55 protein-coding genes, 1 tRNA gene and 1 riboswitch (1 of these 57 cut by a window edge) are annotated in these 55,516 nt (G+C 72.1%); of the genes, 28 read left to right on the top strand and 28 right to left on the bottom strand.

Going from position 1 to position 55,516, the window contains the following annotated elements:
* Nucleotides 1-1,284, top strand: partial view of a DNA repair helicase XPB gene (locus C3489_RS22905; protein ID WP_103783931.1) — the 3' portion only. Its footprint begins 363 nt before the window's first position; the window shows 1,284 of its 1,647 coding nt (coding positions 364-1,647); its start codon lies beyond the left edge, outside the window; the stop codon is at nt 1,282-1,284.
* A gap of 30 nt (nt 1,285-1,314) precedes the next feature.
* Here the strand turns inward: C3489_RS22905 and C3489_RS22900 are convergent, their stop codons facing one another.
* Together C3489_RS22900 and C3489_RS22895 are read right to left on the bottom strand one after the other, a co-directional pair.
* Nucleotides 1,315-1,686 carry a hypothetical protein gene (locus C3489_RS22900; protein WP_103783913.1) on the bottom strand — a complete coding sequence of 124 codons (372 nt, stop codon included), beginning with the start codon at nt 1,684-1,686 and terminating at the stop codon, nt 1,315-1,317.
* 48 nt (nt 1,687-1,734) lie between these two features.
* Entirely contained in the window at nt 1,735-1,950 is a 216-nt protein-coding gene (locus C3489_RS22895) for a hypothetical protein (protein WP_181139797.1), read from the bottom strand.
* Between the two features lie 249 nt (nt 1,951-2,199).
* On the opposite strand from C3489_RS22895, the gene C3489_RS22890 reads away from it, so the two are divergent.
* On the top strand, nt 2,200-4,251 hold the full coding sequence (locus C3489_RS22890) for a HelD family protein (protein WP_374936766.1): 2,052 nt from the start codon (nt 2,200-2,202) through the stop codon (nt 4,249-4,251).
* Nucleotides 4,252-4,338: 87 nt separating this feature from the next.
* On the opposite strand, the gene C3489_RS22885 is transcribed toward C3489_RS22890, so the two are convergent.
* Both C3489_RS22885 and C3489_RS22880 read right to left on the bottom strand, forming a co-directional pair.
* Nucleotides 4,339-5,016, bottom strand: a complete 678-nt coding sequence (locus C3489_RS22885; protein ID WP_103783911.1) for a copper homeostasis protein CutC — start codon at nt 5,014-5,016, stop codon at nt 4,339-4,341.
* 86 nt (nt 5,017-5,102) lie between these two features.
* A complete protein-coding gene (locus tag C3489_RS22880; protein WP_181139796.1) occupies nt 5,103-5,765 on the bottom strand; it encodes a maleylpyruvate isomerase family mycothiol-dependent enzyme in 663 nt (220 codons plus the stop codon).
* Between the two features lie 47 nt (nt 5,766-5,812).
* Here C3489_RS22880 and C3489_RS22875 point away from each other — a divergent pair, with 47 nt between their 5' ends.
* Both C3489_RS22875 and C3489_RS22870 read left to right on the top strand, forming a co-directional pair.
* Entirely contained in the window at nt 5,813-6,475 is a 663-nt protein-coding gene (locus C3489_RS22875; RefSeq protein WP_103783909.1) for a hypothetical protein, read from the top strand.
* 10 nt (nt 6,476-6,485) lie between these two features.
* A complete protein-coding gene (locus tag C3489_RS22870; RefSeq protein ID WP_103783929.1) occupies nt 6,486-7,562 on the top strand; it encodes a GNAT family N-acetyltransferase in 1,077 nt (358 codons plus the stop codon).
* Between the two features lie 123 nt (nt 7,563-7,685).
* Here the strand turns inward: C3489_RS22870 and C3489_RS22865 are convergent, their stop codons facing one another.
* Nucleotides 7,686-7,955, bottom strand: coding sequence for a DUF4031 domain-containing protein (locus tag C3489_RS22865; RefSeq protein ID WP_103783908.1), 270 nt, complete (start codon nt 7,953-7,955; stop codon nt 7,686-7,688).
* Nucleotides 7,952-8,335 carry a hypothetical protein gene (locus tag C3489_RS22860; RefSeq protein ID WP_103783907.1) on the bottom strand — a complete coding sequence of 128 codons (384 nt, stop codon included), beginning with the start codon at nt 8,333-8,335 and terminating at the stop codon, nt 7,952-7,954. Before C3489_RS22860 ends, C3489_RS22865 begins: the two co-directional genes overlap by 4 nt.
* Before the next feature lie 55 nt (nt 8,336-8,390).
* On the opposite strand from C3489_RS22860, the gene C3489_RS22855 reads away from it, so the two are divergent.
* Nucleotides 8,391-9,278 (top strand): MurR/RpiR family transcriptional regulator, encoded by an 888-nt coding sequence (locus C3489_RS22855; protein WP_103783906.1) that lies wholly within the window; start codon nt 8,391-8,393, stop codon nt 9,276-9,278.
* A gap of 153 nt (nt 9,279-9,431) precedes the next feature.
* A complete protein-coding gene (gene murQ, locus C3489_RS22850; RefSeq protein ID WP_103783905.1) occupies nt 9,432-10,367 on the top strand; it encodes an N-acetylmuramic acid 6-phosphate etherase in 936 nt (311 codons plus the stop codon).
* 11 nt (nt 10,368-10,378) lie between these two features.
* On the opposite strand, the gene C3489_RS22845 is transcribed toward murQ, so the two are convergent.
* Nucleotides 10,379-10,870: a MarR family winged helix-turn-helix transcriptional regulator gene (locus tag C3489_RS22845; protein WP_103783904.1), complete on the bottom strand. Its 492-nt coding sequence runs from the start codon at nt 10,868-10,870 to the stop codon at nt 10,379-10,381.
* Nucleotides 10,871-10,894: 24 nt separating this feature from the next.
* Nucleotides 10,895-11,953 (bottom strand): alkene reductase, encoded by a 1,059-nt coding sequence (locus tag C3489_RS22840; protein WP_103783903.1) that lies wholly within the window; start codon nt 11,951-11,953, stop codon nt 10,895-10,897.
* 209 nt (nt 11,954-12,162) lie between these two features.
* On the opposite strand from C3489_RS22840, the gene C3489_RS22835 reads away from it, so the two are divergent.
* Complete coding sequence (locus C3489_RS22835) at nt 12,163-12,504, top strand: hypothetical protein (RefSeq protein WP_103783902.1); 342 nt, start codon at nt 12,163-12,165, stop codon at nt 12,502-12,504.
* Between the two features lie 74 nt (nt 12,505-12,578).
* Here the strand turns inward: C3489_RS22835 and C3489_RS22830 are convergent, their stop codons facing one another.
* Nucleotides 12,579-13,109 carry a DUF6624 domain-containing protein gene (locus C3489_RS22830; RefSeq protein WP_308460819.1) on the bottom strand — a complete coding sequence of 177 codons (531 nt, stop codon included), beginning with the start codon at nt 13,107-13,109 and terminating at the stop codon, nt 12,579-12,581.
* 237 nt (nt 13,110-13,346) lie between these two features.
* On the opposite strand from C3489_RS22830, the gene C3489_RS22825 reads away from it, so the two are divergent.
* Nucleotides 13,347-13,925, top strand: a complete 579-nt coding sequence (locus tag C3489_RS22825; protein WP_103783901.1) for a hypothetical protein — start codon at nt 13,347-13,349, stop codon at nt 13,923-13,925.
* Between the two features lie 186 nt (nt 13,926-14,111).
* On the opposite strand, the gene C3489_RS22820 is transcribed toward C3489_RS22825, so the two are convergent.
* The 5 genes from C3489_RS22820 to thrC all read right to left on the bottom strand — a co-directional run bounded on the left by C3489_RS22820 (nt 14,112) and on the right by thrC (nt 19,591).
* A complete protein-coding gene (locus C3489_RS22820; protein WP_181139795.1) occupies nt 14,112-15,284 on the bottom strand; it encodes an NADH:flavin oxidoreductase in 1,173 nt (390 codons plus the stop codon).
* 212 nt (nt 15,285-15,496) lie between these two features.
* A complete protein-coding gene (gene groL / locus C3489_RS22815; protein ID WP_103783899.1) occupies nt 15,497-17,119 on the bottom strand; it encodes a chaperonin GroEL in 1,623 nt (540 codons plus the stop codon).
* A 305-nt stretch (nt 17,120-17,424) separates the two neighbouring features.
* Nucleotides 17,425-17,628, bottom strand: a complete 204-nt coding sequence (locus C3489_RS22810; protein ID WP_004986573.1) for a cold-shock protein — start codon at nt 17,626-17,628, stop codon at nt 17,425-17,427.
* A 407-nt stretch (nt 17,629-18,035) separates the two neighbouring features.
* Entirely contained in the window at nt 18,036-18,314 is a 279-nt protein-coding gene (locus C3489_RS22805; RefSeq protein ID WP_103783898.1) for a MoaD/ThiS family protein, read from the bottom strand.
* The gene (thrC, locus tag C3489_RS22800; protein ID WP_103783897.1) at nt 18,311-19,591 is read right to left on the bottom strand and encodes a threonine synthase; all 1,281 of its coding nucleotides are present in this window, start codon (nt 19,589-19,591) and stop codon (nt 18,311-18,313) included. Before thrC ends, C3489_RS22805 begins: the two co-directional genes overlap by 4 nt.
* 18 nt (nt 19,592-19,609) lie before the next feature.
* Nucleotides 19,610-19,751: riboswitch (SAM riboswitch) on the bottom strand.
* A 157-nt stretch (nt 19,752-19,908) separates the two neighbouring features.
* On the opposite strand from thrC, the gene C3489_RS22795 reads away from it, so the two are divergent.
* Nucleotides 19,909-20,853 carry a glucosyl-3-phosphoglycerate synthase gene (locus C3489_RS22795; RefSeq protein ID WP_103783927.1) on the top strand — a complete coding sequence of 315 codons (945 nt, stop codon included), beginning with the start codon at nt 19,909-19,911 and terminating at the stop codon, nt 20,851-20,853.
* Nucleotides 20,854-20,866: 13 nt separating this feature from the next.
* Here the strand turns inward: C3489_RS22795 and C3489_RS22790 are convergent, their stop codons facing one another.
* Entirely contained in the window at nt 20,867-21,613 is a 747-nt protein-coding gene (locus tag C3489_RS22790) for a hypothetical protein (protein WP_103783896.1), read from the bottom strand.
* A gap of 204 nt (nt 21,614-21,817) precedes the next feature.
* Between C3489_RS22790 and C3489_RS22785 the strand changes: the two genes are divergently transcribed.
* Nucleotides 21,818-23,215 carry a trehalose-6-phosphate synthase gene (locus tag C3489_RS22785; protein ID WP_103783895.1) on the top strand — a complete coding sequence of 466 codons (1,398 nt, stop codon included), beginning with the start codon at nt 21,818-21,820 and terminating at the stop codon, nt 23,213-23,215.
* Nucleotides 23,216-23,267: 52 nt separating this feature from the next.
* Here the strand turns inward: C3489_RS22785 and otsB are convergent, their stop codons facing one another.
* The 3 genes from otsB to C3489_RS22770 are packed head-to-tail and all read right to left on the bottom strand — an operon-like array spanning nt 23,268 to nt 25,675.
* Nucleotides 23,268-24,128 (bottom strand): trehalose-phosphatase, encoded by an 861-nt coding sequence (gene otsB, locus C3489_RS22780; protein ID WP_103783894.1) that lies wholly within the window; start codon nt 24,126-24,128, stop codon nt 23,268-23,270.
* 52 nt (nt 24,129-24,180) lie between these two features.
* The gene (locus tag C3489_RS22775; protein WP_103783893.1) at nt 24,181-24,414 is read right to left on the bottom strand and encodes a DUF3263 domain-containing protein; all 234 of its coding nucleotides are present in this window, start codon (nt 24,412-24,414) and stop codon (nt 24,181-24,183) included.
* A 40-nt stretch (nt 24,415-24,454) separates the two neighbouring features.
* Nucleotides 24,455-25,675, bottom strand: coding sequence for an ABC transporter substrate-binding protein (locus tag C3489_RS22770; RefSeq protein ID WP_181139800.1), 1,221 nt, complete (start codon nt 25,673-25,675; stop codon nt 24,455-24,457).
* A gap of 147 nt (nt 25,676-25,822) precedes the next feature.
* Here C3489_RS22770 and C3489_RS22765 point away from each other — a divergent pair, with 147 nt between their 5' ends.
* From C3489_RS22765 to C3489_RS22755, 3 genes are all read left to right on the top strand, one after another.
* The gene (locus C3489_RS22765; protein WP_103783891.1) at nt 25,823-26,791 is read left to right on the top strand and encodes an ROK family protein; all 969 of its coding nucleotides are present in this window, start codon (nt 25,823-25,825) and stop codon (nt 26,789-26,791) included.
* Complete coding sequence (gene nagA, locus C3489_RS22760) at nt 26,791-28,029, top strand: N-acetylglucosamine-6-phosphate deacetylase (protein WP_103783890.1); 1,239 nt, start codon at nt 26,791-26,793, stop codon at nt 28,027-28,029. Before C3489_RS22765 ends, nagA begins: the two co-directional genes overlap by 1 nt.
* A 119-nt stretch (nt 28,030-28,148) precedes the next feature.
* Entirely contained in the window at nt 28,149-29,078 is a 930-nt protein-coding gene (locus tag C3489_RS22755) for a 1-phosphofructokinase family hexose kinase (protein ID WP_103783889.1), read from the top strand.
* 61 nt (nt 29,079-29,139) lie between these two features.
* On the opposite strand, the gene C3489_RS22750 is transcribed toward C3489_RS22755, so the two are convergent.
* Both C3489_RS22750 and cdgB read right to left on the bottom strand, forming a co-directional pair.
* Nucleotides 29,140-30,081: a carbohydrate-binding protein gene (locus C3489_RS22750; RefSeq protein WP_103783888.1), complete on the bottom strand. Its 942-nt coding sequence runs from the start codon at nt 30,079-30,081 to the stop codon at nt 29,140-29,142.
* A 141-nt stretch (nt 30,082-30,222) separates the two neighbouring features.
* Entirely contained in the window at nt 30,223-31,899 is a 1,677-nt protein-coding gene (gene cdgB / locus C3489_RS22745; protein WP_103783887.1) for a diguanylate cyclase CdgB, read from the bottom strand.
* Between the two features lie 370 nt (nt 31,900-32,269).
* Here cdgB and C3489_RS22740 point away from each other — a divergent pair, with 370 nt between their 5' ends.
* The 3 genes from C3489_RS22740 to C3489_RS22730 all read left to right on the top strand — a co-directional run bounded on the left by C3489_RS22740 (nt 32,270) and on the right by C3489_RS22730 (nt 34,008).
* Nucleotides 32,270-32,854 (top strand): flavin reductase family protein, encoded by a 585-nt coding sequence (locus tag C3489_RS22740; protein WP_103783886.1) that lies wholly within the window; start codon nt 32,270-32,272, stop codon nt 32,852-32,854.
* Nucleotides 32,855-33,191: 337 nt separating this feature from the next.
* Complete coding sequence (locus C3489_RS22735; protein WP_103783885.1) at nt 33,192-33,656, top strand: GNAT family N-acetyltransferase; 465 nt, start codon at nt 33,192-33,194, stop codon at nt 33,654-33,656.
* 37 nt (nt 33,657-33,693) lie between these two features.
* A complete protein-coding gene (locus C3489_RS22730) occupies nt 33,694-34,008 on the top strand; it encodes an antibiotic biosynthesis monooxygenase family protein (protein ID WP_103783884.1) in 315 nt (104 codons plus the stop codon).
* Between the two features lie 77 nt (nt 34,009-34,085).
* Here C3489_RS22730 and arfB read toward each other — a convergent pair whose 3' ends face one another.
* Nucleotides 34,086-34,520 carry an alternative ribosome rescue aminoacyl-tRNA hydrolase ArfB gene (gene arfB, locus C3489_RS22725; RefSeq protein WP_103783883.1) on the bottom strand — a complete coding sequence of 145 codons (435 nt, stop codon included), beginning with the start codon at nt 34,518-34,520 and terminating at the stop codon, nt 34,086-34,088.
* 166 nt (nt 34,521-34,686) lie between these two features.
* On the opposite strand from arfB, the gene C3489_RS22720 reads away from it, so the two are divergent.
* From C3489_RS22720 to C3489_RS22710, 3 genes are all read left to right on the top strand, one after another.
* Complete coding sequence (locus C3489_RS22720; RefSeq protein ID WP_103783882.1) at nt 34,687-35,262, top strand: TerD family protein; 576 nt, start codon at nt 34,687-34,689, stop codon at nt 35,260-35,262.
* A gap of 152 nt (nt 35,263-35,414) precedes the next feature.
* A complete protein-coding gene (locus tag C3489_RS22715; RefSeq protein ID WP_103783881.1) occupies nt 35,415-35,933 on the top strand; it encodes a GNAT family N-acetyltransferase in 519 nt (172 codons plus the stop codon).
* 299 nt (nt 35,934-36,232) lie between these two features.
* Nucleotides 36,233-37,786, top strand: coding sequence for a M4 family metallopeptidase (locus C3489_RS22710; protein WP_103783926.1), 1,554 nt, complete (start codon nt 36,233-36,235; stop codon nt 37,784-37,786).
* Between the two features lie 96 nt (nt 37,787-37,882).
* Here C3489_RS22710 and C3489_RS22705 read toward each other — a convergent pair whose 3' ends face one another.
* Nucleotides 37,883-39,280, bottom strand: a complete 1,398-nt coding sequence (locus C3489_RS22705; RefSeq protein ID WP_103783880.1) for a M1 family metallopeptidase — start codon at nt 39,278-39,280, stop codon at nt 37,883-37,885.
* Between the two features lie 102 nt (nt 39,281-39,382).
* Between C3489_RS22705 and C3489_RS22700 the strand changes: the two genes are divergently transcribed.
* The gene (locus tag C3489_RS22700) at nt 39,383-39,883 is read left to right on the top strand and encodes a hypothetical protein (protein WP_103783925.1); all 501 of its coding nucleotides are present in this window, start codon (nt 39,383-39,385) and stop codon (nt 39,881-39,883) included.
* Nucleotides 39,884-40,773: 890 nt separating this feature from the next.
* On the opposite strand, the gene C3489_RS22690 is transcribed toward C3489_RS22700, so the two are convergent.
* Nucleotides 40,774-41,445 (bottom strand): pentapeptide repeat-containing protein, encoded by a 672-nt coding sequence (locus C3489_RS22690; RefSeq protein WP_103783924.1) that lies wholly within the window; start codon nt 41,443-41,445, stop codon nt 40,774-40,776.
* Nucleotides 41,446-41,563: 118 nt separating this feature from the next.
* Here C3489_RS22690 and C3489_RS22685 point away from each other — a divergent pair, with 118 nt between their 5' ends.
* From C3489_RS22685 to C3489_RS22675, 3 genes are read left to right on the top strand one after another with little or no spacing between them, the layout of a single operon-like run.
* Complete coding sequence (locus tag C3489_RS22685) at nt 41,564-42,727, top strand: FAD-dependent oxidoreductase (protein ID WP_103783878.1); 1,164 nt, start codon at nt 41,564-41,566, stop codon at nt 42,725-42,727.
* Nucleotides 42,728-42,777: 50 nt separating this feature from the next.
* The gene (locus C3489_RS22680) at nt 42,778-43,758 is read left to right on the top strand and encodes a zinc-binding dehydrogenase (protein WP_103783877.1); all 981 of its coding nucleotides are present in this window, start codon (nt 42,778-42,780) and stop codon (nt 43,756-43,758) included.
* A gap of 56 nt (nt 43,759-43,814) precedes the next feature.
* The gene (locus C3489_RS22675; protein WP_374936765.1) at nt 43,815-45,311 is read left to right on the top strand and encodes an MFS transporter; all 1,497 of its coding nucleotides are present in this window, start codon (nt 43,815-43,817) and stop codon (nt 45,309-45,311) included.
* 113 nt (nt 45,312-45,424) lie between these two features.
* Here C3489_RS22675 and C3489_RS22670 read toward each other — a convergent pair whose 3' ends face one another.
* Together C3489_RS22670 and C3489_RS22665 are read right to left on the bottom strand one after the other, a co-directional pair.
* On the bottom strand, nt 45,425-46,822 hold the full coding sequence (locus C3489_RS22670) for an FAD-binding oxidoreductase (RefSeq protein ID WP_103783875.1): 1,398 nt from the start codon (nt 46,820-46,822) through the stop codon (nt 45,425-45,427).
* A 17-nt stretch (nt 46,823-46,839) separates the two neighbouring features.
* Nucleotides 46,840-47,487, bottom strand: a complete 648-nt coding sequence (locus C3489_RS22665) for a rhomboid-like protein (protein WP_181139794.1) — start codon at nt 47,485-47,487, stop codon at nt 46,840-46,842.
* On the opposite strand from C3489_RS22665, the gene C3489_RS22660 reads away from it, so the two are divergent.
* Both C3489_RS22660 and C3489_RS22655 read left to right on the top strand, forming a co-directional pair.
* Nucleotides 47,486-48,460, top strand: a complete 975-nt coding sequence (locus C3489_RS22660; RefSeq protein ID WP_103783874.1) for an aminoglycoside phosphotransferase family protein — start codon at nt 47,486-47,488, stop codon at nt 48,458-48,460. The genes C3489_RS22665 and C3489_RS22660 overlap by 2 nt on opposite strands.
* Before the next feature lie 26 nt (nt 48,461-48,486).
* Nucleotides 48,487-48,963, top strand: a complete 477-nt coding sequence (locus C3489_RS22655; RefSeq protein ID WP_103783873.1) for a GNAT family N-acetyltransferase — start codon at nt 48,487-48,489, stop codon at nt 48,961-48,963.
* A gap of 47 nt (nt 48,964-49,010) precedes the next feature.
* Here the strand turns inward: C3489_RS22655 and C3489_RS22650 are convergent, their stop codons facing one another.
* Nucleotides 49,011-50,885 carry a caspase family protein gene (locus tag C3489_RS22650; RefSeq protein ID WP_181139793.1) on the bottom strand — a complete coding sequence of 625 codons (1,875 nt, stop codon included), beginning with the start codon at nt 50,883-50,885 and terminating at the stop codon, nt 49,011-49,013.
* On the bottom strand, nt 50,882-51,268 hold the full coding sequence (locus tag C3489_RS39885; protein WP_181139792.1) for a hypothetical protein: 387 nt from the start codon (nt 51,266-51,268) through the stop codon (nt 50,882-50,884). Before C3489_RS39885 ends, C3489_RS22650 begins: the two co-directional genes overlap by 4 nt.
* Nucleotides 51,269-51,440: 172 nt before the next feature.
* Here C3489_RS39885 and C3489_RS22645 point away from each other — a divergent pair, with 172 nt between their 5' ends.
* A complete protein-coding gene (locus tag C3489_RS22645) occupies nt 51,441-52,961 on the top strand; it encodes an alpha/beta hydrolase (RefSeq protein WP_258054906.1) in 1,521 nt (506 codons plus the stop codon).
* Nucleotides 52,962-53,070: 109 nt separating this feature from the next.
* Here C3489_RS22645 and C3489_RS22640 read toward each other — a convergent pair.
* Nucleotides 53,071-53,144: transfer RNA gene (locus C3489_RS22640), tRNA-Thr, on the bottom strand.
* Nucleotides 53,145-53,361: 217 nt separating this feature from the next.
* On the opposite strand from C3489_RS22640, the gene C3489_RS22635 reads away from it, so the two are divergent.
* Together C3489_RS22635 and C3489_RS22630 are read left to right on the top strand one after the other, a co-directional pair.
* Nucleotides 53,362-54,450, top strand: a complete 1,089-nt coding sequence (locus C3489_RS22635) for an ABC transporter ATP-binding protein (protein ID WP_103783870.1) — start codon at nt 53,362-53,364, stop codon at nt 54,448-54,450.
* 211 nt (nt 54,451-54,661) lie between these two features.
* The gene (locus C3489_RS22630; RefSeq protein ID WP_103783869.1) at nt 54,662-55,117 is read left to right on the top strand and encodes a hypothetical protein; all 456 of its coding nucleotides are present in this window, start codon (nt 54,662-54,664) and stop codon (nt 55,115-55,117) included.
* Nucleotides 55,118-55,516 lie beyond the last annotated feature (399 nt).

Genomic DNA, 55,516 nt, shown 5'->3' with positions numbered 1-55,516 from the left:
AAGCGGATCGCGCCGCTGGTGGGCGCCCGGATCGATCCGGACACCGTGGCCGTGCACCCCTCCGAGCGCGGGCAGATCAAGCAGACGCTGCTGAAGCTGGGCTGGCCGGCCGAGGACCTCGCCGGGTACGTCGACGGCGAGGCGCACCCGATCGAGCTGCACGAGGACGGCTGGGCGCTGCGGCCCTACCAGAAGCAGGCCGTGGAGAACTTCTGGCACGGCGGCAGCGGTGTCGTCGTGCTGCCCTGCGGTGCCGGAAAGACGCTGGTGGGGGCCGGGGCGATGTCCCAGGCCAAGTCCACCACCCTCATCCTCGTGACCAACACCGTCTCCGCCCGGCAGTGGAAGCACGAGCTGGTCAAGCGCACCTCGCTGACCGAGGACGAGGTCGGCGAGTACAGCGGGACGAAGAAGGAGATCCGGCCCGTCACCATCGCCACCTACCAGGTGCTGACGACCAAGCGGAAGGGCGTCTACCCGCACCTGGAGCTGTTCGACTCCCGGGACTGGGGCCTGATCGTCTACGACGAGGTGCACCTGCTGCCGGCGCCGGTGTTCAAGTTCACCGCCGATCTGCAGGCCCGGCGGCGCCTCGGGCTGACGGCGACGCTGGTGCGCGAGGACGGCCGGGAGTCCGACGTCTTCTCGCTCATCGGGCCCAAGCGGTTCGACGCGCCGTGGAAGGAGATCGAGGCGCAGGGGTACATCGCGCCCGCCGACTGCGTCGAGGTCCGGGTGAACCTCACGGACTCCGAGCGGCTGGCGTACGCCACGGCCGAGACGGAGGAGAAGTACCGGTTCTGCGCGACGACGGACACCAAGCGGAAGGTGACCGAGGCGATCGTGCGGCGCTTCGCCGGTCAGCAGATCCTCGTCATCGGGCAGTACATCGACCAGCTCGACGAGCTGGGCGAGCACCTGAACGCGCCGGTGATCAAGGGCGAGACGTCCAACGCGCAGCGCGAGAAGCTCTTCGACGCCTTCCGGGCCGGCGAGATCAACGTGCTGGTGGTGTCGAAGGTCGCCAACTTCTCCATCGACCTGCCGGAGGCCACGGTCGCCGTCCAGGTCTCCGGCACCTTCGGGTCCCGACAGGAGGAGGCGCAGCGGCTGGGCCGCGTGCTGCGGCCGAAGGCGGACGGGCACCAGGCGCACTTCTACTCGGTCGTGGCGAGGGACACCATCGACCAGGACTTCGCCGCCCACCGCCAGCGCTTCCTGGCGGAACAGGGCTACGCCTACCGGATCGTGGACGCGGACGAACTGCTGGCGGAGGACGCCTGACGGGCCGGCGCGGGGCCGGCCGGTGGCCGGTCAGGGCGCCGGCAGGGTGAACACCAGCACCAGGACGAACAGCGGCGGCAGCAGGGACGCCGCCGCAAGCCAGGCGCGCAGGGCCGACCAGCGGCGCTGCCGGGGCAGCAGCCAGGCGGTGAGCCAGGTCCCGAAGGTGACGAAGCCGCCGAAGGAGAGCGTGCCGTAGATCAGCGACAGCGAGGTCTGAAGCGCCTGTGAGCAGTCGTCGGGGCCGCAGGCGTCGGTGGCCATGGCGGACAGCCCGCCGAAGATCAGCGCGGCCGGACCGAGGAGCGCCAGCAGGACGGTGGCGAGGGTGGGCGCGATCCAGGCCCGCGGGTCCCGGTCGGGCGAGGGTGCCGGGCGGGCCGCGAGGTGCTGTGTGGTCATGGACGCAGTCAAGCCGCCGAGCCGGTGCCGGGACACCGGCTCGGGTACTCAGCCGGGCGGTGTCCGCATACTCATCCGCGGCCCGTACCGGCGGTGGACGCCGGCCTCCTCGCCGTACTCGCCGAGGATGACGACGTCGAAGGCGGCGCGGACGTAGACGCGTACCGCGCGCAGGGCGTCGCCGAGGGGGTGGCGGTGGCCGGTGGCCAGCGGGGTGGCGCCGGAGGGGCGGCCGGGGACTGGGCTGAAGGTCGCGGTCGTCATGTCTCCATGGTGCGAGTGCGGACATAAGGGTGTCATCGGTCTCCGGGCCGCCGTTTCCCCCAGGCCGACCGGAGAGCGCCCCCTAGGGGACACGGGGCACCGGAAATTCGTTGGCCCGCTCCCCGTCCGGTCACCTACAATCTCCGCTCTTGCCCGCCTCCCTTCACCCGGGAGTGCCCCCAGCCGGTCGGAAACCGGCCGGAGAAGTCCAGGAGTCACCCCCGCGCAGGTCCTTCCGGAGGCACCCCCTTGTCCACGCCCGACTCCCTGTCCGCCGACGACCCCCTGGCCCGGGAGCAGGCGCACCTCGCCGCCTCCCGTGCCGCGCTGCGCGCGATGCGCGCGGACGTCGAGGCCCTCGACATCACCGACGTCGCCGCGAACTGGGTCAACGCCCAGGTCCTCGCCCGCCAGATCGACGAGCGGATCAAGGCCCTGGCCGACCTCAGCGACACCCCGCTGTTCTTCGGCCGCCTCGACTACCTCCACGCCCCCGGCGCCGAGCAGGCCGAGGGCGCCGAGGGCGAGCAGTTCTACATCGGGCGGCGGCATGTGCACGACGCCGCCGGCGACCCCATGGTCATCGACTGGCGCGCACCCGTGTCGCAGCCGTTCTACCGGGCCTCCAAGAAGGACCCGATGGACATCGCGCTGCGCCGCCGCTTCGGCTACACCGGCGGCGAGCTGACCGCGTACGAGGACGAGCACCTGTCGGACCCGGCGGAGGCGGCGAAGGCCAGCCGGCTGCTCCAGCAGGAGATCGAGCGGCCGCGCGTCGGCCCGATGCGGGACATCGTCGCCACCATCCAGCCCGAGCAGGACGAGATCGTCCGCAGCGGGCTGTCCGGCACGGTGTGCGTGCAGGGCGGCCCCGGCACCGGGAAGACCGCCGTCGGCCTGCACCGCGTCGCCTACCTGCTGTACGCCCACCGGGAGCGGCTCGCCCGCGCCGGCACCCTCGTCATCGGGCCGAACAAGAGCTTCCTGCACTACATCGAGCAGGTGCTGCCCGCGCTGGGCGAGCTGACCGTGCAGCAGGCCACCGTCGACGACCTCGTGGCCCACGTGGAGATCAAGGGCACCGACGACGCGGCCGCCGCCGTGGTCAAGGGCGACGCCCGGATGGCCGAGGTGCTGCGCCGCGCCCTGTACGCGCACGTGACCATGCCGACCGAGCCGGTCGTCGTGGTGCGCGGGTCACGGCGCTGGCGCGTTGCGGCGTACGAGATCGAGGAACTGGTGCGGGAGTTGCTGGAGCGCGGCATCCGCTACGGCGCCGCCCGCGAGGCGCTGCCGCAGCGGATCGCGCACGCGGTGCTGGTGCAGATGGAGCGCGCCGGGGAGGCCCCGGACGACCGGGTGCAGGACACGGTGGCCCGCAACAGCGCGGTCAAGGCGGCTGTGAAGACGATCTGGCCGGCCGTGGACCCGGCCAAGCTGGTGCTGCGGCTGCTGTCCGACCCGGACTTCCTCGCCGAGCACGCGGCGGGGGTGCTGAGCGACGAGGAGCAGAAGGCGATCCTCTGGGCGAAGCCGGCCCGCAGCGTGAAGTCGGCGAAGTGGTCGGCCGCGGACGCCGTGCTGATCGACGAGGCCACCGACCTGGTCCAGCGCACCCACTCCCTCGGGCACGTGGTCCTGGACGAGGCGCAGGACCTGTCCCCCATGCAGTACCGGGCGGTGGGCCGGCGCTGCACCACCGGCTCCGCGACCGTCCTCGGCGACCTGGCGCAGGGCACCACGCCCTGGGCGACCAGGAGTTGGGCGGAGGCGCTGTCCCACCTCGGCAAGCCGGACGCCGTCGTGGAGGAGCTGACGGCGGGTTTCCGCGTGCCGACGGACGTCATCGCCTACGCCTCCCGGCTGCTCCCGCACATCGCGCCCGGCGTGACCCCGGTGGCGTCGGTCCGGGAGAACCCCGGCTTCTTCGAACTGCGCCCGGTCACCGGCGACGACGCGGTGGTCGCCGCCTGCCGCGAACTCCTGGACCACGAGGGCTCCATCGGCCTCATCGCCGCCGACGCGCGCGTCCCGGCGCTGGCCGAGGCACTGACGGCGGCGGGCCTGACGTACCTCGCCCCGGGCGAGGAGACGACCCCCGACACCCGCCTGACCCTGGTCCCGGCATCCCTCGCGAAGGGTCTCGAATACGACTACGTGGTCCTGGACGAGCCCCAGGCGGTGGTCGACGGCGAACCCGACGAACGGACGGGCCTGCGCAGGCTGTACGTGGCCCTGACCCGAGCGGTCTCGGGCCTGATCGTGACGCACGCGGCCCCGCTACCGGAACAACTGGGGTGAGCGAAGGCGCCCCGAAAGGGGCGCGGGGAACTGCGCGACCAGCCACGACGCACCCGCACCCGGCCCCCGGCCGAACCCCCCACGGCGCTACCCCGCATCCAGCACCCGGCGCCACTCCGCAACCGCCTCCACGGAAACCGGCCCGTCCCACCCCGCGGAGCGCGCCGCCCCGCCGATATGGAACGCGTCCACCCCCGCCCCCCGCAGCGCGGGAACGTGGTCGAGCCGCAACCCCCCGCCCACCAGAATCCGCTGCTCGTACCGCCCCGCCTCCGCGAGCAACGTCGGCATGCCCTCGTCGACGCCGGAGGCGGCCCCGGCCGTGAGGAACGCGTCCAGCCCCGGCAGCCCGTCCAGCGCCTTGCGCAACGCGTCCCGGTCGGCGCAGTGGTCGATGGCCCGGTGAAAGGTCCAGGCGCAGCCGTCCAGCACGGACACCACCCGCTCGACGGCCGCCAGGTCCACCCCGCCGTGGGCGTCGAGGAACCCGAGCACGAACTGGTCGGCCCCGGCCGCGCGCAGCGCACCGGCGACCTCCTCAAGCCGCCGGAGGTCCCCCGCCGCGAAGCCGTCCGCGAGCCGCAGCATCACCCGCAGGTCGATGCCGACCGCGGCGCGGATCGCGGTGAAGGTCTCGACGGACGGGGTCAGCCCGTCGGCGGCCATGTCGGTGACCAGTTCGAGGCGGTCCGCGCCTCCGGCCTCGGCGGCGACGGCGTCCGCGGTGTCGAGGGCGATCACCTCCAGGACTGCGCGCTTGCTCATGGGACCCCATTCGTCGGCTCGGGCGGCTACTACAGGTCTAGTCCAATTTAGGATACGCCGAGCGGGGTCACGGGAAACGCGGGCGCTCAGCCGAAGACGTTCAGCTCCTCCTCCCGCGCCCCCACCAGCTCGTACCCGCCGGCCTTCACCGGCCGGCCCGCGTACAGCCGGACCAGCGTCGCGGAGTCCCCGATGTACCGCGCCGGCGGACGCTGCTGCACGAGCGCGCCCAGCCGCAGCGGCTCGTCGACGTCGTCCAGGTCGGCCTGGAGCGGCAGGTGGTCCCGCTCCCGGGTCCGCCAGGCCAGCAGCGCGAGCGCGTACGGCAGCGCGGCCCCGCTGTACGCGCCGGGCTCCCCGAAGGTGTCCCGTACGTCACCGGCGTGCACCCACTCCCCCAGCGCGATCCCGTCCAGCGCCCCGCCGGCCCGGGCGATGACCGGCCCGGCCTCGGACATCCCGCGCTCCAGCTCGTCCACCACCTGCTGGTTCGTCCACTGCGCGCGCTCGGCGATGTCCCGGTCGTTGGCCTGCGGCGAGAACACGCCGTCCTCGAAGCGGCCCTCCAGCACCCGCGTCAGCGCGGCCGCACAGTGCGCCAGCACGTCCCGCACCGACCAGCCGGGACACGCGGCCGTCGGCAGCGCGAAGTCGTCGTCGGGTCGGGAGCGCAGCAGCGGGATGAACGCGTCACGCTCGGTGGTCAGCAGCCGTCCGGGCAGTTCCGGGTCACGTACGTCAGTCGTCATGGCGTCCACGCTAGGGCGCGTACCCCGCTGGACGGGAGAATGTCGCCATGGCCGATCCCGATGCCCTGCGCGCCCGCTTCGCCCGCACCCTGACCGCGGCCCGGGGCGGCGGTGCCGACCCGGACCCGGCGCCGTACGCCGACAACCTGCTGGCCCGCTGGCAGGAGCCGCAGCGGCACTACCACACGCTGACCCACCTCACCGCGGTCCTCGACCACGTCGACACGCTCCAGGCGTACGCCGAGAACCCCGACCTCGTCCGCCTGGCCGCCTGGTTCCACGACGCCGTCTACCAGCCCGACCGCTCCGAGAACGAGGAACGCTCCGCCCGCCTCGCCGAACGCGCCCTGCCCGAGGCCGGGCTCTCACAGGAGAAGACCGCCGAGGTGGCCCGGCTGGTGCGGCTCACCGTCGGGCACGACCCGGCCGACGACGACCGCGACGGGCAGGTGCTGTGCGACGCCGACCTGGCGATCCTCGCCGCGCCGCCGTCGGCGTACGCCGCCTACACCGCGGCCGTGCGCGAGGAGTACCACTTCGTGCCGAACGACGCCTTCCGCGCCGGGCGTTCGGACGTGCTGCGGCACCTCCTCGCCCTCCCCCGGCTGTTCAGCACGCCGTACGGACAGGAGCACTGGGAGGCGACCGCCCGCTACAACATGTCCGCCGAGCTGGAAATGCTGTCGACCGCGCCGGAACCCGACGCCTAGGGTGCCGTCCATGCGGACATGGGGCGGGGATCAGGTGGACGAGGCGGTGGCGGGCTGCCTGGCGGCGCTGCGGCCGGTGGTGGACCGGGACTGGGCGGCGGTGAAGGCGGGCCGGCTGGAGTGGAGCTGCCACACCACGGCGTTCCACATCGCCGAGGACCTCTTCGCCTACGCCGGGCAGCTGGCGGGCCGGGCCCAGGAGGACTACGTGCCCGTCGAGCTGATCCTCGACGGCGACCCGGACAACTCCGGCCTGCTGCAGGTCATCGAGACGATGGGGGTGCTGCTGGCCACCACCGTCCGCGCGACGCCGCCCGGGGTGCGCGCCTTCCACCCGTACCCGTTCCGCAGCGCCGACCGCGAGGGCTTCGCCGCGATGGGCATCGCCGAGGTGCTGCTGCACACCCATGACATCGCCGAGGGCCTGGGCCTCGCCTACGAACCGCCCGCCGAGCTGTGCGAGGGCGTGCTCACCCGTCTGTTCCCGCACGTCAAGCCCGGCCCCGCGCCCTGGCCGACGCTGCTGTGGGCCACCGGCCGCGGTGACCTGCCCGACCGCGCCCCGGTCACCGAGTGGCGCTGGCGCAACAACCTGGTGATCGACGCCGAGCGCCTGACGCTCACCGGCGTACGCCCCGCCGCCGCGCGCGATCTGAGCCTGGGCGGCGACGGCGGCTTCGCGTGGGCCGAGGACGGGCCCTACGAGGGCACCCGGGACGCCGCCGGGATGCTGGTGCAGGCGTACGAGGCGGGCGTGCACCGGCCGGAGTTCGGGGTGTTCGCCCTGGTGCGCCACGAGGACGGCCGCGCGATCGGCGGCATGGGCTTCCACAGCGCGCCGGACGAGGAGGGGCGCGTGGAGATCGGCTACGACCTCGTCCCCTCCGCCCGCGGGCAGGGCTACGCGACGGAGGCGCTGCGCGCGCTGAGCCGCTGGGCGCTCCAGCGGGACGATGTGCGGGTGGTCTTCGCGACGGTCGAGCGGGAGAACAAGGCCTCCCGGTCGGTGGTCACGCGCGCCGGCTTCACCCAGGTCAGCGACGACGGCACGCACCTCGCGTACGTTCTGCGCCGCGGGTCGGCGTAGCCGGGGCGGTCGTTCGTCCGCGGGTCCGGTGGGTGGCTGGCCGCGCGGTTCCCCGCGCCCCTGGGGGTTGCAGCACAGGTGCGCTGCCCCGCCCCGGTCGGCCACGACACCGGGCACACAGCCCTACGCCCGCGCCCGCCCCTTCGGTCGCCGTAGGCCGGAGGCGACCAGGAGGCGTACCACCTCCCGGCTGCTGACCTCCACCGCCCCCGCCGTCACCGCATCCGCGTACCGCGCCGCCGGCACGTCGTAGTGGTCCCGGTCGAAAGCCCGCCGGGGCACGCCCAACGCGTCGGCGAACGCGTGCAGTTCGTCGTACGACACATCACTCACCAGGTGCGACCACATCCGCCCGTGCCCGGGCCAGGCCGGCGGGTCGATGTACACCGTCACGAGGACTTCGTCCCGCCCGTGGCCCGCCCGAGGGCGCCCACCGCGGCGACCTTCACGCCCGCCTTGGAGCACACCCAGTGCGGATCGGGGCCCAGTTCGGGCTCGACGTCGAGGGCGTGCGGGTCGCCCGAGCCGCACACCGGGCACAGCGGCCAGCGGCCGTAGCGCTCCAGCAGCGCGTCCTGGACGTCCTGCGCGACCAGACCCGCGACATAGGCGACACCGTCCGGCCACTGCTCCACCCACCAGCGCCGTTGCGCGACCGATTCCTCGACCAGCGACACCACGTCCGCCTGGGCGACCTCATGGGCGACCAGGTCCGCCATCACACGCGCGCGGGCCGCGTGCAGCGCCTGCTCCAGGGGGCTGATGGGATCCATGCCCCCATTGTGCGCACTCTTGCCCCGAGCACCGAGCCGGAAATATCTTTCAAGGGTGAGCCAGGATCTGAAGGAAATTTTCGGCGGCGCGCTGGCGGCCAAGGTGCGCACCCTCGCCCCGTCGATGACCCGTTCCATGCAGCGCGTCGCCGAGGCCGTCGCGAGCGACCCGGCCGGCTGCGCCGCCCTCACGGTCACCGGCCTCGCCGAACGCACCGGCACCAGCGAGGCCACCGTCGTGCGCACCGCCCGCCTGCTCGGCTACCCCGGCTATCGCGACCTGCGTCTCGCCCTCGCCGGGCTCGCCGCCCACCAGCAGTCCGGCCGCGCGCCCGCCATCACCACCGACATCGCGGTCGACGACCCGATCGCCGACGTCGTCGCCAAGCTCGCCTACGACGAGCAGCAGACCCTCGCCGACACCGCCGCCGGGCTCGACACCGGCCAACTCGGCGCCGCGGTCACCGCGCTCGCCGCCGCGCGCCGCACCGACGTGTACGGCATCGGCGCCTCCGGCCTGGTCGCGCAGGACCTCACCCAGAAGCTGCTGCGCATAGGCCTGATCGCGCACGCCCACAGCGACCCGCACCTCGCCGTCACCAACGCGGTCCAACTGCGCGCCGGGGACGTGGCGATCGCCATCACCCACTCCGGCTCCACCGGAGACGTCATAGAACCGCTGCGCGTCGCCTTCGAGCACGGCGCCACGACCGTGGCCATCACCGGGCGGCCCGACAGCGCGGTCACCCAGTACGCCGACCATGTGCTGACCACGTCGACGTCCCGGGAGAGCGAGCTGCGGCCGGCGGCGATGTCCTCGCGGACGAGTCAACTGCTTGTCGTGGACTGTCTGTTCGTCGGTGTCGCGCAGCGGACGTACGACACGGCCGGGCCGGCGTTGGCGGCGTCTTATGAGGCGCTGGCGCATCGGCATCGGCGGTAGTTCGGACGCCGCGAGACCGTAGGACTGACCGTCGTGGGTATCTGCCGGTCTGTCGTGGCTGATCGCGCCCACGCGGCGGAGCCGCATATCAGACAGAGACCCGCGCCCCTTTGGCAGGACATCGCACCCCCGATCGGAAAGAGCCGCTCCGCCATGGCCTCCAGCCCCCACACCCCCGGCCTCCGCGCCGAACTCGACACCCTCACCACCGAAGCCTTCCGGCCCGAGCTTGCCGAGATCGATCGGTTGCCCACCCTGGAGATCGCTCGGCTGATGAACGCGGAGGACGCCCGCGTTCCCGGTGCGGTCGCGCAGCGGCTGCCCCAGATCGCCGCCGCCATCGACGCCGTCGCCGAGCGGATGGCGCGCGGCGGCCGGCTCGTCTACGCCGGCGCCGGTACCGCCGGCCGGCTCGGCGTGCTGGACGCCTCCGAGTGCCCGCCCACCTTCAACACCGAGCCCGGCCAGGTCGTCGGCCTGATCGCCGGCGGACCGCAGGCCATGGTCACCTCCGTCGAGGGCGCCGAGGACTCCAAGGAGCTGGCCCGGGCCGACCTGGACGCGCTGGGGCTGACGCCGGACGACAGCGTGGTCGGCGTCTCCGCCTCCGGCCGCACCCCGTACGCCGTCGGCGCGGTCGAGCACGCCCGCTCGCTCGGCGCGCTGACCGTCGGCCTCGCCTGCAACGCGGGCAGCGCGCTGGCGGCCGCCGCCGAGCACGGCATCGAGATCGTCGCGGGGCCGGAACTGATCACCGGTTCGACCCGGCTGAAGTCCGGCACGGCCCAGAAGCTCGTGCTGAACATGCTCTCGACGATCACGATGATTCGCCTCGGCAAGACCTACGGGAACCTGATGGTCGACGTGCGCGCCTCCAACGCCAAGCTGCGCGCCCGCTCCCGCCGGATCGTCGCGCTGGCCACCGGGGCGGGTGAGGAGGAGATCGAGGCGGCGCTCGCGGCCACCGACGGCGAGGTGAAGAACGCGATCCTGGCCCTGCTCGCCGAGGTGGACGGCCCGACGGCGGCCCGGCTGCTGGCCGACTCCGGCGGCCATCTGCGCGCGGCGCTGGCGGCGGCGCGCGGCTGACCCCCGTCCGGTCAGCAGGTGTCGGGCACGCCCGTCGCGTCGAGGTTGGCCTCGATACGGCGGGCGAGCGCCACGAACCGCTCCCGGTCCCGGGCCGACAGGCCCTCGGCGGTGACCTCCTCAAGGCGCTGCCAGACCTCGTGGACCGCGGCCTCCAGGGCCCGCCCGGCGTCGGTGAGGGACACGACGGTGGAGCGGCGGTCCCGCTCGGAGCGGGTCCGGGTGACCAGTCCCGCCTCCTCCAGCCGGCGCACCGACTTGGCGACGGTGGAGTGGTCCAGGCCCAGGGTCCGGCCGAGGCTGTTCTGCGACTGCCCGTCCTGCTCCCACAGCTGCATCAGCATCACCTCCTGGCCGAGGTAGAGGCCCAGGCCGCGCAGCAGCTCGGCGGCGAGCGCCCGGTGCCGGCGGGCCAGGGCGAACACGGAGAAGCTCAGCGGGAACCTCTCCGCCACCGCCCCGAGGGGCTCCGTCGCGCGTGCGGTGGATGCCGTGTCCGTCATACGGCGATTATCCGTGCCCGGGGCTCACCCCAGCGCCGGGTAGTCGGTGTAGCCGCGGGCGTCACCGCCGTAGTAGGTGGCCGGGTCGGGCTCGTTGAGCGGGGCGCCGGTGCGCAGCCGCTCCACCAGGTCCGGGTTGGCCAGCGCTCGCGCGCCGACGGCGACGACGTCCGCGAGGCCGGCGTCGACGTCGGCGGCGAGCGCCTCGCGCGGCTGCCCGGGGCGGTTGACGAGCAGCGCGGTGGGCCAGGCCGCCCGCACCTCGCGCAGCAGCTCCTCGTCGCCGAGGTGCAGTACGTGCAGGTAGGCGAGGCCGAGCCGGGCGAGTTCGGCGACGAGCCGGCGGTAGAGCCGCGGGCCGCTGTCCCCCTCGTCCAGGCCGCCCGCGGGCGATCCGGGCGAGATCCGGAAGCCGACCCGGTCGGCGCCGATCTCGGCGGCCACGGCGGCGGCCACCTCCACCCCGAAGCGGGCGCGGTTCTCGACGGAGCCGCCGTACTCGTCGGTGCGGTGGTTGGCGTTCTCGGCGAAGAACTGGTGGACGAGGTAGCCGTTGGCGCCGTGGATCTCCACGCCGTCGGCGCCGGCGGCCACGGCGAGCGCGGCGGCCCGCCGGAAGTCGTCGACGGTGGCGCGCACCTCGTCGGTGGACAGCGCGCGCGGCACGGGGATGTCCCGCATGCCGGTGGCGGTGAACATCTGCTCCCCGGGCGCGATCGCCGAGGGGGCGACGGGCTGCCGGTGGTGGGGGGTGTTGTCGGGGTGGGACATCCGGCCCACGTGCATGAGCTGGATGTAGAGGTGGCCGCCCCGCTCGTGCACGGCGTCGGCCACGGCCCGCCATCCGGCCACGTGCGCCTCGGTGTGCACGCCGGGGGTGAGCAGATAGCCCTGTCCGTCCTCGGAGGGCTGGGTGCCCTCGGTGATCAGCAGCCCCAGCGAGGCGCGCTGCGCGTAGTACAGCGGCATCAGCGCGCTGGGCGTCCCGTCGGGCAGCGCCCGGTCGCGGGTCATGGGCGCCATCGCCAGACGGTGGTCGAGCTTCATACGGCCCACGGTGACGGGGGTGAAGAGCGATTCCACGGCATCCTCCCAAATATGTTGCCGACCACCTAAAAGTAGCGCGGATTTAGGTGGTCGGCAACGTAAGTGGGGAGGGGGATCAGACGGGCGCTCTCGCGCGCCATACACCATCGGACACCCGTCCCGATCATCCCCGGGCATGACGTGGTCCGCCCCCCGGCCGCACTAACTTCGCGGGCTGGAAGATCCGTTCGAAACGGGGAGAGTGCATGACCAGCACACTCAAGAAGTTCATCACCGCCGCGTCGGCGTCCGGGCTGCTGGCCGCGGGCGTGGTGCTCGGCACCACCGCCACGGCCCAGGCCGTCCCGGGCGGCCCGTCCGGCTGCACCGCGTTCCTGAAGCCGGGCAACAGCCACATCGCCGAGGCCTGGTGCAAGAAGGGCAACGGCTACTGGAACGTCCAGGCCAAGTGCGCCGGTCCCGGCAGCACCCACGGCCCCTACAAGGGCGACCCCGGCTTCCGCGCCCTCAGCCGGGAGAAGGCGGCCGTGCTCAGCTGCGGTTCCGGATACCCGGTCGAGCTGAAGGTGGTCGACATCCACGTCTGAGCCGGGGCCCAGGCCTCGCGCACAGCACACCCGGGGTGCCCGGCGGACACGTTCCGCGGGGCACCCCGTTCCCTCTACCGGCTCTGGACGGCGTGCCGGGCGACGTACTGCGCGAACGGCTCGATGCCGGCCTCGGCACGCAGCGCGTCGACCCGCTCGGGGTCGTCGGCGCAGGGCCACGGAATCGGCGAGCCGTCGTCCGCGACACCCGCGATCTGCGTGCCGTAGAGCTGCTCACGCCCCTCGTTGACGAGCACCCGGTCCTTCAGGAAGGCGAGATCGCGCACCGGCGCACGCCCCTCGGCCACGGCCCGCTCCAGCAGCTCCAGCGCCCGCCGCTGGACCTCCAGCTGCCGGTCGGCGTGCTGCGCGATCAGCCAAGCGGCCCGCGCCCCTTCCTCACCGACCCGGTCGGCGGTCGGCCAGCCGTGCTCCTCCATGATCCGGGCCAGCCGGTCCCCGTGCCGCGCGGTGAGCCGGCGCCACGCCAGCTGGCGCCGCGGATCGTCACTGTGCCCCTGGGCGGCCATCCGGTGATCGGCGGCGGCCATGTCGGCCAGCTCACGAGCGAGGGCGGGGAGGGCGGGGGCGGAGGTGCCGGTCACGCTCGACTCCGTTCGTCGGCAGGGTGGTCGCTGTCGGTGGACACCTACCGTAAAGCGGCGAAACGGCGGAAAAGATCATCCAGGAGAAGGGTGACGCGAGCGCCCGCTCGCCGGGACAATGGATCTACGCAGGCGAACGCACCCGTCCCCGGGGTCTGCGGGCCGCCTACCCTGGAGGCAGCACCCCCCCGGCCCACCGGACCGGGCCCCCGGCCCCCAGGAACCTCCAGGTCATCCATGAATCACGCCCAGCTCACCGCCCTGGGTCGCGCCCTCCGGCTCCTCGGCGAGCACGGCGAGGCGCTGACCGCCGACACCCCGGACGCCAGGCTGCACGAGGTCAAGACGGACCTGAAGCGCGCCCTGGACCTGCTGGAGGAGAGCGTGACGTCGGCGCCGCCCACGACGCGGTGCGCCGAGCACCCGCAGGGCCCCGTCGACGAGAGCGCCCCCGATCTGTGCCTGCTGTGCGAGACACGGCGGCGGGCGGCCCGGCGTGCCGAGGTCACCGGCGGCTACGGCCGGCCCCGGACCGCGGAACCGGCGGAGCGGGTGCCGACCCGGTACGGAGTGCGCGGGGACCGGCCGCAGCCGCAGCAGCGGTGGCTGCCGGAGGCGTGGAACGGCCGGGAGTGGCAGCTGTGCGGCACGCCGCGCCACGACCGGCAGGAGGCCGAGCTGTATCTGGCCGCCCAGCGGCGCGGACCGCGGCCGGCGATGGCGTACCGGCTGGTGCACGAGTTCACCGACTACGAGGTGCTGCGGGTGTGGGGCACGCCGGTGAAGGTGGACATCGAACCGATGGGCAACATGTAGCCGGCCCAGCGGCGTTCCGGCCTTCGCGCCCGGCAGTTCGGCCGCTCCGGGCTCCCCGGCGGCCTGCCGCGCCTCGGCGGCGCGGCGGCGCGGGAGCGGGCGTAGCGGTCACGGGAGCCCCCGTCGCACGGCGGCCGGGGTGCCCTGTCCGGACACCCCGGCCGCCGCCGGGCGCGAGCGCGTCGCTCAGCTCAGCGTCTTCAGCGCCGCCGCGTCGTACGGCTTCAGCTCGTCGAAGCGGCCGGCCAGCACCTTCGCCGCCCACTCCGGGTCCTGGAGCAGGGCGCGGCCGACGGCGACGAGGTCGAACTCGTCCGCCTCAAGCCGGTCCAGGAGGTTGTCGATGCTCTTCACCGGCGAGCCCTCGCCCTGGAAGGCGTGGAGGAAGTCGCCGTCCAGGCCGACCGAGCCGACGGTGATCACGGACTTGCCGGTCAGCTTCTTGGTCCAGCCGGCCAGGTTCAGGTCGGACCCCTCGAACTCCGGCAGCCAGTAGCGGCGCGTGGAGGCGTGGAAGGCGTCGACGCCCGCGGCGGCCAGCGGCGTGAGGATGGCCTCCAGCTCCTCGGGGGTCTCGGCGAGGCGGGCGGTGTAGTCCTGCTGCTTCCACTGCGAGTAGCGGAAGATGACCGGGAACTCGGGCGAGACCTTCTCGCGGACCGCCGCGACGATCTCCGCCGCGAACCGGGCGCGGGCCACCGGGTCGCCGCCGTAGGCGTCGGTGCGGCGGTTGGTGCCGGCCCACAGGAACTGGTCGATGAGGTAGCCGTGGGCGCCGTGGATCTCGACGCCGTCGAAGCCGATGCGCTCGGCGTCGGCGGCGGCCTGGGCGAAGGCGGCGACGACGTCGTCCACGTCCGCCTGCGTCATGGCCTTGCCCGTGGGCTCGGCGCCGGCCGTGACCAGGCCGGAGGGGCCGATGGACGGGGCCTGCGGGAAGGGCGGCTCACCCTCGTTGCGGACCGTGCCGATGTGCCACAGCTGCGGCACGATGGTGCCGCCGGCCGCGTGCACGGCCTCGGCGACCTTCGCCCACCCGGCCAGCTGCTCCTCGCCGTGGAACCGGGGGACGCGGTCGCTCTGCCCGGCGGACTCGTGCCCGACGTACGTACCCTCGGTGACGATCAGCCCGACACCGGCGGCGGCGCGGCGGGCGTAGTACGACACCACGTCCTCACCGGGGACGCCGCCCGGCGAGAACATCCGGGTCATGGGCGCCATGGCGATACGGTTCGGGACGGTCAGGCCGTTGATCGTGGCGGGACGGGCGAGCAGGGCGGCCGCACGGGCCGGGGCGGAGTCGATGACGGTCACGGATGGGCTCCTGACGGTGAAACCGGTCGGTATGTGCGCACGCATTGGTGCAGGTTCTTAAGTAAACCCCAACCGGCGGCAGCCATTCCGAATCGACGCCGACCCGCCCTGTGATCCGGGCCACCCCGCCGAGGCGCACGGGGGTCGGGGACATCCGCCCGGACACGCCGAAGGGCGGCACCCCCTGTCGAACACAGGGAGTGCCGCCCTCGCAAAAGGCCCTCGTGAAGGCCTGAAGGACAGGTGATCCGGAAGGATCAGAAGTCCATGTCACCGCCCGGCATGCCGCCGCCGGCCGGGGCAGCGGCCTTCTCCGGCTTGTCGGCGATGACGGCCTCGGTGGTGAGGAACAGCGCGGCGATCGACGCGGCGTTCTGCAGCGCGGAGCGCGTCACCTTGGCCGGGTCGATGATGCCCTCGGCGACCAGGTCGACGTACTCGCCGGTCGCGGCGTTCAGGCCGTGGCCCGGGGTCAGGTTGCGCACCTTCTCCACCACGACACCGCCCTCAAGGCCGGCGTTCACGGCGATCTGCTTCAGCGGGGCCTCCAGCGCGAGCTTCACGGCCTGCGCGCCGGTCGCCTCGTCGCCGTCGAGCTCCAGCTTCTCGAAGACGTGGGTGGTCTGCAGCAGGGCCACGCCACCACCGGCGACGATGCCCTCCTCGACGGCCGCCTTGGCGTTGCGGACGGCGTCCTCGATGCGGTGCTTGCGCTCCTTGAGCTCCACCTCGGTGGCGGCACCGGCCTTGATGACCGCGACACCGCCGGCGAGCTTCGCCAGGCGCTCCTGCAGCTTCTCGCGGTCGTAGTCGGAGTCGCTGTTCTCGATCTCGGCGCGGATCTGGTTCACGCGGCCCGCGACCTGGTCCGAGGAGCCGGCACCGTCGACGATGGTGGTCTCGTCCTTGGTGATGACGACCTTGCGGGCGCGGCCCAGGAGGTCCAGGGTCGCGTTCTCCAGCTTGAGGCCGACCTCCTCGGAGATGACCTCGCCGCCCGTGAGGATGGCGATGTCGCCGAGCATGGCCTTGCGGCGGTCGCCGAAGCCCGGGGCCTTGACGGCGACGGACTTGAAGGTGCCGCGGATCTTGTTGACGACCAGGGTCGACAGGGCCTCGCCCTCGACGTCCTCGGCGATGATCAGCAGCGGCTTGCCCGACTGCATGACCTTCTCCAGCAGCGGGAGCAGGTCCTTGACCGAGGAGATCTTGGAGTTGGCGATGAGGATGTACGGGTCCTCCAGCACCGCCTCCATGCGCTCCATGTCGGTCGCGAAGTAGGCGGAGATGTAGCCCTTGTCGAAGCGCATGCCCTCGGTGAGCTCAAGCTCCAGGCCGAAGGTGTTGCTCTCCTCGACGGTGATGACGCCTTCCTTGCCGACCTTGTCCATGGCCTCGGCGATCAGCTCGCCGATCTGGGTGTCGGCGGCGGAGATGGACGCGGTGGAGGCGATCTGCTCCTTGGTCTCGACGTCCTTCGCCTGCTCCAGCAGGGCGGCGGAGACGGCCTCGACGGCCTTCTCGATACCGCGCTTCAGAGCCATCGGGTTGGCACCGGCGGCGACGTTGCGCAGGCCTTCCTTGACCAGGGCCTGGGCGAGCACGGTCGCGGTGGTCGTACCGTCACCGGCAACGTCGTCCGTCTTCTTGGCGACTTCCTTGACCAGCTCGGCGCCGATCTTCTCGTACGGGTCTTCGAGCTCGATCTCCTTGGCGATGGAGACACCATCGTTGGTGATCGTGGGGGCGCCCCACTTCTTCTCGAGGACGACGTTGCGGCCCTTCGGGCCGAGCGTCACCTTCACGGCGTCCGCGAGCTGGTTCATGCCGCGCTCGAGGCCGCGCCGCGCCTCCTCGTCGAACGCGATGATCTTGGCCATGTGAAGTGGTCCCTCCAGGACTGGGGGTGATTCCTTCGGACCGCGCCCGCGCCCGCGACGGACGGCCTCGACCGGGGGTTCCTTGCCCCGCCCGGCCCCGGCCTCACCGACCCGGTCCTTACGTTGTCACTCTCACCTTCAGAGTGCTAACGCCAATGATTAGCACTCGGCATGGTCGAGTGCAAGCGCCCGGCGGGGTCCGGGCCGGTGGATCAGCCGCCCGCGAACACCGGTGTGGGGCGCCCGGACACGCGGAAGGGCCCGCACCCTGTGCGAGGTGCGGGCCCTTCGGCGTGAAAGAACGTTCAGGCGGTGACGCGAACCATGTCGGCCTGCGGACCCTTCTGGCCCTGCGAGATCTCGAACTCGACCCGCTGGCCCTCTTCCAGGGTGCGGTAGCCGTCCATCTGGATGGCGCTGTAGTGGACGAAGACGTCCGCACCACCGTCGACCGCGATGAAGCCGTAGCCCTTCTCCGCGTTGAACCACTTGACGGTGCCCTGAGCCATGCCTAACTCCCCTATTACTGGCCCTTGCACAGATCCACACTTCGCGGATCCGGGTCAGACCTCACCCCCCGATGGGTGGGGGCGTGCGCCGGAACGCGTCGACCGCGGCTGAATGTATCTGTCCAACTGCCGTCTGCAACAGGTCAATCGGACGAGAAATCTGGACGGGCCCGGTCCGAAATCTCGCGAGAATTCCCCTGAATTCCGAGTAAGTCGGGCCCCACAAAGGGTGCAAAAAAGACAAAAGACCCGCGTACTTTGGCTACTTCTTGTCGCCCGTGCAGCAGGTTTCTGGGGTCGCACCCCGTCGATTGCGGAGCGCGTTCCCCAACTCTACCGCGCTCAACCACATGGAATTGCCCCCTCCGTTTCTCTCACGGAGGGGGCAATCAGATGAACTCTGTGTGTCAGCAGCCGCCGGCGACCGCGGGGATGATCGACACGCCGGCGCCGTCCGGGGTGGCCGTCTGAAGGCCCTGCTCGAAGCGCACGTCGTCGTCGTTGACGTACACGTTGACGAAGCGGCGCAGCTTGCCCTGGTCGTCCAGGACACGGGCGGCGATGCCGGTGTGGTTCTTCTCCAGGTCGGCGATGACCTCGGCGAGGGTCGCCCCCTCGGCGGCAACCTCGGCCTGGCCGCCGGTGTAGGTGCGCAGGATGGTCGGGATACGAACGGTCACGCTCATGCGAGGCCAGCCTCTCGGAAGGAGTCCAGGGTCGGGCGGATGGTGGCGGTCAGGCCCGTGCCGGCCACCGCGTCCAGGGTCTTCAGGCCGTCACCGGTGTTCAGGACGACCGTGGTCTTCGTGGGGTCGAGGAGACCGTTCTCGATCAGCTTGCGGGTCACACCCACCGTCACTCCACCGGCCGTCTCCGCGAAGATGCCCTCGGTGCGGGCGAGCAGCTTGATCGCGTCGACGACCTGCTCGTCGGTGACGTCCTCCACCGCACCGCCGGTGCGGCGGGCGATGTCCAGGACGTACGGCCCGTCGGCCGGGTTGCCGATCGCCAGCGACTTGGCGATGGTGTTCGGCTTCTGCGGGCGCACCACGTCGTGCCCGGCCTTGAAGGCGGTGGACACCGGCGAGCAGCCCTCGGCCTGCGCGCCGAAGATCTTGTACGGCTTGTCCTCGACCAGGCCGAGCTTGATCAGCTCCTGCAGGCCCTTGTCGACCTTGGTCAGCTGCGAGCCGGAGGCGATCGGGATGACGAGCTGGTCGGGCAGCTGCCAGCCGAGCTGCTCGCAGATCTCGTACGCCAGCGTCTTGGAGCCCTCGGCGTAGTAGGGGCGCAGGTTGACGTTGACGAAGCCCCAGCCCTCGCCGGCCGGGTCGCCGATCAGCTCGGAGCAGAAGCGGTTCACGTCGTCGTAGTTGCCCTCGATGCCGACGAGCTCGCCGCCGTAGATCGCGGCCATGACGACCTTGCCCTGCTCCAGGTCGTGCGGGATGAACACGCAGGAGCGGAAGCCGGCGCGGGCGGCGGCGGCGCCGACCGCGCCGGCCAGGTTGCCGGTGGAGGAGCAGGACAGGGTGGTGAAGCCGAAGGCGCGCGCCGCCTCCAGGGCCTGCGCGACCACGCGGTCCTTGAAGGAGTGGGTGGGGTTGCCCGAGTCGTCCTTGACGAAGAGCTTGCCGGCGTCGACACCGAGCTCGGCGGCGAGGTGGTCGGCCTTGACGAGCTTGGTCCAGCCCGGGTTGATGTTGGGCTTGTCGGCCACGTCCGCGGGGACGGGCAGCAGCGGGGCGTAGCGCCAGATGTTCGCGGGACCCGCCTCGATACGCTTGCGGAGCTCCTCGGTGTCGTAGGACGAGAAGTCGTAGGCGATCTCCAGCGGGCCGAAACACTCCTCGCACGCGAAGACCGGTCCGAGCGGGACACGGTGACCGCACTCGCGGCAGCTCAGAGCCGCGGCGGGACCGAGGTCGACGGTGGAGGTGTTGGCAACTGTCTGCGCAGCCATGTGAGGCGAGGCCCTTTCTCCTCATCTTCCTCACGACGCATCTCGCCGTGAGACGGAATTGGCACCTTCCCTGGCCGGGAGCCTCGCGTGAACGAGTCCGGAATCAGGGGGGTTGCCGGGGCTTCATCGGGCCGTGTCCCTCTGCCCCTCTGGATGAGCGGTATTCGGTTGTGAACGCGGGCGACCCCGACATGCGATGGTCATCAGCGTTGTTCAAGACTGTAACCGACGGCCGGGACAGTTGAGATAGTCGTCCGAACCGCGAGATGGATCACACGTTCACCGGGTGTGATCACGACAGTGAGGAGCTGCGGACCGTGCTTGCAGAAGTCGAGCGCTGGCTGAGCACCCGCTCCTGGTCCGTGACCGATCGGCCGCTGCACCAGATCCTGGCCGCCAAGCGCGCCTCGGGCCAGACGGTGTCCGTGGTGCTGCCCGCGCTGAACGAGGAGGAGACGGTCGGCGACATCGTCGCCGTCGTCCGGCACGACCTCATGCACCAGGTCCCGCTGGTCGACGAGGTGGTCGTCGTCGACTCCGGGTCCACCGACCGCACCGCCGAGGTGGCCGCCGCGGCGGGCGCCCGGGTCGTCCACCGCGACGAGATCCTGCCGCGCATCCCGGCGGTGCCGGGCAAGGGCGAGGTGCTGTGGCGCTCCCTGCTGGTCACCACCGGGGACATCGTCGCTTTCGTGGACGCCGATCTGAAGGAGTTCTCCTCCGACTTCGTCACCGGCATCGTCGGCCCGCTGCTGACCGATCCCGACGTCCACCTGGTCAAGGCGATGTACGACCGTCCCCTGGCGGGCGCGGCCGGGCAGGGCGGCCGGGTCACGGAACTCATGGCCCGGCCGCTGCTGAACATGCACTGGCCCCAGCTGGCCGGATTCGTCCAGCCGCTGGGCGGCGAGTACGCGGCCCGCCGCACCCTGCTGGAACAGCTGCCCTTCCCCGTCGGCTACGGCGTCGAGCTGGGCATGCTGGTCGACGCGCTGCACCTGGTGGGCCTGGACGCCCTCGCCCAGGTCGACGTCGGCGTGCGCATCCACCGCCACCAGGACGGCCAGGCGCTGGGCCGGATGGCCGCGGCGATCTACCGCACGGCCCAGCTCCGGCTGGCCCGCGGCCATCTGATCCGGCCGTCCCTGACCCAGTTCGAGCGCGGCGAGGACGGTTTCGAGCCGCGCACGTACTCCGTGGACACGGAGGAGCGCCCGCCGATGACGGAGATCGCGGAGTACGCGGCGCGCAAGGTGGCGTGAGGCGCTTGTCCGCTCAGCCGGCGTGGCCGTCGGACCAGCGCCAGCGGCCGTCGGAGTCCTGCTCGCAGGTCAGGTACTCGCCGCCCTTGCCGTAGGTGCTCAGGCCGTGGTGGCGGGTGGCGCAGAACTGGCCGTCGGCGTAGCAGTTGCCCGCGGGGCTGGTGATCGCGCAGGTCCAGCTGGAGCCGCTTGTGCCGCTGCCGCCGCCGGTGACGCCGCTCGATCCCCCGCTCGTGCCGCCGCCGGCCGCGGTGGTCCTCGTCGGTGCGGGGGTGTGCAGCAGCCGGCCGGCGCAGTCGCGCCCGTCGCGGGCGATGACGAAGGCGACGTCGAACGAGGCGTTGCGGTCGTCGGGGTCGTCGATCTGCTCGCAGACCTTCTCGCTCGTGCCCCAGGAGGAGGCCGTGCGGCCGCCGCCGTCGAGGGAGGCGCCGGTGCCCTGGAGGTAGACGGCGTAGCGCAGGCCGCTCGCGCGGGCGGCGGCGACGGCCCGGCCGACCGACGTCCCGGTGTGGTCGGCGATCGTGACGACGGTGGGTTCGGCGGCCGGGGTCGGGCTGCTGCTCGCCGGGGAGGGCTCGGGAGCCGTCGTGCTCGGTGCGGCGCTCGTCACCGGTGACGTCCGCGGGGCCGCCGCCTTGGCGTCGGTGTCGTCGCTCTGGCAGCCGGTGAGAGCGAGCGCGGCGGCCGCGACGAGTGCGGCGAGGCCGGATGCTCCGCGGCCGCCCGGCAGGCGTCTGTGGACACGTGTACCGATCATGAGAAATCCGCCCCCCTGGCGTACGCGTCGTTCGGTGTAGCGGGCATCTTGTACCGTTCACAGAATCTCCACAAGCGATTCGATGATTCCGGAGCGCGGATTCCGGTTCGCCCGGGAGGACGTGGCGTGAACGGCACGTATACGACCGGCCACCGAATCCGGCCATACGTTTGAGTTTTTCCGGTGCGGGCTAGGTTGAGGCGTATGGCTTCCACGCACGGTGCTGATCAGAAGGCTCGGGTGCTGGTCGCGTCCAACCGCGGCCCGGTGTCGTACTCGGTGGGCGACGACGGTTCGCTCACCGCCAGGCGGGGCGGCGGTGGACTGGTGTCCGGGCTGTCGGCCATCGGGGACGACGCGGGTGCGCTGTGGGTGTGCTCGGCGCTGTCCGACGGCGACCGCGAGGCGGTGCGGCGCGGGGTCGGCGAGCGAGGCGTGCGGATGCTGGACGTGCCGGCCGACGTGCACGCCGACGCCTACAACGGCATCGCCAACTCGGTGCTGTGGTTCGTGCACCACATGCTCTACCAGACCCCGCTCGAACCGGTCTTCGACGCGGAGTTCCGGCGGCAGTGGGCCTCGTACGAGGCGTACAACCGGGCGTTCGCCGAGGCGCTGGCCGAGGAGGCGGCGGACGGTGCGGTGGTGATCGTGCAGGACTACCACCTCACGCTGGTCCCCGGGATGCTCCGCGAGCTGCGCCCCGACCTGCGGATCGGGCACTTCTCGCACACCCCGTGGGCGCCGCCGGAGTACTTCCGGATGCTGCCGGACGACATCGCCCGGCAGGTGCTCACCGGGATGCTCGGCGCGGACCGGCTCGGCTTCCTCACCCAGCGCTGGGCGGACGCCTTCACGGCGTGCTGCGAGCAGTTCGCGGGCGGGCTCGGGGAGACCCGGATCGGGGTGCACGGGCTCGGCGCGGACGCCGACTTCCTGCGCGAGCGGTCCCACCGGGCGGACGTCGGCGAGCGGATGGCGGCGCTGCGGGAACAGATCGGCGCGGGCCGCAAAACGATCGTGCGGGTGGACCGCACCGAGCTGTCCAAGAACATCGTGCGCGGCCTGCTGGCCTACCGGCAGCTGCTGGAGGACCACCCCGAGTGGCGGGAGCGGGTCGTGCACGTGGCCTTCGCCTACCCCTCCCGGCAGGACCTCGCGGTCTACCGGGACTACACGGCCGAGGTGCAGCGGGTCGCGGACGAGATCAACGCGGCGTACGGGACGGACGGCTGGACGCCGGTCGTGCTGCACGTGGAGGACGACTTCGCCCGGTCCCTCGCGGCGTACCGGCTCGCGGACGTGGCCCTGGTCAACCCGATCCGGGACGGGATGAACCTGGTCGCCAAGGAGGTGCCGGTCGTCTCCGACGAGGGGTGCGCGCTGGTGCTGTCACGGGAGGCGGGCGCGTTCGAGGAACTGGGCGAGGACGCGGTCGCCGTCAACCCGTACGACGTGATCGGCACGGCCGCCGCACTGCACGAGGCCCTCAGCATGCCGGCGGGCGAACGCAACGACCGCGCCAAGCGCCTGGCCGCAGCGGCAACGGCACTGCCCCCGGCGAAGTGGTTCCTGGAACAACTGGAGGCACTGCGGGCCTAGCCGCGCCGGTCGGCGACGGCGCGGCCGGGCCCCGGGCCCGTGGCGCCCCGGGTCAGGACGTCCCCAGGCGGGCCGCCAGGGTCGTCAGCAGGTGGACGACTCCCTCCGGGCCGGGGACCACCACGTCCGCGCGCTTGGACAGTTCCGTGACCTCGTTGCTGCCGCTGCACACCAGCAGGCCGGGGACGCCGTCGGAGCGGAGGGCGTCGACGGCGGCGAAGGCGGGCAGGTCGCCCAGGTCGTCGCCGGCGTAGATCACGGCCTCGGCGCCCACCGCGCGGACGTACTCGGTCAGGGCGACGCCCTTGTCGACGCCGGGCGGGCGCAGCTCCAGGACCAGGCGGCCCGGCTCGACGATCAGCCCGTGCCGGGCGGCGAGGCCGGTGAGCGGCTCGCGCAGCGCCTCGAACGCCGCCTGCGGGTCCTCCGCGCGGCGGGTGTGCACGGCCACCGCGCGGCCCTTCTCCTCGATCCACGCGCCGCGCCAGGCGCCGGACGAGTCCAGCAGACCCGGCAGCTCGGCGCGCACGGCCGCCACCCCGGGGTGCGGCGGCGGCGCGGTCAGCTCACCCGTGGCCGCCTCCCAGCGTTCGGCGCCGTAGTGGCCGAGGACGACGAGGTGCTCCAGGCCGGGCACGCCCGCGAAGCCGCCGTGGCGTACGGCGACCTCGGCGGGGCGGCCGGTGACAACCGCGATCGAGCCGACCTTCGGGGCGAGGCGGGTGAGGGCCGGTACGGCGTCCGGGTGGGCGCGGGCCTGCTCGGGGTCGGCGACGATCGGGGCGAGCGTGCCGTCGAAGTCGAGGCCGATCACCGTCTTGCCGGGGCGGTTGAGGACGGCCTGCAGTCCTTCGCGCCCCTGCGCGGTCACCGGTTCGGGAAGATCCGTCGCGTGCGTGTCATGGCTGCCCATACCGCGAACCTATCCCCGACTCGCCCCCGCCGAACCTGGAGAGACGCCGCCGTCACCGCTCGGCGCGGCGGGCCTCACGTATCCGTCTGAGCCGGTTCACGGTCACCGGGTCGTGGGCGAGGGCCCGGGTGTCGTCCAGCAGGGCGTTGAGCAGCTGGTAGTAGCGGACGGGGGCCAGGCCCAGCTCCTCACGGATGGCACGCTCCTTGGCGCCGGGCCCGGGAAAGCCCCGGCGCTCCAGCGCGAGGACCGCCCGTTCGCGCTCCCCCAGCTGTTCCTGCTCCATACCGCCCACCGTACCCACGCCCACCGACAGCGCGGCGGGGCTACTGCTGCGCGCTGTCCGCCGTGACCGCGGCCGACTGGATCTGCCCGAGGACGGACGCGGCGCTGCCGGTGGGGTCGACGGCCGTCCCGATCCGCTTCTTGAGGTCGGCGCTGACCGACGCCCAGGACGTCTTGCCGACCGGGTACAGCTCGCTCAGCGGCAGCTGCTGGAGGAACGGCTGGAGGTCCTTGTCCTGTCCGGACGCGCTCATCGTGGCGGACGCGGAGGTGGTGACCGGCAGCAGGTCGTACGTGCGGGAGAAGTCCAGCACGTTCTTCTCGCTGTAGACGAAGTCGAGGAAGTCCCGGATCTGCTCGCGGTGACCGTTCTTCTTGAAGGCGGTCATCCAGTCGGCGACGCCCATCACGGACCGGCTGGGCCCGTTCACGCCCGGCATGGTGACCATGCCGAACTTCACGCCCTTCTTCGCGGCCATCTGCATCAGCGAGGGGTGCCCGTTGAGCATGCCGACCTCGCCGTCGGCGAAGGCGGCGAAGGCGTCGGCGCGGTTCAGCTTTCCGGGCGCGACGGGGCCGGTGAGGTCCTTGCCGACCAGTTCGTTCTTCAGCCAGTCGAAGGTCTGGACGTTCTGCGCGGAGTCGATGACATAGGTGCCGACCGTGTCGGTGTAGCCGCCGCCTCCGCTGAGCAGCCACTGCATCGTCTCGGCCTGCGCCTCCTCCGGCCCCAGCGGCAGCGCGTAGGGGTACTTCACGCCGTCCGCCTTGAGCGCCTCGGCGTCGGCTGCCAGCTCGGCCCACGTCTTCGGCGGGGTGATGTGCGCCTTGGCGAAGAGGGTCTTGTTGTAGAAGAGCAGCCGGGTGGAGGCCGCGAACGGCATCCCGTACTGCACGCCGCGCACCTGCCCGGCCGCCACCAGCTGGGAGACGAAGTCGGCCTGGGTGGGGATGGAGAGCACGTCGTCGGCCCGGTAGAGCAGGTCCTGGTCCGCGTAGTCGGCGTAGGCGCCGATCTGCGCCATGTCGGGCGCCTGGCCGGCGTCGACCATCTCCTTGACCTTGCGGTCGACGTCCTTCCAGGAGTACACGCCGACGTCGACCTTCACGCCGGGGTGCTGGGCCTCGTACTGCTTGACGAGGTCGTCCCAGTAGTGCCGGGAGCTGTTGGTGTCGTTGTCGCCGTAGTCGGCGGCGACCAGCCGCAGGGTCACCTCGTCCGAGCCGCCGGTGACGCCGCAGCCGGTGAGGACCGCCGCCATGCCCAGCGCGGAGAACACCGCGATCGTCGTCGTCCTTCGCCGCTGCACTGCCCCGGATCCCCAACCCTCGAAGACGCCAGAAGACGTCTGTACCACTTTCCGATTAACGGATTAAGGTCTACACCATGGCAGTGGACTAGACCTCTCATGGGTCGCCGGTCCACACTGTCCCCCGTGAGACATGTCATCGCCCTCGACGTGGGCGGCACCGGGATGAAGGCCGCCCTGGTCGGACCGGGCGGCGAACTGCTCCACCAGGCACGCCGGCCGACCGGCCGCGAACGCGGGCCGGACGCGGTCGTCGAGAACATCCTCGGCTTCGCCGCCGATCTGCGCGCCCACGGCGAGCAGCACCTCGGCGGACCCGCCGCCGCGGCCGGCGTCGTCGTCCCCGGCATCGTCGACGAGCAGCGCGGCCTCGCCGCCTACGCCGCCAACCTCGGCTGGCGCGACGTCCCGCTGCGCGACCTGCTCGCCGAGCGGCTCGACGTCCCCGTGGCCCTCGGGCACGACGTGCGGGCCGGCGGGCTCGCCGAGGGCCGCCTGGGCGCGGGCCGGGGCGCCGACCGGTATCTGTTCGTGCCGCTGGGCACCGGGATCGCCGGCGCGATCGGCATCGACGGCCGGGTGGAGGCCGGGGCCCACGGCTTCGCCGGCGAGATCGGGCACATCGTCGTACGCCCCGGGGCCACCCCCTGCCCGTGCGGGCAGCGCGGCTGCCTGGAGCGGTTCGCGTCGGCGTCGGCGGTGAGCCAGGCATGGGCGGCGGCCTGCGGGGACCCGGACGCGGACGCCGCGGACTGCGCCAAGGCCGTCGCGTCCGGCGACCCGAACGCGGTCCGGGTCTGGCAGGAGGCGGTGGACGCCCTCGCCGACGGCCTGGTCACCGCGCTCACCCTGCTGGACCCGCGCACCCTGATCATCGGTGGCGGGCTGGCCGAGGCGGGGGAAACCTTGTTCACACCACTGCGGGACGCCGTCCGGCAGCGGGTCACCTTCCAGAAACTGCCGGAGATCGTCCCGGCCGCCCTGGGCGACACGGCCGGATGCCTGGGCGCAGGCCTCCTGGCCTGGGACCTCCTCGACACCACGAACGGCAAGGAGGAAACGCCGTAATGGCAACCCACCCAGGGGCGCGGGGCCCTGTTGAACATGCAGCTACCGCCGCGCGGGCGCGACCAGCCAAGACGACGCCGCACCCCGCAACGGCCGGCACCCCCCTGGTGCTCACCGGCGCGACGGTCGTCCTGCCCACAGGAACCGTCCAGAACGGCCAGGTGGTGATCGACGGCACCCGCATCGCCGATACGGCACCGGAGAACGCCCAGGTCGTCGACGTGAGCAACCACTGGCTGGTCCCCGGTTTCGTCGACCTGCACAACCACGGCGGCGGCGGAGCCTCCTTCACCTCCGGCACCGTCGAGGACGTCCTCAAGGGCATCCACACCCACCGCCTGCACGGCACCACCACCCTCGTCGCCTCCACCGTCACCGGCGACATGGACTTCCTGACCCGGCGCGCGGGGCTGCTGAGCGAGCTGGCCGAGCAGGGCGACATCGCCGGCATCCACTTCGAGGGGCCGTTCATCTCGCCGTGCCGCAAGGGCGCGCACTCCGAGGAGCTGCTGCGCGACCCGGAGCCGGCCGAGGTGCGCAAGCTGATCGACGCGGCGCGCGGGCACGCGAAGATGGTCACCCTCGCCACCGAACTGCCCGGCGGGACCGACTCCGTACGGCTGCTCGCCGACCACGGCGTGATCGCGGCGATCGGCCACACGGACGCCACCTACGAGCAGACCGTCGAGGCGATCGACGCGGGCGCCACCGTCGCCACCCACCTGTTCAACGCGATGCCGCCGATCGGCCACCGCGCCCCCGGCCCGATCACGGCGCTGCTGGAGGACGAGCGGATCACGGTCGAGCTGATCGACGACGGTGTGCACCTGCACCCGGCCGCGCTCCAGCTGGCGTTCCATCACGCGGGCGCGGACCGGGTCGCGTTCATCACGGACGCGATGGACGCGGCCGGCTTCGGCGACGGCCGCTACATGCTCGGCCCGCTGGAGGTGGAGGTCGCCGACGGCGTGGCCCGGCTCGTGGAGGGCGGCTCCATCGCGGGCTCCACGCTCACCCTGGACCGTGCGTTCAAGCGGGCGGTGACCGTGGACCGGCTGCCGGTCCAGGACGTGGTGCGGGCCTTGTCGGCCAACCCGGCCCGGCTGCTCGGCCTCGACGACCGCATCGGCTCGCTGGAGCCCGGCAAGGACGCCGACCTGGTGCTGCTGGACGAGAACTTCGACCTGAAGGGTGTGATGCGCCGGGGCGAATGGGTGGTTGGCCCCCAACTGGCCTGATCCGTCCGCTCGTCCGGGGACGGTGGCCGGTCCCAGGGCTGGGCCGACCGCCGTCTCTTTGGCATGATCGACCCTCCGGAAGTCCACGTCACACGCGCATTCGGGGGAGGTCGGCCCAGGTGATCCTCACGGTCACGCTGAACACCGCTCTCGACATCACCTACCGCGTCCGCTCCCTGCGGCCGCACACCTCCCACCGCGTCTCGGAGGTCATCGAACGGCCCGGCGGGAAGGGCGTCAACGTGGCCCGGGTCCTGGCCGCCCTCGGCCACGAGGCCGTGGTCACGGGCTTCGCCGGCGGCGCCACCGGCCACGTCGTGCGGGACCTGCTGACGGACACGCCCGGCGTCGTGGACGCGCTGGTGCCCATCGCGGGCGCCACCCGCCGCACGATCGCCGTCGTCGACGAGCTGAGCGGCGACACCACCCAGCTGAACGAGCCGGGACCGGTCATCGCGCCCACCGAGTGGGCCGCCTTCCAGGACCGCTACGGCGAGCTGATCGCCTCCGCCTCGGCCGTGGCCCTGTGCGGCAGCCTGCCGCCGGGCGTGCCGGTGGGCGCGTACGCGGGCCTGATCCGCACGGCGCGTGCGGCGGGCGTTCCGGTGCTGCTCGACACCAGCGGGGAGCCGCTGCGCCGCGGGGTCGCCGCCCGGCCGGACATCGTCAAGCCCAACGGGGACGAGCTGGCGGAGCTGACCGGCTCCCACGAGCCGGTGCGGGCGACGCAGGACGCCCGCCGGCGCGGGGCGCGTGCGGTGGTCGCCTCACTCGGCGCGGACGGCCTGCTCGCCGTGACCCCCGAGGGCCGCTGGCGTGCCACACCGCCCGCCCGCGTCCACGGCAACCCCACCGGCGCGGGCGACTCGGCGGTCGCCGGCCTGCTGTCGGGCCTAGTGGAACACCTCCCCTGGCCGGACCGCCTGACCCGAGCGGTGGCCCTCTCCACCGCGACGGTCCTCGCCCCGGCGGCGGGGGAGTACGACACGCAGACGTACGAGGACCTGCGCCCGAAGGTGCGGGTGACGGCGGAGGCGACGGCGGCCTAGCCGGCGATCACCGGTCGTGGGCGCCCGAGCCCCGCGCTCCGGCGGGGTGCGGGCGGCGTCGTCAGGCCGGAGGGTCCGTGGTGAGCCACATCTGGTCCAGCACGGCGTTGCACTGATTGCCCTGCTGGCAGGAGAGCTCGATGGTGTTCGTGCCCTCGGTCAGGTTCACGACGGCCCAGGTGTTCTGCCAACCCTTCTCCCAGTCGCCCGCAGGGGTACCGCCGAAGTTCTTCATGTTCAGCGGCTGGGTCTTGGGGGTGCCGTTGACCGACAGGGTGGCGTTGGCGTCGGCACCCGGGATGCCGTACCGCACGTAGAGGCGGTACGAACCCTTCTCCTTGATGCCGTTGACCGTCCACGTGACCTTGGCGCCAACGGCGTTGAAGCCGGCGACATAGACACCGCCGTCCGCCTTGGCACCCTTCACATCCGACGCCAGCGTCGCCCCGCCCTCCAGGCGGAGCGCCTTCGCGTCGATGGTGGGCAGCTTCACCTCCGCGTCCCCGCTCTCGCTCGACGACGGGCTCGGCGTGGTGTTCTGCTGGGACTGGGAGGGGGCCGCGGTGGCCTGGTCGTCCTTCTTGTCGTCCGGGCTGCCGTTCATCATCGCCACGCCGATGCCGATCACCACGGCCGCGACGACGGCGATGGCGCCGATCAGCAGGCCCTTGGTGTTGGGGCCACGGCCGCGCCCGCCGGACCCGCCGGCGGGCTGCTGGTGCTGGGGAGCGGTGGGGGCGCCGCCGGGAAGCGTCTCCGGCGCCGCGTAGTGCGCGTTCGGCCTGCCGTAGGCACCCTGCTGCTGCGGGACCTGGCCGTAGGGGGCGGACGGCGCCTGCTGCCCGTACTGCCGCTCCCCGACGGTGCGCACCCGGCTGACGGAGTTCGGGTAGCCGTAGCCGCCCGTGGGCGGCTGGGCACCCCTGGCCTGGCCGTCGGCGTAGAGGTAACCGAACGGGTCGTCGTCCTCGGGGGTGCTCGGGCCGTTGTTGCCGGGCGTCATCCCTTCGTTCTCCTCAACAGGTGGGGGGCGGATGCGGTCCTTGGTGTGGGGTGTGGCAGAGGGCGAGCCTACCCGCTCTGCAAGACCCAAACGGGTGACACCGACCGCACCGTTTCGCCCCCCACCGCGCTGACCTGCGGTTCACCCCGCGCGGCGGTGCTGTTTGGGACGAGATCGTTTCTCGACGTACATACGTTCGTCGGCCGACTTGAGGACTTCGTCGGCCGTCATGCCACAGTGCGCCCAGCCGATGCCGAAGCTGGCGCCCACCCGGACGGCCCGGCCCTCGGCCCGGATCGGCTGGATGATCTCGTTGCGCAGCCGTACCGCGAGGTCCTGCGCGTCGGCGCGGCCGAGGCCGTCGGCGAGGATCACGAACTCGTCGCCGCCGAGCCGGGCGACGGTGTCGCCGTCGCGCACGCCGTTGCTGAGCCGTCTGGCCACCTCGATGAGGACCGCGTCGCCGGCGTTGTGCCCGAACCGGTCGTTGATCGACTTGAAGCCGTCGAGGTCGCAGAAGAGGACCGCGAGTCCCTTGGTGCCGTCGTCCCGGTCGCCCTCGGGGGCGACGGTGTGCACATGGTGGTCGAAGGCGTCGTAGCCGTCCGCGCCCTGCCCGACCGCGAAGCCGTGGCCGTTCGCGTCGAAGGCGGCGGCATGGCTGAAGCCGGTGTCGGCGGTGTCGAAGGAGTCGTACGCGTCGGCCGCCGCGTGGGCCGTGGTGGGCCGCCGGCACAGGCGGGCGGCGAGGCGGGAGCGCAGCTCGGCGGAGTTGGGCAGGCCGGTGAGGGAGTCGTGGGAGGCGCGGTGGGCGAGCTGGAGCTCGCGGCGCTTGCGTTCCTCTATGTCCTCGACGTGGGTGAGCAGGAAGCGGGGGCCGTCGGCGGTGTCGGCGACGACGGAGTTGCGCAGGGAGACCCAGACGTAGGTCCCGTCACGGCGGCCCAGCCTCAGCTCCGCGCGGCCGCCCTCGGCGGAGGTGCGCAGCAGGGTGCCGATGTCCTCGGGGTGGACGAGGTCGGAGAAGGAGTAGCGGCGCATCGCGGAGGCGGGGCGGCCGAGCAGCCGGCACAGGGCGTCGTTGGTGCGCAGGATGCGGCCGTGCTGGTCGCCGCCCATCTCGGCGATGGCCATGCCGGAGGGGGCGTACTCGAAGGCCTGCCGGAAGCTTTCCTCGCTGGCGCGCAGAGCCTGCTGCTCGCGCTCCAGACGGACCAGGGCGCGCTGCATGTTGGAGCGCAGCCGGGCGTTGGATATCGCGATGGCGGCCTGGAAGGCGTACATCTGCAGGGCCTCGCGGCCCCAGGCGCCGGGCCGGCGGCCGTTGCGCGGCCGGTCCACGGACAGCACGCCGATCAGCTCGCCGCGCGGGCCGCCCTGGGCACCGGGCGCGTACATGGGGGCGAAGAGCCGGTCGGAGGGGTGCCACTCGTCCTCGAAGCGGGGCGCGGGCCCGTCGGTGTACCACTGCGGGACGTCGTCGTCGTCGAGGACCCAGCCCTCGGTGTGCGGTATGAAGACGAGGTCGCCCCACTGCTCGCCCATCGCCAGGCGGCGGTCCCAGGAGTCGCGTGAGCCGACGCGGCCGGTGATGAGGGCCTCGGCGGCCGGGTTCCCGGCGAAGGCGGCGACGACCAGGTCTCCGTCGGGGCGGACGAGGTTGACGCACGCCAGCTCGTAGCCGAGCGCGGTGACCACGCCGTCGGCGACGGTCTGCAAGGTGTCCGCCAGGCTGCGGGCGGTGTTCATGTCCGCCATGACCTGGTGCAGCTGCCGCAGGGACGCAAGACGGACATAGGGTTCCGACTCGGTCTCCATGCTCGCCCTCCCCCCGAGACTTCGCAGCGAATCAAGGGTTGTCGTCGGCGTTCGGTCGTCTCCGCCTTGCGGCGTCCCGCCTTGGTCCTGCCTTCGTGATGCTGTGCAGCGTCTTTCGCCACTGAATCACAGCGCGCTGCTCACTCGGTACACAGGGTCAACATTTCCTGGCCCTTGTGACTCAAGTCACAGCAAAACGTGAACAATGAAGTGGAGTTTCTGTGTTTTTCCCGTGCGTTAACCGAACGGACACTTTGCGAGTATGCGCCATCGGGCGCCGTTTTAGGGCCGGAGTCCTAGGTCGCCCCCGGTCCGTTGCCGGTCCGGGGACCGATGCGGGGCCTGTGAAGCGGAGACTAGCGTTTCCAGCGTGCTGAAGACTTCCCCTGCCGTGCCCTCCCCCACCGCGCCCGTCCCCGCCGGGCATGCTGAGGGGGTGACCCACGACGAGTTCCGCGCCGCCATGTCCCGGCTCGCCGCGGGCGTGGTCCTGGTGACCGCGCAGGAGCCGCCGCTCGACCCCGACGACCCGAACGCGCCCACCGGCGAGGACGTCGGCATGACCGCCACCGCGTTCATGTCGGTCTCCCTGGACCCGCCCCTGGTCCTGGTCAGCCTGCGGGAGGGCTCCCGCATGGACGACCTGCTCGCCGAGCAGCCGCTGTGGGGCGTCTCCGTCCTCGCCGAGAGCCAGCGCCACATCGCCGGCCGCTTCGCGATGAAGGGCCGCATCAGCGACCGCCTGCTCTTCGAGGACATTCCCTACGTCCGCGGCGAGGCCACCCACGCCCCGCTGGTCGGCGGCGCCCTGGCCACCCTGGAATGCCGCACGGAACAACGCGTGACGGCCGGCGACCACACCCTGGTGATCGGCCACGTCCTGACGGCCCGCGTCCCGAGCGCGGACGGCGGCCCACTGATGTATTTCAAGGGCAGGTACCGCCAACTGGGCTGAGCCGGAGTTTGCCGGGCCGGGGCCGGGCTATTGCGGGGGCGAGCTGGGCTTTTGTTGGGTTGGGACGCGAACGGGCTTTGCGGGCCGGGCTCGGGCTTTTACCGAGCTGGGCCAAGCTCGTGCGCCCGGCCGGGCATCGCGGGCGCCAGGCCGGCCTCTGCCGGGCCGGCTGGCCTTATGGGGCCGACCGAGCATCGCGGGCGCTGGACCGAGCATCGCGGCGCCGAGCCGGGTCGGGCCCGCCGGCCCAATCTGCCCCGGGCCGGGCTTCGCCGGGCCGGGGGGTGGGGGGGAAATCCCGTGGTCGGATGAGCGGGGGCGTGTCTATCGTGCCCCGGTGGTTCACCTCGTAGAGATCACCCCGCAGAACTTCGACGCCGCCGTCGGCATCCGGGTGCGGCCCGAGCAGGAGCACGCGGTCTCCCCCGTGATGCAGTCCCTCGCCGAGGCGTACGTCCATCCCGACGGCGTCGCCTGGCCGCGACTGATCGTCGACGGCGAGCGGCCGGTCGGCTTCCTGATGGCCTTCTTCGACATCGACTGGCACGGCGACGGCACCGTCTTCCGCTCGGGCCTGTGGCGCCTGAACATCGCGGCGGACGCCCAGGGCCGCGGCTACGGCCGCTTCGCGGTCCGCTCGGTCGCTCAGGAGCTGCGCCGCAGGGGCACCGACCGGATGTACGTCAGCTGGCACCCCGGCCCCGACGGCCCGGAGGACTTCTACCTGGGCCTGGGCTTCCGCACGACCGGGGAGATCAGCGGGGACCAGACCGTGGGGGTGCTGAAAGTCCCCGCGGCCTAGGCTGGAGAGGGGACCTTCGTACCGAGGACGGTGTGCGATGTCCGAAGCCAACAAGTTCTGGTCGTCAGGCAGCTGGCGCGTATCCGAGGGCAAGAGCGAGGAGTTCGAGACCCGCTGGGCGGCCTTCCTGGACTGGACGAAGGAAGCCAACGAGGGATTCCTCTTCGCCCGCCTGATCCACGACCTGTCCGATCCGAATCACTACGTGTCCTTCGCCTCCTGGCGGGACACCGAGTCGATGAAGGCATGGCAGGACAAGCCCGAGTTCGCCGAACACTTCGGCGCCTGCCGGTCCCTGTGCGAGGAGATGCAGGCAGGCGGCTTCGTCCTCGCCCGGGCCGTGGACGGCTGACCCGACGGCCGACCACCCGCCCCACCCGGTGAGGCAGCGCTCGAAGCCCACGCCGGGGGCGCGGAGCGCAAGGCCTCCTACCAGTCCCGCCCCGACCGCCCCCGCTTCGTCTCCGCGCGCTGCTTCTTCTCCCGCAGCCGGCGTTCGTTGATGCCGCGCGGAACGCGGGTCGGCTTGCGCGGCCTCGGCGGCGGGGCCGTCGCCTCGGCGAGCAGTGCCGCCAGGCGTACGGCGGCGGACTCGCGGTTGCGCCACTGGGAGCGGTGCTCGGAGGCGCGCACGCTGATCACGCCGTCGACCAGGCGCGGCCCGAGCCGCTGAAGGGCACGCCGCTTCCACACCTCGGGCAGCGCCTCGGTGCGGGCGAGGTCGAAGCGGACCTCGGCGGCGGAGTCGGACGTGTTGACGTGCTGCCCGCCGGGCCCCGACGACCGCGAGAAGCGCCACATCAGCTCGGCCTCGGGCAGCGCGACGGAGCCGCGGATGAGATGGGGACCGGACATGCCGTCCATGTTCCCGGCTCCGCACGGTCCACGTCACCCGGATTTCCCGGTGGGTAAAAAAGGTAAAGGAAGCAGGAACCAGGCGGGGCCCCCTCGACGTTGACTGGGGTGAAGGTAGCTTCGTGCACAGTGCGAAGCCGCGTACACACAGCGCATCGAGGAAGGACTCCCGACCATGGCAGTAAGCCTGTCCAAGGGTGGCAACGTCTCGCTCACCAAGGAGGCTCCGGGCCTGACCGCCGTCACCGTGGGCCTGGGCTGGGACGTCCGCACCACGACCGGCACGGACTTCGACCTGGACGCGTCCGCGATCGCGGTCAACGCGCAGGGCAAGGTCTACTCCGACGCCCACTTCGTCTTCTTCAACAACAAGCAGACCCCGGACAACTCCATCGTCCACACCGGTGACAACCGCACCGGCGAGGGCGCCGGCGACGACGAGGCCATCAACGTCAACCTCGGCGCCCTCCCGGCCGACATCGACAAGATCGTCTTCCCGGTCTCGATCTACGACGCCGAGAACCGCGGCCAGAACTTCGGCCAGGTCCGCAACGCCTACATCCGCATCGTCAACCAGGCCGGCGGCGCCGAGATCGCCCGCTACGACCTGTCGGAGGACGCGGCCACCGAGACGGCCATGGTCTTCGGCGAGCTGTACCGCAACGGCGCCGAGTGGAAGTTCCGCGCCGTCGGCCAGGGCTACGCCTCCGGCCTGGTCGGCATCGCCCAGGACTTCGGCGTCAACGTCTGACCCGTCCACCCCGCGTCGAGGGGCCCGGCCACCCGCCGGGCCCCAGCGCGCCCACACCCCGAGAAGCACCCCGCGCGTACCGCGGCACGGCGGCACCGGGCCCGCCCGGAAAACCCCCTGAGCCCCCGCTCCCCGCGCGCTACGTTGCCCCCGTGATCCTCGAACCCCTCTCCAGCACCCCCGACCACGACATCCCGGCCCCTCTGCTCACCGAGCTGACCGCCCTCTACGCCTCCAACCGTGAGTTCCAGGCCCTCAGCGGTGACTTCCCGGACCCGGACGACATCCGGCCGGAGCAGGTGGCGGCCGAGCTGGCCGGCGACCTGGCGCATCCGGACGCCGAGGTGCTGCTGGCCCGCAGCCAGGGTCGGCTCGTCGGCATGGCCATCACCCTCGCCCACCATCCCGACCCGGCGGACCCCGACCCGTGGATCGGACTGCTCATGGTCGACGCGCGGGTGCACCGGCAGGGGTACGGCCGCCGGCTCGCCGAAGCCGTGGAGGACCGTTTCCGTCAGGCGGGCCGCACCGCCGCACGTCTCGCCGTCCTCGCCAACAACCCCAAGGCGCTGGCCTTCTGGACCTCCCTCGGCTACGAGGTGATCGACCACCGCCCGGACCGCGACCGGGGCCGCCCCTGCGCCGTACTGCGCAAGCAGCTGGCGCAGTGACGTTCCGGCCCCCAATTCCGCTGTTGTCATCAGTACTTGACTTTTCGTCAGACGTCCGGATAGCGGATTCCGCGCCACGGCATTCGGATACAAACACGTAAAGTCTTGACGGCCCTCTGTCAAACACCAGGGTCCCGGTGTCACTCTCTCCTCGCCGCTGCACGCTGTGCCCCACCAGTGCCCCACCTGTGCCTCAACCCCACGAGGCCAGCGACGAAGGAGACCGAGTGAGACACCCCAACCGTCCCACCTCTCGCTCCACCGGCCTGCGCGCCGCCGCCCTGATCGGCTCGGCGGCGATGGTCGTCCTCGCCGTGCAGAACGGCGCCGCCACCGCGGCCCCCACGCACACCAACGGCGCCACCGCTCTCCCCCTGACCGCCTCCGCCCGCGCCGAGGCCCTCAGGTCCGCCCAGGACTCCGCCGCCTCCACCGCCCGTGAACTCGGGCTCGGCGCCCAGGAGAAGCTCGTCGTCCGCGACGTGGTCAAGGACGCCGACGGCACCACCCACACCCGCTACGAACGCACCTACGCCGGCCTGCCCGTGCTCGGCGGCGACCTGGTCACCCACGTGTCCAAGTCCGGCGCGCTCAAGGGCGTCAGCAAGGCCACCGCGGCGCGGATAGCCGTGGCCTCCACCGACCCGGCCGTCTCGGCGACCACCGCCAAGGCCAACGCGGTCAAGGCCGCCGACTCCGCGAAGGCCACCGCGGCCGGCGCCCGCACGGTGATCTGGGCGGCCGGCGCCAAGCCCGTCCTCGCCTACGAGTCCGTCGTCAAGGGCCTGCAGCACGACGGCACCCCGAGCGAGCTGCACGTCATCAGCGACGCCACCACCGGCAAGCAGATCTACTCCTACGAGGCGATCGACACCGGCACGGGCACCAGCCAGTACAGCGGCACCGTCCCGGTCAACTCCACGGCCGCCTCCGGCGGCTACGACCTCGTCGACGGCGCCCGTGGCGGCCACAAGACGTACGACCTGAACGGCGGCACCACCGGCACCGGCACCCTCTTCCACGACGCCGACGACGCCTGGGGCGACGGCACGGTCGCCAACCGGCAGACCGCCGCCGTGGACGCCGCCTACGGCGCCTCCGTCACCTGGGACTTCTACAAGGCCGCGTTCAACCGCAACGGCATCGCCGGCGACGGCCGCGCCGCCTACTCCCGGGTCCACTACGGCAACGCGTATGTCAACGCCTTCTGGAACGACAGCTGCTTCTGCATGACGTACGGCGACGGGGCGGGCAACGCCAAGCCGCTGACCTCGCTGGACGTGGCCGGACACGAGATGAGCCACGGTCTGACCGCGGCCACCGCCGGCCTCAACTACAGCCGGGAGTCCGGCGGTCTGAACGAGGCCACCTCCGACATCTTCGGCACGTCGGTGGAGTTCTTCGCTAACAACGCCGCCGACCCGGGTGACTACCTCATCGGCGAGAAGATCGACATCAACGGCAACGGCACGCCGCTGCGCTACATGGACAAGCCCAGCAAGGACGGCTCGTCCGCCGACTACTGGTCCAAGACGGTCGGCCGCCTCGACGTCCACCACTCGTCGGGCGTGGCGAACCACTTCTTCTACCTGCTCAGCGAGGGCAGCGGCGCCAAGACGATCAACGGCGTCTCCTACAACTCGCCGACCTACGACGGCTCCACGGTCACCGGGATCGGCCGGGACAAGGCCTACCAGATCTGGTACAAGGCCCTGAGCACGTACTTCACCTCCACCACCAACTACGCCGGCGCCCGCACCGGCACCCTGCAGGCCGCGGCCGACCTCTACGGCTCCGGCAGCGCGGAGTACAACGCGGTGGCGGCGGCCTGGAAGGCGGTCAACGTCAACTAGCCCCGTCACTTCGGGGGTTTCGCCGGGCGGCCCGTCTCACGCGTTGGGCGGGCCGCCCTGGCCTCCTCACGCGTGGGCGGGCCGTCCCTGCCCTTCTCACGCGTGGGCGGGCCGTCCCTGTCCGTACAGCCAGTCCCGCCAGATGCCGGAGAAGTCCTTGTCCGGGGCCTGCTTCTCGACGTAGGCGATGAAGTCGGCGGTGGAGGCGTTGGCGTGGCGGTGGGCGGCGGCCCAGCCCTGGACCAGGTCGTAGAAGGCGTCGTCGCCGACGGTCTGGCGGATCTTGTGCAGGACCATCGCGCCGCGCTGGTAGACGGGGTTCGCGGAGATCTCCGCGGCGCTGCGGGGCTTGCCCGGCGGGAAGTCCCAGAGGTCCTCGTACTCGTCCTCCCCGTGGTCGTACAGCTCCTGGAACCGCTGCTGGGCGCTCTTTCCGCCGTGGTCCTCGGCCCACAGCCACTCCGCGTACTGGGCGAAGCCCTCGTTGAGCCACATGTCCTGCCAGGTCTTCGGCGTGACCGAGTCGCCGTACCACTGGTGGGCCAGCTCGTGGACGAGGGTGATGGTGTCCGGGGCGCCGGGGAAGACGGGCCGGTTCTGGGTCTCCAGGGCGTATCCGGCGTCCTCCTCCCGCTCGACGATCGCGCCGGTGGAGGAGAAGGGGTACGGGCCGAAGTTGTAGCGCAGCCAGTCCATGATCTCGGGCAGCTGCGCGAGCACCGCTGCGCTGTCCTTGGCGCTGACAGGGTCGACGGCGGTGTACACCGGGAGCCGGTCCTCGCCGACGGTGCCGTCGTGGACCTCGTACCGCCCGATGCCCACGGTGGCGAGGTAGCTCGCCATCGGCTCGGCGGTACGCCAGTGGAAGGTGGTGCGCCCGTCCCGGGTGGTCCGGTCGGCCAGTTCCCCGTTGGACACGGCCGTCAGGCCCTGCGGCACGGTGACCGTGATGTCGTACGACGCCTTGTCGGACGGGTGGTGGTTGCCGGGGAACCACGCCATCGAGCCGACCGGCTCGCCGAGGGCCAGCGCGCCGTCCTCGGTGTACAGCCAGCCCTCCTGGGAGCCGTCGGCGTCGGTGATCGTCTCGGGGGTGCCGGCGTAGCGGACGGTGACCCGGAAGGGCTTGCCCCGGTCGAGTTCGTCGCGGGGGCGGACGGTCAGTTCCTGGCCGGCCCGGCTGAAACGGGCGGCGGCGCCGTCGACGGTGACGTCCTGGACGGTGAGGCCCTTGAGGTCGAGGTCGAAGGCGGACAGGTCCTTGCCGGCGCGGGCGGTGATGTCCGCGGTGCCGGTGAGGTGGCGGGCGGTGGGGTCGTAGGCGAGAGTCAGGGCGTAGTGGGTGACGTCGTAGCCGCCGTTGCCGGCCTTCGGGAAGTACGGGTCGCGCAGTCCGGAGCCGCCCGGGGTGCCGTCCACACCGCCACCGCCGGTGCAGGCGGCCAGGGTGAGCGTGAGCAGGAGGGCCGGGACGACGGGCGCGATTCGGGACACGTCGGAAATCCTAGGGTCGCGGAGGCGTTCACCCGGCTAGAGCGGTCCCGGGGGTTTCGGGTTCGGTCCGGGGCCGTGGCGCGGCGTGACACCATCGCCTACGTGCTCGATATCGGCTACGCCCTCTCCACCCGGTTCCCGGACCCGCCGCAGACGGACTACCGGCGCGCGGACGTCCACGCGCTGCGGCATGACCTGTTCTGCGGGGATGTGTACCTCGCCGACACCAAGTCCGACCGGGAGCTGTCCACAGCCTGGGGATGGGTGCCGGTGCTGGACTTCGCGTGGGCGCTGTGCGACATCGTCGAGCGGGTCGACCGTGACCCGGCCGGCTCCCGTGCCGCCCGGCCGCAGCGTGCGGAGCTGGACTTCACCGAGTCCACGGACCGGATGCTGTTCGAGCGGCGGTTCGGCTGGGTGGACATCACGGCGGACTGGGTGCCGGTGGAGGAGCCGCCGCTGAGCTTCTCCCACGCGGAACTGCGGCGGGAGGCGCGGGACTTTCTGCACGATCTGATCGCCGACCTGTGCGATATGCACGAGGACCTGGCGGAGAACCCGGCGATCTGGACCCTTCAGGCGCGGTTCCCTCGGGTGTCGTGAGCGGCCGCTGTTCTATGGTCATGCTCATGTCTCTTCACGAACGGTCCGCGCTGACCGGGCTCGCGGCCGGCGAGCAGCTCCTGGCCTACGGTGTCGTCGTCCCGGCGAAGAGCGCGAAGGGTGTGAAGCTGAACTTCCATGGCCACGGGAAGGTCGGGGGGCAGCTCGGTGACCAGTTGGTGCGGAACGTCGGAGCCGTGAACGGTGGGGTCGGCAGCGTGGCGGCGCAGCTGCCGGACACCGGGGGTGGTGCACTGCTGCTGCGGGTCACCGACCAGCGTGTCGGTCTGGTCCGCCCGAGTGACGGTACGGCTGTGTGGGAAGTGCCGCGTGGCTGGGTGGCCCGTGTCGAGCGCCGGCCGCGGTTGCAGCTGATGGCGCGGTTCCGTGTGCACTATGCCGACGGCTCGTGGCTGGCGTTCCTGACGATGCGGCGGCGCACGATCGAGGGGTTTCGGGTGGTGCTGGGGGGGTTGACCGGGGGTGCCTGCGGGGTGCCTGCGGCGGCCCGTTGCGGGTGCGTGGTGGCTGGTCGCGCAGTTCCCCGCGCCCCTTTCATGCCTGCGGCGGCCCGTCGCTGTCGCGTCGTGGCTGGTGTAGCGCCTGCGGTTCGTTGTGGGTCGGGGCCGGGGTGGGGGGTATCCGTCCTCGGTCCGGCCCACTGTCCCCGACGCGCTAGCTGTTGGCGGTGCCGGCCGCTGCGGGCGGACACCCCCCACCCCGTCCCCTTCGCGCCGTACGCGGGTGCCGCGCCGTCGTGGCTCACCTAGCTGCGGGCAGTCGTGCCGCTGGGGCGGCACGGGTGGGCGCAGCAGCACTCCGTCGCGCCGGGTTGCGCCACCCACCCCCGGCCCGCCACAGCGCCGGGCAACCACGTGACCTCCGTTCGGTCAGCCCTCCACCCTGATGCCCAGGGCCGCTGCCAGCGTCGGGGCCAAGTCCAGTAGTTGAGCCGTGCTGATCACCGCGCCGGACATGTTCTGCAAGCCCCTGGTGATCTCCAGGGGCGCCGCTCCACGCAGGTCGACGTCTGTCAGCGTGGCTCCGCTGAAGTCGGCGCCCCTCACCGCGCAGTCGGTGAATTCCACCCGCTCCAGGCGGGCTCCCCCGAAGTCCGGCTCGACCAGGACACAGCCGGTGAAGACGACGTCCCGCAGCCGGGCACCGCGCAGGTTGAGGTAGTCGATCTTGCCACCGCTGATCAGGACCCGCTCCAGCACCGCCCCGTGCAGCTGCACACCACCGAGCCGGGGGTCGGTGACCTCGACGTCCCGCAGCGTGGAGTCCGCCAGGTTCGTACCCACGCCCCGGACATCCGCGAGCACGCAGTCCAGCACGCGCGCGTGGTGCAGCCGTGCCCCGTCCAGCACGCACCCTCTGAGCGCGCAGTCCATGAAGCTGGCGCCCGCCCCGTCGGCCCCGCTGAGGTCGGCCGCGGCGAACTCCAGCCCGTCGTAGTCCCCGTCGGGCTCCAGGCCCTCTCCGTCGTACCCCGTCAGCTCCGGCAGCCGTACCTCCGGCCGCCGCGCCGCCTTCGTCCCGCCACGCGCTCCCCTTGCCATGCCCCCATGCTGCACCGCGGCACTGACAATCGCCCTGACCTGGGCAAAGGCCGTGGGTGTCACATTTACGGCGCCTGCTGGGTCATAGAGGTGGAACCCAGCAGAGGGAGACACCGACATGCACCGCATCACCATCGTCGGCGGCGGATTCGCCGGACTGACCGCGGCCATCACCGCCGCGGAGGCCGGCGCCGCCGTCACCGTGTATGAGGCGCACCACACCCTGGGCGGCCGGGCCCGTACGGCCGAGGGCCCGTACCGGACGAACGACGGGCCGCACGCCCTCTACAACGGCGGCCCGCACTGGACCTGGCTCCAGCAGCGCGACCTGATCGGGCCGCTCGCGCCGCTGCCGCCCCTGGAGGCGGCCCGGCTGCGGTTGCGGCATCAGGGCGTCCTGCGCCGCACCCCGCCGTTCTCGATGCTCAAGCTGCTGCGCCCGCGGCTGCCGCAGGCGCCCGTCGACATGGACTTCCTCAGCTGGGCGACGGGCATCGCCGGGGAGGAGGGCGCCCGCGCCGCCGCGCACTACTCGGCCGTGGCCCTCTTCCACCACGACCCCGGTTCCCTGTCCGCGGCCTTCGTGCGGGAGCGGCTGCGCCGGGCCACCAAGCTGCCGCCGGAGGCGCACTATCCGCGCGGCGGCTGGGCGAGTGTGATCGACCGGATGGCCGCCCGCGCCTGGAATCTGGGCGTCCGGATCGAGACGCTGTCGCGCGTCGACACGCTGCCCACCGACACCCCGGTCGTCGTCGCCACCTCGCTGGCCGCCGCCCGTCTGCTGCTGAAGGACGACTCCCTGGCCTGGCCGAGCGGCCGCACCGCCCTGATCGACCTGGCGGTGAGCAACCGGCGCGGGGACGCCTTCGCCGTGTCCGATCTCGACGCGCCCGGATGGATCGAGCGGTTCAGCGCGCAGGACCGCACCCTCGCCCCGGCCGGCGAGCAGCTCATCCAGGGCCAGATCCCGCTCGCCCCGCACGAGAGCCGCGCCGACGGCGTCGCCCGCGCCGAGGACCTGCTCGACCTGGGCTTCCCCGGCTGGCGCGAGCGGGTCACCTGGCGGCGGGAGGCCACCGCCGAGGGCCGGACGGGGGCGGTGGACCTGCCCGGCACGAGCTGGCGGGACCGCCCCGCGATCGACCGCGGAAACGGCGTCTACCTCGCCGGGGACCAGGTCGCCGCGCCGGGTGTGCTGTCGGAGGTGTCCTTCACCAGCGCGCTGACGGCAGTGTCGCTGGCGCTGGGGCGCGGGCAGACGCTTGACCTCAAGCGCGCTTGAGGTCGAACAGTGGACCGCGTCCGTACTCATGACCTCGAACGGGGGACCCCATGCACGCGATCCGCCTCCACGCCTTCGGCCCGGCCGAGAACCTCACCTACGAGCAGGTGGAGGACCCGGTACCCGGCCCCGGCCAGGTCCGTGTCGCCGTCGCCGCGGCCGGCGTGCACCTTCTGGACACCGCCCTGCGCGAGGGCATGCAGGGCCCCCTGCCCGAGCTCCCGGCCCTGCCGACGGTCCCCGGCCGTGAGGTCGCCGGCACCGTCGACGCCCTCGGCGACGGCGTCGACCCGTCCTGGCTCGGCAAGGCCGTCGTCGCCCACCTCGGTTTCGCCCCCGGCGGCTACGCCGAGCTGGCCGTCACCGACGCGGCCCGTCTGCACGAGATCCCGGGGACCCTGGACCCGGCCCAGGCCGTGGCCATGATCGGAACCGGCCGCACCGCGCTGGGCATCGCGCAGTTCGCCGACCTCGGCCCCGGCTCCGTCGCCGTGATCCCGGCTGCGGCGGGCGGTGTCGGCACCCTGCTGGTGCAGTACGCCAAGAACGCCGGCGCCACCGTCGTCGGCCTCGCCGGCGGCCCGGACAAGACCGCCCGGGTCGAGGCGAACGGCGCCGACCTCGCCGTCGACTACACCGACCCCGGCTGGCCCGGCAAGGTCCGCGCCTTCCTGGGCGGCCGGCCCGCCACCGTCGTCTTCGACGGCGTGGGCGGCGACGTGGCCCGGGAGACCGTGGCGCTGCTCGGCCCCGGCGGGCGGCACCTGGTCTTCGGCTGGTCCGCCGAAGGCATCCGCGACGGCAAGGCCTACCTCGTCGACGGCGTCTCCGAACAGGTTCTCGGCCCGGCGATGCTCGCCAGGGCGGGCGGCCCCGACCCCCTGCGCACCCTCGAACTGCGCGCCCTCGCCGAGGCCGCCGCGGGCCGGCTCACCCCCGCCGTGCAGCGCTTCCCGCTCGCCGAGGCGGCCGCCGCGCACCGCGCTCTCCAGACCCGACGCACAACCGGAAAGGTGGTCCTGGAGCCATGAACAGCAAGCACATACTCCGGGATGCAATACGTCCTGATTCGTGGTCTTCTGGCCGGGTGACTTTCACCCGAACAGGTCAACCGGCGACGGGGGCCGACCCCCACCGCTGGTGGGGCCTGGTGATCATCGCCCTCGCCCAGCTGATGGTCGTCCTGGACGCCACCATCGTGAACATCGCGCTCCCCTCCGCACAGCGCGACCTGGGCATGTCCGACGCCAACCGGCAGTGGGTCATCACCGCCTACACCCTCGCCTTCGGCGGACTGCTCCTGCTCGGCGGCCGTGTCGCCGACCTCGTCGGCCGCAAACGCACCTTCGTCATCGGGCTGATCGGCTTCGCCGTGGCCTCGGCGCTCGGCGGCGCCGCCACCAGCGCGGGCATGCTCTTCGGCGCCCGCGCCCTGCAGGGCGTCTTCGCCGCCGTCCTCGCCCCCTCCGCGCTGTCCCTGCTGACCACGACGTTCACCGACCCCAAGGAGCGCGGCAAGGCGTTCGGCATCTACGGCGCCCTCGCCGGCAGCGGATCTGCCATCGGCTTCATCGTCGGCGGGCTGCTCACCGAGTACCTGAACTGGCGCTGGTGCCTGTACGTCAACGTGCCCATCGCCGTGATCGCCGTCGTCGGCGCGCTCGCCCTGCTGCACGACCGCCCCGGCCACGCCGGTGTCCGCCTCGACGTGCCCGGTGTCGTCCTGGGCTGCGGCGGCCTGGTCGCGATCGTCTACGGCTTCAGCGAGGCCCAGCCGCGCGGCTGGACGGACCCCCTGGTCCTCGGCCTGTTCGCGGCTGGCATCGCCTTGCTGACGACGTTCGTGTGGTGGCAGACCAAGGCCCCCAGCCCGCTGCTCCCGCTGCACATCATCAAGGACCGCAACCGCGCCGGCTGCTTCCTGACCATGATGCTCGCGGTCATAGGCATGTTCGGCCTGTTCCTGTTCATGACCTACTACCTCCAGGTCATCCTCGGGTACTCGCCGGTCCGCACCGGCCTGGCCTTCCTGCCGCTGACCGCCGCGATCATCGTCGGCTCCACCCAGATCTCCGCCCGCCTGCTGCCCCACGTCGCCCCGCGCATGCTGATGGTGCCCGGGATGATCCTGGCCTCCGGCGGCATGGTGATCCTCACGCAGATGACGGTGGACTCCTCCTACACCACGGAGATCCTGCCCGCGCTGCTGCTGATGGGCCTCGGCATGGGTCTGACCTTCATGCCGGTGTTCTCCACCGCCACCGCGGGAGTGGCGCCCCAGGACTCCGGCGTCACCTCGGCGACCGTCAACACCTCCCAGCAGGTCGGCGGCTCCATCGGCACGGCCCTGCTCAACACGATCGCCACCACCAGCAGCGCCGCGTACATCACCGCCCACCTGCGGGGCCCCGCCCAGCGGGCCCTGATCGTCCGCGAGGGCGTCGTCCACGGCTACACCGTCGCCATCTGGTGCGCCGCCGGCGTCATGCTCCTGGCGGGCCTGGTCGCCGGCCTCATGGTCACCGTCCGCCCCCCGGCCCACGGCACCCAGACGGAAGCCCCCGTACCGGAATCGGTGGCCTGAACACACCGCGGGCATTCAAGGGGCGCGGGGAACTGCGCGACCAGCCACGACGCAACAGCAACGGGCCGCCGCAGGCTTTCACGGTCAACGGCACCGAACCCGCGCCCGGCAACTCAATGCCGCCCCGTCACCACATCCGCCACCCGAGCCACCCGAGACGACGCCGCAAGGTGCCGCTCCCGCTCCCGCCGATCCGCGAAGCGATACGCCCCGTAGAGCCCATGCACCCCCAGCCACCGAAACGGCTCCGGCTCCCACTTCCGCACCCGATGCTCCACCCACGGCAGCTCGGTCAGCTCCGTACGCCCACCCTGCCCGGAGTCCAGCTGGACGAGATCCCGCAGCGTACGCGCCGCGAGGTTCGTCGTGGCGACGCCCGAGCCGACGTACCCCCCGGCCCAGCCCAGCCCCGTCGACCGGTCCAGCGTCACCGTCGCGCACCAGTCCCGCGGCACCCCCAGCACCCCCGACCAGGCGTGCTCGATACCGACCCCCGCCAGCGAGGGGAAGAACCGCACCAGGATCTCCCGCAGCTCCGCGATCGTCGCGGCCTGCGTACGCCCGTCGTTGTCGGTCTGCGAACCGAAGCGGTACGGCACCCCGCGCCCGCCCAGGGCGATCCGCCCGTCGGCGGTCCGCTGCGCGTACATGTACGCGTGCGCCATGTCCCCCAGCGTCTCCCGCCCGGCCCAGCCGATCCGCTCCCACTGCTCCTCGCTCAGCGGCTCCGTGGCGATCATCGACGAGTTCATCGGCAGCCAGGTCCGCCGCTGCCCCTTCAGCGAGGCGGTGAAGCCCTCCGTACAGCGCAGCACGTACGGGGCGCGCACGGTCCCGTACGGCGTCACCGCGTGCTTGGGACGGATCTCCGTCACCGGCGTCGACTCGTGGATCGCGACCCCCAGCGCCTCCACCGCCGCCGCGAGCCCCTTGACCAGCTTCACCGGATGCAGCCGCGCCCCGTGCGGCGTCCACGTGGAGCCGACGGCGTCCGCGACACGGATACGCTCGGCGGTCTCCTCGGCGCCGTACAGCTCCCGGTCCTTCTCCCCGAAGGCGGCCTCCGCCGCGTGGAAGGCCTTCAGCCGGGCCAGTTGCGCCGGGGTGGTCGCCACCTCCAGCACACCGCCCTTGTGGAGGTCGGCGTCGATGCCCTCCGCCTCGGCGACCGCGATCACCTCGTCGACGGTGTCGTTCATCGCCTGCTGCAACCGCACCGCCGCCTCATGGCCGTGCAGCTTCGCGTACCGGTCGCGGCCGGCGATGCCGTTGTACAGCCAGCCGCCGTTGCGCCCGGAGGCGCCGTAGCCGCAGAACTTCTGCTCCAGGACGGTGATCCGCAAGAAGGGAGCGGTCTTCTTCAGGTAGTACGCGGTCCACAGCCCCGTGTACCCGCCGCCGACGATCACCACGTCGGCGGACGCGTCCCCGGGCAGCGGCTCCCGCACCGCCGGAAGGCCGTCGTCCGCGTACCAGAAGGAAATGCCGCCGTTCACGACACTGCTGCTCATGAGCCCGGACGTTAGCCCTAGTCGGGGAGTGCTGTCTCCTTCGGATTCCGTGTTCTTTCCCGGCCCCGCGTCAGCGGATGACACGCCAGCCCGATCAGCACGGACACGAAATGCCCGAGATCGGTGAAGGTCGGTCCGGCCGCGAGCGGAAGCCCGTAGAAGACCAGCACCGCGAAGACGTACACATACCGCCAGGGCGCCGGAATCCGGTACGTCAGCACCCCCACCACGCCCGCCAGCGCGTAACTCACGCCGATGTCCAGGGCGTCGGCCTCCGAGTGCGGGGCGAGCCCCCGGTCGATGGCGACCAGCAGCACGCCCTGGCTGATCAGCGTCGCCAGCACATGCGCCGCCGCGCACACCACCAGCCAGCGCACCGTCCCCAGCCAGCGCTCGGCCGGCGCGTGGAAGACGGTGTACAGCACGGCGTACGGCACCCAGTGCCCGCCGTCGATCCACATCGCGCTGGCGATCAGCACCCGGACCGGGTTGCGGGACAGCTCCTCCAGGTTCGTCGACCGCTGCCGCAGGAACTCCCGCTCGAACTCCGGCGACATGTGGTGCAGGGCGACCGTGGTGACGAACAGGATGAGCAGCCAGACATACGTCCCCGGCGCACCGCGCACCCAGTCCCCCACCCGGCGTGCGCCCCGCGTAATTCGCATGAGCCGATTCACGCACGGCAGTATCGTCCGGCAGGTGATCGACATTCCGGGCGAGCTCGCGGCGTCACAGGCGGAGTACAACGGGGAGGCGGGCCGGGCGTTCATCGCGGCCCTGCCGGACCTGGCGGCCGGCTTCCTGGACCGCTGGCGGCTGCGGCTGGACGGCCCGTCGATGTACGGGGTGTGCGCCCTGGTCCTGCCCGTGGTCCGCGCCGACGGCACCCCGGCCGTGCTCAAGCTCCAGCTCCTGGACGAGGAGAGCGCGGGTGAACCCGTCGCCCTGCGCCTGTGGGACGGCGACGGCGCGGTACGGCTCCTGGAGCACGACGAGGCCACGGGCACGATGCTCCTGGAACGCCTCGACCCCACCCGGATGCTCGCCCACCTCCCCGACGTCCACGAGGCCGTCGAGGTGATCGCCCGTCTGCTGGTCCACCTCAACGCCACCCCCGCCCCGCCCGGCCTGCGCCGGCTCGGCGACATCGCGCACCGGATGCTCGACGAGACCCCCCGGGCACTGCCGCGCGTCCCCGACCCGCAGGCCCGCCGCATCCTCGCCGACTGCGCCGCCGCCGTACGCGAGGTCGCGGACGAGCCCGGCGACCGTCTGCTGCACTGGGACCTGCACGACGAGAACGTCCTGGCCGCCGACCGCGCCGACTGGCTCGCCATCGACCCCAAGCCCCTGGCCGGCGACCCCGGCTTCGAACTCTGGCCGGCCCTCGACAACCGCTACGACCCCGACGACATCCGCCGGCGCTTCGACGCGATGACCTCGGTCATGGGCCTGGACCGCGACCGCGCCCACGCCTGGACCCTGGGCCGCCTCCTGCAGAACGCCCTGTGGGACATCAAGGACGGCCGCCCCCTGGACCTGGACCAGCTCGACATCGCCCGCCGCCTGCGCACTCCGAGGACCACCAGTGCCGGCTCGGCGGCACCGCCGACCCGGCCGGACACCCCCTCCGCCTGATCCGCCACACAAGAGAAAGAGCCCCGATGATCCGCCCCGCCACTGCCGCCGACATCCCCGTCATCCACACCCTGATCCGGGAACTCGCCGCCTACGAGAAGGCCCCCGACGAGGCGAAGGCGACCCCCGCCCAGCTCCACGCCGCCCTCTTCGGCGACGCCCCCGCCGCCTTCGCGCACATCGCCGAGGACGACGACACCGGCGAGGCGGTCGGCTTCGCGCTGTGGTTCCGCTCCTTCTCCACCTGGCGCGGCACGCACGGCATCTACCTGGAAGACCTCTTCGTACGCCCCGAGGCCCGCGGCGCCGGCCACGGCAAGGCCCTGCTCACCGAACTGGCCCGGATCTGCGTGGAGCGCGGCTACCAGCGCCTGGAATGGTCGGTCCTCGACTGGAACGAGCCCGCGATCGGCTTCTACGAGTCCCTCGGCGCCCGCCCGCAGGACGAGTGGACGGTGTACCGCCTGACCGACGAGGCGCTGGAGAAGCTCGGCACGCAGTGACCGAAGCCCGGGTCAGGCCACCCGGGCGCGGCCGGATCGGAGGTTGATCAGACCTTGATCAGACCGAGCAGACGGTGCTGGAAGGAATGGTCGATGCGGGTCATCGTGGTTCGGGCGATCCGCTCGGCGTGCTCGGCGGCCGGGCCGGGCGGCATCTTCCCGTCGTAGGTGACCTCCACGACGACGTTCGCCCTGAGGACCAGGACGACGATGTGGTTCATGCCGTCGGGGCGCAGATAGTCCGGGTTGGTCATGTACGCCTTCTCACCGAGGTGCGTGAGTGGCCGCCGCAGGCTTGCCGGCCACCCGAGCTTCTGGTCGAAGTCGTCGCGGGCGTTGTCGCTGCCGGTCTTGAGGAGCTCGTAGTCGAAGCGGCGCAGCGTCAGCGTGAATTCGGGGTCGGGGCCGGTCCTGCTCCGCCACCCGCAGGCCCGCTCGTGCTCGTCGCGCCCGCTGCGCATGCCTTCCCCCTCGCCGACGAGTGCGGCGGGGGCCGGGGCGGCCGTGAAGAGGTCGCACGGGTGGGGGAGGGATGCCGCCTCGTGGCGCCAGGGCCACCAGGGCTGGCTCCAGTAGGCGCCCTCGAAGACCAGGCTCTGGGCGAGCAGCATGACCGGCACGGCAAGGTAGGCGCACAGGTACCACAGGCGGCGCACGGCGCCCGTCGGAGCGGTGCGCGGCGCGGACGACAGGCGGTCCCGCCACCGCTGGATCGCCGCGACCTTGGCGTCGAAGTCGGCGTCGCGCGCGAACACGTGGGTGCGCGGGGAGGGCAGGATGGTCCGCCGGCCGTGGTTCAGCAGGGTCACACGGTGCACCAGGACCGAGCGGCCCAGGGGGGTCCGCAGGGCCTCGACGCCGACGACCTCCCGCCACGGGATCAGCCGGGTCCGCAGTGCGGAGCGCACCAGCATGCCGTCGTCGGAGAAGCACACGCCGCCCATGGAACGGTGCAGGGCGTCGCCGGCCGCCCAGGCGAGGAACAGGAAGAAGCTCGCCCGCAGGAACGCCCCGTGCAGGAATCCCTCCAGCATGAGGCCCAGACACGCGGCCAGCAGCACCGTCTGCCACACCATCAGGCGGGCGGGCGCGGTCAGCGTCACCGGTCTCAGTGGCCCGTCCGTGGACTGCAGTACGTCGGTGAGCCGGGCGTCGGCCGGGGCGGTGCGGGAGCGGGCGATGACGAGGCGGCCCTCCACGCCGAGCTGCCACAGTCCCGGAGTCTGGCGCGGGCTGACCTCCCGGACGCGCTCGTGCACGAAGTCGTACAGCTCGTCCAGCGTGATCAGCCCGTCGCCGTCACGGTCGGCCGCGCCGGTGTCCAGGCCGGTGACCAGCGCGTGCGTGAAGTGAGAGGCCTGCGGGACACCGGATGAGCCGGTCAGCTCACCGCCTTCGAAGGCGTACTCCAGTGCGCGTGAGGCCGTGACGATGGCCCGGCCCCGGCCCGGGAACTGCTCGGCCAGCTGTACGGTCCCGTCCGCTTTGGCCAGCATCGACCGGGCGAACGCCCCGCTGTAGCAGCAGTCCAGCAGCAGCACGATGCTCCGGGCCCGGCACCGGTCCATGCAGCGGTTGACGAACGCGGCCGACACGGCGGTGGAGGCGAGGCGGTTCAACTTGGTGGTGCGGCAGACGAAGTGCAGCTCGCCGGAGTCGTCCTTCACGCCGTGACCGGTGAAGTACAGCACCAGCAGATCCCCGGGGCTGCGATCAGCGAAGAACTCCTCGACGCGCTCCAGCACCAGGTGCATGGGCTCGTCGGCCGAGGTCTGCACGGAAAAGCCGCCGACCTGGTCGTCGCCCAGCACGCGTGCGAGCTCCGCCGCGTCCTGGGCCGGAGCCCGCAGCGCCCGGAAGGCGGGATCGTCGAAGGTGCCGCTCGCGATGATCAGCGCGAAGCGGCCCGGGCCCGGAGTCATCGGGCATGACGGGCGACGAACGCCTCGACCAGCCGCTCCTGTTGCTCCGCCGAGGCGTGGGAAAGCTCCAGTACGTCCCCGTCCAGCTCGATCCGCACCGTGCAGGGCGCACCGCGCAGCCGGCCGAGCCACTGGCCCGCGACGTCGAGCACCGCCGTCAGCAGTTGAGGCGACTGCGACAGCGTCACCAGCAGGGCGCCGACCACCTGGCCATCGCCCTTCGCGCCGGGAACCGGTTCCGTCGCCGTGACCGAGGAGAGCGAGTCGACGTCCAGCTCCGCCAGTTCCTCCCACAGCCATCGGAGCTGTCGCTCCGCCGCCTCCGGGTCCGCGCCGCTGTCGGCCAGCACCCGCAGCAGCAGCCGCGCCCTCGTCCCGCTCACCGTCGCCCGCCCTTCCGCCCCGAAGCCCGCCGGGCGTCATCATCGTCACCGGCGAGCAGCGGCGGGCGGCTTTCGCGGAGGGATTCGCTCGTACGAGGCACATGGACGGCGACACGGCCGTGCGGGTGAACCTGGCAGGCAGCCCCAGGCCATGACACCTAGCGTGACGAACGTGATCACCGGAATCCGCCGCTCGCTGATCGGCGTCGCAGGGCTCCTCATCTCCTTGACGGGCGCGAGCGCGCCCGCGAACCCGCTGGAGCGCTACCACCACCAGCACGTCGAGTGGACGAGCTGTGTGCGGGGCCCGCACGACGAGATCGGGAAGAGGCTGGAGCGCAACGGTGCGCGGTGTGCCGCGATCACCGTCCCGCTCGACTACGACGCCCCCGGCGGCCGTACGACCACGGTGGCCGTGTCACGGATCGCGGCCACCGACACCGCGCACCGGATCGGCACCCTGGTCCTGGTCGCCGGCGGCCCGGGCGACTCGGCACTCTCGGCGGGTGCCGAACCGCCTGCCTCCCTCGCGGGCATCGCCTCCCGTTTCGACGTCGTCGGCTACGACCCGCGGTTCGTCGGGCGCAGCGAACCTCTCGACTGCGAGTGGCCCACCGGCTTCGCGTTCCGTTCGGCCGGCCTCACCCGGGGCAGCTTCGAACGCCAGGTGGCCTTCCAGAAGGACCTGGCCGACCGCTGCCGCAGTACACAGCCGACCCTCCTGCCGTACGTGACGACCCGAAACGCAGCTCGCGACCTCGACGTCGTACGCGCCGCCCTCGGCGAGAACCGGATCTCCTACTACGGCTTCTCGTACGCCACCTACCTGGGCACCGTCTACACCCAGCTGTTCCCCGGCCGCTTCGACCGCGCCGTCTTCGACGGCCCCGTGAACCCCCTGCGCTACGACACCCGGCTGCTGAGGGACACGGCACCGGCGAACGAGGCGGCACTCTCCGCCTGGGCGACCTGGGCAGCGGACCGCCACGACGCGTACGGGCTCGGCCGGACACGCGCCGAGGTACTGGACCGCATCAACGGCATCGAACGGGCCGCGGCGCAGGAGCCACTGATCATCGGGGTACCCCCGGAGGTGTTCCGGGTGGACGACACGATCATTCCGACGCTGCTGGTCTCGGGCCTGGCCGACGACTCGGACGGAGCCCGAAAGGCTCTCGCCGACACACTGACCGTGCTCGCGAAGGCCGCCGGCCGCAAACCGGCGCTCCCGAGCACGGACCTAAGAACCACGCTGACGTTCCTGACCACGGGAGCGGACTCCGCGTACGGCAGTGCCGCGACCGCCGTCCTGTGCGGCGACGTCGCCGCCCCGCGCGACCCGGAGACCTACTGGCACGACATCCAGCGCAGCCGCCGCACCCACCCGCTCTTCGGACCCGCCGTGCACAACATCACGCCCTGCGCCTTCTGGCCGACGCCTCCGCGCGAGCAGCCCACCACCGTGGACAAGGACGCGCCCGTCCTCCTCGCCGCGACAACCGGCGACCCCCGCACCCCCTACGAGGGCGCCCGGACCCTGCGAAGCCTGCTCCCGAGCTCCCGCCTAGTCACCCTCCAGGGCGGCCACCACCACACGGTCGGCGAGAACAACGCGTGCGTGAACGCAACCATCCGCACCTACCTCACGGCCGGCCACCTCCCGCCCCACGACGTGTACTACCGCGAGCCCTAGCCGCCCCTGCCGCCGCCTCCCCCACACACACAAACGGCCCCGGACAAGAAGCCCGAGGCCGAAAGACCACCCCACCCGGAAGAACCCCAGGTCAGGGCGAGTTTCCCAGAGCCCCCTGTCGGATTCGAACCGACGACCTTCGCTTTACAAGAGCGGCGCTCTAACCAGCTGAGCTAAGGAGGCCCGTGTCCGTGCGCACGGACACGCCCGTGCAGTGTACCCACCTCGCGCGGCGCCCCGATCGAAAATTTCCGCGAAGTTCACAGGGGCCCACCTACTGACAGACCAGGTGAACGCCAGGTACCGTCCTGAGCCAGTTCACCTGCGTGGACTACACCAACCACCTTCCTACAACGGATCGTCCGGCACGTTCCTGCCGGTAGAAGGGGGCCCATTCACCATGGCCACTGTCACGTTCGACAAGGCGACCCGGATCTACCCGGGTTCCGACAAGCCCGCCGTCGACGCCCTGGACATCGAGATCGCCGACGGGGAGTTCCTCGTCCTGGTCGGTCCGTCCGGCTGCGGCAAGTCCACCTCCCTGCGGATGCTCGCGGGCCTGGAGGACGTCAACGGCGGCGCGATCCGCATCGGCGACCGCGACGTCACGCACCTGCCGCCGAAGGACCGGGACATCGCCATGGTGTTCCAGAACTACGCGCTCTACCCGCACATGACGGTCGCCGACAACATGGGCTTCGCGCTCAAGATCGCCGGCGTGCCGAAGGCGGAGATCCGGCAGAAGGTCGAGGAGGCCGCGAAGATCCTCGACCTCACCCAGTACCTGGACCGCAAGCCGAAGGCGCTCTCCGGCGGTCAGCGCCAGCGTGTGGCGATGGGCCGCGCGATCGTCCGTGAGCCGCAGGTCTTCCTCATGGACGAGCCGCTGTCCAACCTGGACGCCAAGCTCCGCGTCTCCACCCGCACCCAGATCGCCTCCCTCCAGCGCCGCCTGGGCATCACCACGGTCTACGTCACCCACGACCAGGTCGAGGCCCTCACCATGGGCGACCGCGTCGCGGTCCTCAAGGACGGCCTGCTCCAGCAGGTGGACACCCCGCGCAACATGTACGACAGGCCCGCCAACCTCTTCGTGGCCGGCTTCATCGGCTCCCCGGCGATGAACCTCGTCGAGGTCCCGATCACCGACGGCGGCGTCAAGTTCGGCAACAGCGTCGTCCCGGTCGACCGCGACGCCCTCTCCGCCACCACCGACAAGACGGTCACCGTCGGCGTCCGCCCCGAGCACTTCGACGTGGCCGGCCCCGACTCCGACCTCGGTGTCGCGGTCACCGTCAACGTCGTCGAGGAGCTGGGCTCCGACGCGTTCGTCTACGGCACCGCCAAGGTCGGCAGCGAGACCAAGGACCTCGTCGTCCGCGTCGGCGGCCGTGAGGTCCCGGAGAAGGGCAGCACGCTGCACGTCGTGCCGCGCTCGGGCGAGACCCACGTGTTCTCCACGTCGACGGGCGCTCGCCTGTCGGACTGAACACCCGGAAAATCCCGGGTGATTCACCCAGGTTGACGAAGAGGGCCCCGCGAACTGCCGCGGGGCCCTTCTCGTTGTCGACAAATACCCCGGCAAATACCCCATTTCGACCCCTGCCCGTCAACCCGCTACCCAAAAATCCCCCCTCTCCCATCCCCCGAACAGGTGACTAAATGTCGCCAAATCATTACCGGGCGCTACCCTCACACGCGTGAAGCACTCCACCACCCAACAGACCCGACGCGGCCATCGGGGCCCCGCCCGCCGGATCGGCCGCACCCTCGCCCTCGTCCTGCCCGTCGTCATGGTGCTCTCCGGGACCCTCGCGGTCACCCGGGTCAACTGGTCCGGGAACCCCTCGGACTCGGTGCTCACCGCCACCGACGTGACGCGTGCGGACGCCAAGAACACCGCCCGCCGCGCGCCTCAGGACGTCCTGCGCGACCAACTGCTGGCCGAGCTCCAGCAGAAGGACCCCGGCATCGCCCTCACCCACCTCCAGCAGGTCGTCAACGACAAGCCGTCGCTGGCCAAGCACTGCGCCTCCATCGCCCGTGCCCTGGGCCGCGCCGCGGTCCGGGTCTACGGCCCGTCCCGAGCCCAGTCCTTCGCCCGCCCGGTCTGCGACACGTCCTTCGCCTCGGGCGTCCTGGCAGCCCACAGCTGACCACGGGCCTCCGCCGGCCGGGGGTAGGTCACGAAGCCCGGCATTTCCAGGTCCCCGGCGCCCCAGCGGGCCGGGGGTGGTACGCGCAACCCGGCGCGACGGGGTGCCTCCCCCAAGCTCTTCGAGCAGGGGGGACCCCCAGCGCCCACCCGTGCCGCCCTGGGGGCACCTCCCAGGCCCTTAAGGCACTGGGGGAGGCACGACTGCCCGCAGCTATGCGGATACGGGTGCCGCCCCGCGCGGCGGCCGCCAGCTAAGCCGATGGCGGGCCGCAGCCGCCCACGGCGGGAAGGGGACGGGGTGGGGGGTGTCCGCCCGCAGCGGCCGGCACCGCCGACCCTCACCGTGTCGGAGACAGTGGGCCGGACCGAGGACGGACACCCCCCACCCCGGCCCCGA

Source organism: Streptomyces sp. Ru71, assembly GCF_002920535.1.
In the GTDB taxonomy this organism is placed as follows: Bacteria; Actinomycetota; Actinomycetes; order Streptomycetales; family Streptomycetaceae; genus Streptomyces.
This window is presented reverse-complemented; position numbering and strand designations above follow the sequence as displayed.

Excerpts from the sequence above, each read along its gene's own strand:
- C3489_RS22900 (WP_103783913.1), bottom strand. The coding sequence starts at position 1,686 with ATGACCACACAGCACCTCGCGGCCCGCCCGGCACCCTCGCCCGACCGG.
- C3489_RS22895 (WP_181139797.1), bottom strand. The coding sequence starts at position 1,950 with ATGACGACCGCGACCTTCAGCCCAGTCCCCGGCCGCCCCTCCGGCGCC.
- C3489_RS22885 (WP_103783911.1), bottom strand. The coding sequence starts at position 5,016 with ATGAGCAAGCGCGCAGTCCTGGAGGTGATCGCCCTCGACACCGCGGAC.
- C3489_RS22880 (WP_181139796.1), bottom strand. The coding sequence starts at position 5,765 with ATGACGACTGACGTACGTGACCCGGAACTGCCCGGACGGCTGCTGACC.
- C3489_RS22875 (WP_103783909.1), top strand. The coding sequence starts at position 5,813 with ATGGCCGATCCCGATGCCCTGCGCGCCCGCTTCGCCCGCACCCTGACC.
- C3489_RS22870 (WP_103783929.1), top strand. The coding sequence starts at position 6,486 with ATGCGGACATGGGGCGGGGATCAGGTGGACGAGGCGGTGGCGGGCTGC.
- C3489_RS22860 (WP_103783907.1), bottom strand. The coding sequence starts at position 8,335 with ATGGATCCCATCAGCCCCCTGGAGCAGGCGCTGCACGCGGCCCGCGCG.
- murQ (WP_103783905.1), top strand. The coding sequence starts at position 9,432 with ATGGCCTCCAGCCCCCACACCCCCGGCCTCCGCGCCGAACTCGACACC.
- C3489_RS22845 (WP_103783904.1), bottom strand. The coding sequence starts at position 10,870 with ATGACGGACACGGCATCCACCGCACGCGCGACGGAGCCCCTCGGGGCG.
- C3489_RS22835 (WP_103783902.1), top strand. The coding sequence starts at position 12,163 with ATGACCAGCACACTCAAGAAGTTCATCACCGCCGCGTCGGCGTCCGGG.
- C3489_RS22825 (WP_103783901.1), top strand. The coding sequence starts at position 13,347 with ATGAATCACGCCCAGCTCACCGCCCTGGGTCGCGCCCTCCGGCTCCTC.
- C3489_RS22820 (WP_181139795.1), bottom strand. The coding sequence starts at position 15,284 with ATGCGTGCGCACATACCGACCGGTTTCACCGTCAGGAGCCCATCCGTG.
- groL (WP_103783899.1), bottom strand. The coding sequence starts at position 17,119 with ATGGCCAAGATCATCGCGTTCGACGAGGAGGCGCGGCGCGGCCTCGAG.
- C3489_RS22810 (WP_004986573.1), bottom strand. The coding sequence starts at position 17,628 with ATGGCTCAGGGCACCGTCAAGTGGTTCAACGCGGAGAAGGGCTACGGC.
- C3489_RS22805 (WP_103783898.1), bottom strand. The coding sequence starts at position 18,314 with ATGAGCGTGACCGTTCGTATCCCGACCATCCTGCGCACCTACACCGGC.
- thrC (WP_103783897.1), bottom strand. The coding sequence starts at position 19,591 with ATGGCTGCGCAGACAGTTGCCAACACCTCCACCGTCGACCTCGGTCCC.
- C3489_RS22790 (WP_103783896.1), bottom strand. The coding sequence starts at position 21,613 with ATGATCGGTACACGTGTCCACAGACGCCTGCCGGGCGGCCGCGGAGCA.
- C3489_RS22785 (WP_103783895.1), top strand. The coding sequence starts at position 21,818 with ATGGCTTCCACGCACGGTGCTGATCAGAAGGCTCGGGTGCTGGTCGCG.
- otsB (WP_103783894.1), bottom strand. The coding sequence starts at position 24,128 with ATGGGCAGCCATGACACGCACGCGACGGATCTTCCCGAACCGGTGACC.
- C3489_RS22775 (WP_103783893.1), bottom strand. The coding sequence starts at position 24,414 with ATGGAGCAGGAACAGCTGGGGGAGCGCGAACGGGCGGTCCTCGCGCTG.
- C3489_RS22770 (WP_181139800.1), bottom strand. The coding sequence starts at position 25,675 with ATGGCGGCGGTCCTCACCGGCTGCGGCGTCACCGGCGGCTCGGACGAG.
- C3489_RS22765 (WP_103783891.1), top strand. The coding sequence starts at position 25,823 with ATGGGTCGCCGGTCCACACTGTCCCCCGTGAGACATGTCATCGCCCTC.
- nagA (WP_103783890.1), top strand. The coding sequence starts at position 26,791 with ATGGCAACCCACCCAGGGGCGCGGGGCCCTGTTGAACATGCAGCTACC.
- C3489_RS22750 (WP_103783888.1), bottom strand. The coding sequence starts at position 30,081 with ATGACGCCCGGCAACAACGGCCCGAGCACCCCCGAGGACGACGACCCG.
- cdgB (WP_103783887.1), bottom strand. The coding sequence starts at position 31,899 with ATGGAGACCGAGTCGGAACCCTATGTCCGTCTTGCGTCCCTGCGGCAG.
- C3489_RS22730 (WP_103783884.1), top strand. The coding sequence starts at position 33,694 with ATGTCCGAAGCCAACAAGTTCTGGTCGTCAGGCAGCTGGCGCGTATCC.
- arfB (WP_103783883.1), bottom strand. The coding sequence starts at position 34,520 with ATGGACGGCATGTCCGGTCCCCATCTCATCCGCGGCTCCGTCGCGCTG.
- C3489_RS22720 (WP_103783882.1), top strand. The coding sequence starts at position 34,687 with ATGGCAGTAAGCCTGTCCAAGGGTGGCAACGTCTCGCTCACCAAGGAG.
- C3489_RS22710 (WP_103783926.1), top strand. The coding sequence starts at position 36,233 with ATGGTCGTCCTCGCCGTGCAGAACGGCGCCGCCACCGCGGCCCCCACG.
- C3489_RS22690 (WP_103783924.1), bottom strand. The coding sequence starts at position 41,445 with ATGGCAAGGGGAGCGCGTGGCGGGACGAAGGCGGCGCGGCGGCCGGAG.
- C3489_RS22685 (WP_103783878.1), top strand. The coding sequence starts at position 41,564 with ATGCACCGCATCACCATCGTCGGCGGCGGATTCGCCGGACTGACCGCG.
- C3489_RS22680 (WP_103783877.1), top strand. The coding sequence starts at position 42,778 with ATGCACGCGATCCGCCTCCACGCCTTCGGCCCGGCCGAGAACCTCACC.
- C3489_RS22670 (WP_103783875.1), bottom strand. The coding sequence starts at position 46,822 with ATGAGCAGCAGTGTCGTGAACGGCGGCATTTCCTTCTGGTACGCGGAC.
- C3489_RS22660 (WP_103783874.1), top strand. The coding sequence starts at position 47,486 with ATGAGCCGATTCACGCACGGCAGTATCGTCCGGCAGGTGATCGACATT.
- C3489_RS22665 (WP_181139794.1), bottom strand. The coding sequence starts at position 47,487 with ATGCGAATTACGCGGGGCGCACGCCGGGTGGGGGACTGGGTGCGCGGT.
- C3489_RS22655 (WP_103783873.1), top strand. The coding sequence starts at position 48,487 with ATGATCCGCCCCGCCACTGCCGCCGACATCCCCGTCATCCACACCCTG.
- C3489_RS22650 (WP_181139793.1), bottom strand. The coding sequence starts at position 50,885 with ATGACTCCGGGCCCGGGCCGCTTCGCGCTGATCATCGCGAGCGGCACC.
- C3489_RS22635 (WP_103783870.1), top strand. The coding sequence starts at position 53,362 with ATGGCCACTGTCACGTTCGACAAGGCGACCCGGATCTACCCGGGTTCC.